The sequence below is a fragment of the Pauljensenia sp. C0254C2 genome (assembly GCF_056583835.1).
Window position 1 is genome coordinate 1 of the sequence record NZ_JBWPJO010000011.1, and the last position, 57,671, is coordinate 57,671.

Annotated in this window: 47 protein-coding genes, 1 tRNA gene and 1 pseudogene (1 of these 49 running past the window's edge); 27 read left to right on the plus strand and 22 right to left on the minus strand. The window is 59.7% G+C overall.

Annotated elements, in window-relative coordinates:
• Positions 1-243, minus strand: a 243-nt coding sequence (locus AC1DA5_RS08260; protein ID WP_480289854.1) for a hypothetical protein, incomplete at its 3' end; no start/stop codon positions are given.
• A 518-nt stretch (positions 244-761) separates the two neighbouring features.
• On the opposite strand from AC1DA5_RS08260, the gene AC1DA5_RS08265 reads away from it, so the two are divergent.
• On the plus strand, positions 762-3,554 hold the full coding sequence (locus tag AC1DA5_RS08265) for a class I SAM-dependent DNA methyltransferase (RefSeq protein ID WP_480289855.1): 2,793 nt from the start codon (positions 762-764) through the stop codon (positions 3,552-3,554).
• Positions 3,555-3,657: 103 nt separating this feature from the next.
• A complete protein-coding gene (locus AC1DA5_RS08270) occupies positions 3,658-4,287 on the plus strand; it encodes a CadD family cadmium resistance transporter (protein ID WP_058236073.1) in 630 nt (209 codons plus the stop codon).
• A gap of 296 nt (positions 4,288-4,583) precedes the next feature.
• On the opposite strand, the gene AC1DA5_RS08275 is transcribed toward AC1DA5_RS08270, so the two are convergent.
• Positions 4,584-5,630 (minus strand): YeiH family protein, encoded by a 1,047-nt coding sequence (locus tag AC1DA5_RS08275; RefSeq protein ID WP_058236072.1) that lies wholly within the window; start codon positions 5,628-5,630, stop codon positions 4,584-4,586.
• Between the two features lie 247 nt (positions 5,631-5,877).
• On the opposite strand from AC1DA5_RS08275, the gene AC1DA5_RS08280 reads away from it, so the two are divergent.
• The 3 genes from AC1DA5_RS08280 (at position 5,878) to AC1DA5_RS08290 (ending at position 8,210) form a co-directional block, all read left to right on the plus strand.
• Positions 5,878-6,258 (plus strand): sortase domain-containing protein, encoded by a 381-nt coding sequence (locus AC1DA5_RS08280; protein ID WP_058236071.1) that lies wholly within the window; start codon positions 5,878-5,880, stop codon positions 6,256-6,258.
• Positions 6,259-6,397: 139 nt separating this feature from the next.
• Positions 6,398-7,402 (plus strand): adenosine deaminase, encoded by a 1,005-nt coding sequence (gene add / locus AC1DA5_RS08285; RefSeq protein ID WP_058236070.1) that lies wholly within the window; start codon positions 6,398-6,400, stop codon positions 7,400-7,402.
• A 265-nt stretch (positions 7,403-7,667) separates the two neighbouring features.
• Entirely contained in the window at positions 7,668-8,210 is a 543-nt protein-coding gene (locus AC1DA5_RS08290) for a YagU family protein (RefSeq protein ID WP_058236069.1), read from the plus strand.
• A 196-nt stretch (positions 8,211-8,406) separates the two neighbouring features.
• On the opposite strand, the gene AC1DA5_RS08295 is transcribed toward AC1DA5_RS08290, so the two are convergent.
• Positions 8,407-8,649, minus strand: coding sequence for a CsbD family protein (locus AC1DA5_RS08295; RefSeq protein WP_058236068.1), 243 nt, complete (start codon positions 8,647-8,649; stop codon positions 8,407-8,409).
• Positions 8,650-8,916: 267 nt separating this feature from the next.
• Between AC1DA5_RS08295 and AC1DA5_RS08300 the strand changes: the two genes are divergently transcribed.
• The 4 genes from AC1DA5_RS08300 to AC1DA5_RS08315 all read left to right on the plus strand — a co-directional run bounded on the left by AC1DA5_RS08300 (position 8,917) and on the right by AC1DA5_RS08315 (position 13,015).
• Positions 8,917-9,951, plus strand: coding sequence for a LacI family DNA-binding transcriptional regulator (locus AC1DA5_RS08300; RefSeq protein WP_480289858.1), 1,035 nt, complete (start codon positions 8,917-8,919; stop codon positions 9,949-9,951).
• 239 nt (positions 9,952-10,190) lie between these two features.
• Positions 10,191-10,910, plus strand: a complete 720-nt coding sequence (locus AC1DA5_RS08305) for an L-ribulose-5-phosphate 4-epimerase (RefSeq protein WP_480289859.1) — start codon at positions 10,191-10,193, stop codon at positions 10,908-10,910.
• 64 nt (positions 10,911-10,974) lie between these two features.
• Positions 10,975-12,483, plus strand: coding sequence for an L-arabinose isomerase (gene araA / locus AC1DA5_RS08310; protein ID WP_480289860.1), 1,509 nt, complete (start codon positions 10,975-10,977; stop codon positions 12,481-12,483).
• A 247-nt stretch (positions 12,484-12,730) separates the two neighbouring features.
• Positions 12,731-13,015: an HU family DNA-binding protein gene (locus AC1DA5_RS08315; RefSeq protein ID WP_058236064.1), complete on the plus strand. Its 285-nt coding sequence runs from the start codon at positions 12,731-12,733 to the stop codon at positions 13,013-13,015.
• Between the two features lie 128 nt (positions 13,016-13,143).
• On the opposite strand, the gene AC1DA5_RS08320 is transcribed toward AC1DA5_RS08315, so the two are convergent.
• Both AC1DA5_RS08320 and AC1DA5_RS08325 read right to left on the minus strand, forming a co-directional pair.
• Positions 13,144-14,349, minus strand: a complete 1,206-nt coding sequence (locus tag AC1DA5_RS08320) for a GHMP family kinase ATP-binding protein (RefSeq protein WP_480289862.1) — start codon at positions 14,347-14,349, stop codon at positions 13,144-13,146.
• Positions 14,346-15,161, minus strand: coding sequence for a nucleotidyltransferase family protein (locus AC1DA5_RS08325; RefSeq protein WP_058236062.1), 816 nt, complete (start codon positions 15,159-15,161; stop codon positions 14,346-14,348). The genes AC1DA5_RS08320 and AC1DA5_RS08325 overlap by 4 nt, the downstream gene beginning before the upstream one ends.
• A 261-nt stretch (positions 15,162-15,422) precedes the next feature.
• Here AC1DA5_RS08325 and AC1DA5_RS08330 point away from each other — a divergent pair, with 261 nt between their 5' ends.
• The 5 genes from AC1DA5_RS08330 (at position 15,423) to AC1DA5_RS08350 (ending at position 20,517) form a co-directional block, all read left to right on the plus strand.
• Positions 15,423-16,850: a phosphoglucomutase/phosphomannomutase family protein gene (locus AC1DA5_RS08330; protein ID WP_058236234.1), complete on the plus strand. Its 1,428-nt coding sequence runs from the start codon at positions 15,423-15,425 to the stop codon at positions 16,848-16,850.
• Between the two features lie 135 nt (positions 16,851-16,985).
• Complete coding sequence (gene nagB, locus AC1DA5_RS08335) at positions 16,986-17,759, plus strand: glucosamine-6-phosphate deaminase (protein ID WP_058236061.1); 774 nt, start codon at positions 16,986-16,988, stop codon at positions 17,757-17,759.
• Positions 17,760-17,867: 108 nt separating this feature from the next.
• Positions 17,868-18,248, plus strand: a complete 381-nt coding sequence (locus AC1DA5_RS08340) for a DUF3039 domain-containing protein (RefSeq protein ID WP_082628455.1) — start codon at positions 17,868-17,870, stop codon at positions 18,246-18,248.
• On the plus strand, positions 18,245-20,056 hold the full coding sequence (locus AC1DA5_RS08345) for a DEAD/DEAH box helicase (protein ID WP_480289863.1): 1,812 nt from the start codon (positions 18,245-18,247) through the stop codon (positions 20,054-20,056). Before AC1DA5_RS08340 ends, AC1DA5_RS08345 begins: the two co-directional genes overlap by 4 nt.
• A gap of 74 nt (positions 20,057-20,130) precedes the next feature.
• Positions 20,131-20,517: a DMT family transporter gene (locus tag AC1DA5_RS08350; protein WP_082628453.1), complete on the plus strand. Its 387-nt coding sequence runs from the start codon at positions 20,131-20,133 to the stop codon at positions 20,515-20,517.
• A gap of 2 nt (positions 20,518-20,519) precedes the next feature.
• Here the strand turns inward: AC1DA5_RS08350 and AC1DA5_RS08355 are convergent, their stop codons facing one another.
• On the minus strand, positions 20,520-21,863 hold the full coding sequence (locus AC1DA5_RS08355) for a nicotinate phosphoribosyltransferase (RefSeq protein ID WP_070725661.1): 1,344 nt from the start codon (positions 21,861-21,863) through the stop codon (positions 20,520-20,522).
• A gap of 175 nt (positions 21,864-22,038) precedes the next feature.
• On the opposite strand from AC1DA5_RS08355, the gene clpS reads away from it, so the two are divergent.
• Genes clpS through AC1DA5_RS08375 form a run of 4 tightly spaced genes read left to right on the plus strand, consistent with a single transcriptional unit; the run spans position 22,039 to position 24,645 of the window.
• Positions 22,039-22,353 carry an ATP-dependent Clp protease adapter ClpS gene (gene clpS / locus AC1DA5_RS08360; RefSeq protein WP_227469160.1) on the plus strand — a complete coding sequence of 105 codons (315 nt, stop codon included), beginning with the start codon at positions 22,039-22,041 and terminating at the stop codon, positions 22,351-22,353.
• On the plus strand, positions 22,350-22,934 hold the full coding sequence (locus AC1DA5_RS08365; protein ID WP_058236059.1) for a DUF2017 family protein: 585 nt from the start codon (positions 22,350-22,352) through the stop codon (positions 22,932-22,934). Before clpS ends, AC1DA5_RS08365 begins: the two co-directional genes overlap by 4 nt.
• A gap of 9 nt (positions 22,935-22,943) precedes the next feature.
• Positions 22,944-23,858, plus strand: a complete 915-nt coding sequence (gene murI, locus AC1DA5_RS08370; protein ID WP_480289865.1) for a glutamate racemase — start codon at positions 22,944-22,946, stop codon at positions 23,856-23,858.
• Between the two features lie 10 nt (positions 23,859-23,868).
• Positions 23,869-24,645 (plus strand): MBL fold metallo-hydrolase, encoded by a 777-nt coding sequence (locus AC1DA5_RS08375; protein WP_480289894.1) that lies wholly within the window; start codon positions 23,869-23,871, stop codon positions 24,643-24,645.
• 59 nt (positions 24,646-24,704) lie between these two features.
• On the opposite strand, the gene rdgB is transcribed toward AC1DA5_RS08375, so the two are convergent.
• Positions 24,705-25,340, minus strand: coding sequence for an RdgB/HAM1 family non-canonical purine NTP pyrophosphatase (gene rdgB / locus AC1DA5_RS08380; RefSeq protein ID WP_070725657.1), 636 nt, complete (start codon positions 25,338-25,340; stop codon positions 24,705-24,707).
• A 1-nt stretch (position 25,341) separates the two neighbouring features.
• Complete coding sequence (gene rph, locus AC1DA5_RS08385; protein WP_480289867.1) at positions 25,342-26,124, minus strand: ribonuclease PH; 783 nt, start codon at positions 26,122-26,124, stop codon at positions 25,342-25,344.
• 37 nt (positions 26,125-26,161) lie between these two features.
• Between rph and nudC the strand changes: the two genes are divergently transcribed.
• Both nudC and AC1DA5_RS08395 read left to right on the plus strand, forming a co-directional pair.
• Positions 26,162-27,211 (plus strand): NAD(+) diphosphatase, encoded by a 1,050-nt coding sequence (gene nudC / locus AC1DA5_RS08390; protein ID WP_480289870.1) that lies wholly within the window; start codon positions 26,162-26,164, stop codon positions 27,209-27,211.
• 12 nt (positions 27,212-27,223) lie between these two features.
• Positions 27,224-29,443 (plus strand): ATP-dependent DNA helicase UvrD2, encoded by a 2,220-nt coding sequence (locus AC1DA5_RS08395; RefSeq protein ID WP_480289872.1) that lies wholly within the window; start codon positions 27,224-27,226, stop codon positions 29,441-29,443.
• 90 nt (positions 29,444-29,533) lie between these two features.
• On the opposite strand, the gene AC1DA5_RS08400 is transcribed toward AC1DA5_RS08395, so the two are convergent.
• Together AC1DA5_RS08400 and AC1DA5_RS08405 are read right to left on the minus strand one after the other, a co-directional pair.
• On the minus strand, positions 29,534-30,487 hold the full coding sequence (locus tag AC1DA5_RS08400; protein ID WP_058236055.1) for a hypothetical protein: 954 nt from the start codon (positions 30,485-30,487) through the stop codon (positions 29,534-29,536).
• 131 nt (positions 30,488-30,618) lie between these two features.
• Positions 30,619-32,217, minus strand: a complete 1,599-nt coding sequence (locus tag AC1DA5_RS08405; RefSeq protein WP_058236054.1) for a zinc-dependent metalloprotease — start codon at positions 32,215-32,217, stop codon at positions 30,619-30,621.
• A 126-nt stretch (positions 32,218-32,343) separates the two neighbouring features.
• On the opposite strand from AC1DA5_RS08405, the gene AC1DA5_RS08410 reads away from it, so the two are divergent.
• The gene (locus AC1DA5_RS08410; RefSeq protein WP_480289874.1) at positions 32,344-33,672 is read left to right on the plus strand and encodes a YlbL family protein; all 1,329 of its coding nucleotides are present in this window, start codon (positions 32,344-32,346) and stop codon (positions 33,670-33,672) included.
• A 78-nt stretch (positions 33,673-33,750) separates the two neighbouring features.
• Here AC1DA5_RS08410 and AC1DA5_RS08415 read toward each other — a convergent pair whose 3' ends face one another.
• Positions 33,751-34,323 (minus strand): PPA1309 family protein, encoded by a 573-nt coding sequence (locus AC1DA5_RS08415; protein ID WP_058236053.1) that lies wholly within the window; start codon positions 34,321-34,323, stop codon positions 33,751-33,753.
• A 401-nt stretch (positions 34,324-34,724) separates the two neighbouring features.
• Here AC1DA5_RS08415 and AC1DA5_RS08420 point away from each other — a divergent pair, with 401 nt between their 5' ends.
• The gene (locus AC1DA5_RS08420; protein ID WP_058236226.1) at positions 34,725-37,757 is read left to right on the plus strand and encodes a UPF0182 family membrane protein; all 3,033 of its coding nucleotides are present in this window, start codon (positions 34,725-34,727) and stop codon (positions 37,755-37,757) included.
• Between the two features lie 294 nt (positions 37,758-38,051).
• Positions 38,052-38,128: transfer RNA gene (locus AC1DA5_RS08425), tRNA-Met, on the plus strand.
• Positions 38,129-38,528: 400 nt separating this feature from the next.
• On the opposite strand, the gene AC1DA5_RS08430 is transcribed toward AC1DA5_RS08425, so the two are convergent.
• Both AC1DA5_RS08430 and AC1DA5_RS08435 read right to left on the minus strand, forming a co-directional pair.
• On the minus strand, positions 38,529-38,909 hold the full coding sequence (locus AC1DA5_RS08430) for a YbjQ family protein (RefSeq protein ID WP_480289876.1): 381 nt from the start codon (positions 38,907-38,909) through the stop codon (positions 38,529-38,531).
• 128 nt (positions 38,910-39,037) lie between these two features.
• Entirely contained in the window at positions 39,038-39,634 is a 597-nt protein-coding gene (locus tag AC1DA5_RS08435; RefSeq protein ID WP_058236051.1) for a mycothiol-dependent nitroreductase Rv2466c family protein, read from the minus strand.
• A gap of 793 nt (positions 39,635-40,427) precedes the next feature.
• On the opposite strand from AC1DA5_RS08435, the pseudogene AC1DA5_RS08440 reads away from it, so the two are divergent.
• A pseudogene (locus AC1DA5_RS08440) lies at positions 40,428-40,931 on the plus strand (alpha/beta hydrolase); the annotation flags it as partial.
• 298 nt (positions 40,932-41,229) lie between these two features.
• Here the strand turns inward: AC1DA5_RS08440 and AC1DA5_RS08445 are convergent.
• Together AC1DA5_RS08445 and AC1DA5_RS08450 are read right to left on the minus strand one after the other, a co-directional pair.
• Positions 41,230-42,288 (minus strand): glycosyltransferase family protein, encoded by a 1,059-nt coding sequence (locus tag AC1DA5_RS08445; RefSeq protein ID WP_480289878.1) that lies wholly within the window; start codon positions 42,286-42,288, stop codon positions 41,230-41,232.
• On the minus strand, positions 42,285-44,744 hold the full coding sequence (locus AC1DA5_RS08450; RefSeq protein WP_371935760.1) for a sodium-translocating pyrophosphatase: 2,460 nt from the start codon (positions 44,742-44,744) through the stop codon (positions 42,285-42,287). The genes AC1DA5_RS08445 and AC1DA5_RS08450 overlap by 4 nt, the downstream gene beginning before the upstream one ends.
• Positions 44,745-45,115: 371 nt before the next feature.
• Between AC1DA5_RS08450 and AC1DA5_RS08455 the strand changes: the two genes are divergently transcribed.
• Positions 45,116-46,426 carry a DNA recombination protein RmuC gene (locus AC1DA5_RS08455; protein WP_480289880.1) on the plus strand — a complete coding sequence of 437 codons (1,311 nt, stop codon included), beginning with the start codon at positions 45,116-45,118 and terminating at the stop codon, positions 46,424-46,426.
• Here AC1DA5_RS08455 and AC1DA5_RS08460 read toward each other — a convergent pair.
• From AC1DA5_RS08460 to AC1DA5_RS08480, 5 genes are all read right to left on the minus strand, one after another.
• Positions 46,395-47,024, minus strand: a complete 630-nt coding sequence (locus tag AC1DA5_RS08460; protein WP_058236047.1) for a dihydrofolate reductase — start codon at positions 47,022-47,024, stop codon at positions 46,395-46,397. The two genes, AC1DA5_RS08455 and AC1DA5_RS08460, sit on opposite strands and share 32 nt — an antisense overlap.
• The gene (locus AC1DA5_RS08465; RefSeq protein ID WP_070725633.1) at positions 47,021-47,854 is read right to left on the minus strand and encodes a thymidylate synthase; all 834 of its coding nucleotides are present in this window, start codon (positions 47,852-47,854) and stop codon (positions 47,021-47,023) included. The genes AC1DA5_RS08460 and AC1DA5_RS08465 overlap by 4 nt, the downstream gene beginning before the upstream one ends.
• Positions 47,855-47,890: 36 nt before the next feature.
• Complete coding sequence (locus tag AC1DA5_RS08470; RefSeq protein ID WP_082628448.1) at positions 47,891-48,658, minus strand: VPDSG-CTERM exosortase interaction domain protein; 768 nt, start codon at positions 48,656-48,658, stop codon at positions 47,891-47,893.
• A 4-nt stretch (positions 48,659-48,662) separates the two neighbouring features.
• A complete protein-coding gene (locus AC1DA5_RS08475; protein WP_058236045.1) occupies positions 48,663-49,112 on the minus strand; it encodes an OsmC family protein in 450 nt (149 codons plus the stop codon).
• 168 nt (positions 49,113-49,280) lie between these two features.
• Positions 49,281-49,781, minus strand: coding sequence for a DUF2505 domain-containing protein (locus AC1DA5_RS08480; RefSeq protein ID WP_092648325.1), 501 nt, complete (start codon positions 49,779-49,781; stop codon positions 49,281-49,283).
• 67 nt (positions 49,782-49,848) lie between these two features.
• Here AC1DA5_RS08480 and AC1DA5_RS08485 point away from each other — a divergent pair, with 67 nt between their 5' ends.
• Entirely contained in the window at positions 49,849-51,312 is a 1,464-nt protein-coding gene (locus tag AC1DA5_RS08485) for a sensor histidine kinase (RefSeq protein WP_058236043.1), read from the plus strand.
• Positions 51,313-51,425: 113 nt separating this feature from the next.
• On the opposite strand, the gene AC1DA5_RS08490 is transcribed toward AC1DA5_RS08485, so the two are convergent.
• Together AC1DA5_RS08490 and AC1DA5_RS08495 are read right to left on the minus strand one after the other, a co-directional pair.
• Positions 51,426-51,674, minus strand: coding sequence for a WhiB family transcriptional regulator (locus tag AC1DA5_RS08490; RefSeq protein ID WP_058236042.1), 249 nt, complete (start codon positions 51,672-51,674; stop codon positions 51,426-51,428).
• 254 nt (positions 51,675-51,928) lie between these two features.
• Positions 51,929-55,561, minus strand: a complete 3,633-nt coding sequence (locus tag AC1DA5_RS08495; protein ID WP_058236041.1) for an FtsK/SpoIIIE domain-containing protein — start codon at positions 55,559-55,561, stop codon at positions 51,929-51,931.
• Between the two features lie 195 nt (positions 55,562-55,756).
• Between AC1DA5_RS08495 and ligA the strand changes: the two genes are divergently transcribed.
• Positions 55,757-57,671, plus strand: partial view of an NAD-dependent DNA ligase LigA gene (ligA, locus tag AC1DA5_RS08500; protein WP_070725625.1) — the 5' portion only. Its footprint extends 683 nt past the window's final position; only the first 1,915 of its 2,598 coding nucleotides appear in the window; its start codon is at positions 55,757-55,759; its stop codon lies off the right edge, out of view.

Genomic DNA, 57,671 nt, shown 5'->3' on the forward strand with positions numbered 1-57,671 from the left:
GGTAATGCCGCCGACGAGCACGGAGTTTGGGAGCGCATGCAGTTCGTCACGAATCTTTGCAACAGTCGACTCGGCTTCCCTCGAATCTGAAGCGTTGCTGAGGGTGGCCATGGCATCGTCGACGTTTTCCTGGGGAACAATAATGTGCGCAGGTGATCCAGCCCCTGCACCGAAGTGTTCGTCAAGAAGTCTTTGGCCTTGTTTGGCGCCTGTGTCACCGAGGACAGGATTGGTGGTTGCCACGTCCTCGATCCGCGCCGACTCCTCTGCGAGTGTCTGAACTCGCCAGTTGGTTGAGAAGCCGTTGGCTGTGCGAATTCAGCGACGACGAGTGCGGGGATCTGGCTTGATTCGACGAATTCCTCAACGATTTCTCCAGCTTTCGTCGATTCCGCCGTTGACGAGAGGAAGGGGGCTCGGTCGTCGGAGCTGGCCTCGGAGAGTTTGCCACAGGTTGGGCCTCCCATTCCGGAAATGCCGAACAACGTGTCATCCTCGTCGCCACCCAGGCGCTGCTTGACACCCTGGAGTAGGAAGGTAATGCCAGGACGATCTCACAAGCGGTCTACTGCGCGCTCACATGCGCCAGTTCGACGGTGAGGTTGGCGATGGTGCTTTTCGTTGTAGGCGTGCCAGGGAACGGCACCGCATACCGGCATGGGAAAAGGTTCGTCGCCTCCATGGTCGATACAGTGGATACAGACAGTGAACCAGATACTCATCCAGTGCTCGGGTGGGCGCATTCGTGAAGGGCAGCGACGGTGGCCGCATTAAGCGAAAAAGAAAAGAAGCGCGCTGCGCATGCTTTCAGTGAAAAATGGGCAACGCGTGGCTACGAGAAGGGTGATACGCACTCGTTCTGGCTTGAGTTGCTGCGCACGGTCTACGGCATGGATGACGTCACCTCCAAGTGCCGCTTCGAACAGAAGACTTCTGCCGGCGGATTTATTGATGTCATCATTCCGGACGCGCAAACAATCGTGGAGCAAAAATCGCGCGGTGTGAATCTCGATAAGCCGGAGCTGCGTCAAGGCGTCCTCGTGACCCCATATGAGCAGGCAAAGCGGTACGCAGATTCACTGCCTAACCGTGAACGACCCGATCGGATCATTGTTTCGAATTTTGGGTCCATCCGCATTCATGATCTGAACAAGGAGCATCCGGCAACAGATTATGTCTCGTTCGAACTCGGTGAGCTTGCTGAACAGCGTTCACTTCTGAGTTTCCTCACTGACCCGGATTCGCTTCGCTCCAGCCGCGAGAAAGCTGCCTCGATTGATGCGGGCGCGCTGATCGGGAAGCTTCATGCTGCGTTGCTGGAGCAATATATCGATCCGGAAAGCACGCAGACTCAACACGCGCTCAACGTGCTGTGTGTTCGAATCGTGTTCTGCCTGTTTGCTGAGGATGCGGGACTTTTCGAGAAGGACGCGTTCTACCGGTATCTGTCCTCTTTCGATGCACAGCAGCTGCGTTCGGCTTTTCTCGAGTTGTTCAAGGTGCTCGATACGCCGGTTCCTGACCGCGATCCGTACCTGTCGGATCGTCTGCGGGCTTTCCCCTATGTCAACGGTGGCCTGTTCAAGGGGAGTGTGGAAATACCGAATTTCACTGAATCGATCCGCTCTTTGCTGTTGGACGAAGTAGCGCAGGATACAGATTGGTCGCAGATTTCACCGACCATTTTCGGTGGGGTTTTTGAATCGACCTTGAACCCTGAAACTCGTCGTTCCGGCGGTATGCACTACACCAGTCCGGAAAACATCCACAAGGTCATTGATCCTCTGTTCCTTGACGATCTTCGCAGCGAGCTCGACACGGTTCTGACTGCAGATGGGCTTACTGAGCGTCAACGAGACAACAGGCTGCGCAAGTTCCACGAGAAACTGGGTTCGTTGACTTTCTTTGATCCAGCGTGCGGCAGCGGCAACTTTCTGACGGAAACCTACATTGAGCTGCGGCGCCTGGAGAACGTCGTTATAGGCGAGCTGCTTCGTAACCAGACGATGCTCGACTTCGAGGAGGTTGGAGACAGTCCGGTCAAAGTGTCGCTGCACCAGTTTTACGGGATTGAGATCAACGACTTCGCGGTGTCTGTTGCGCGCACGGCCCTGTGGATTGCGCAGCTGCAGGCAAACATTGAGTCCGAGACAATCATTTTGCGTGAGATCGACGACCTCCCGTTGCGAGACTCGGCGTCCATTCACGAAGGCAATGCGCTGACGATGGACTGGCAGAGCGTTCTGCCTGCTCAGCAATGCAGCTTTGTGATGGGGAATCCGCCTTTCATCGGCTACTCGAACAAGTCTGCTCAGCAGCGAGCAGATATGGAGCTGGTCTTTGACGGCATGAAGCAGCACGGTTTGCTGGATTATGTCGCTGGTTGGTACCGCAAAGCGGCGGACTACATGGAGGGGACGTCTATCGAAGCTGCGTTTGTCTCCACGAATTCGATCTGTCAGGGTCAGCAGGTGGCGCCATTGTGGCGACCGCTCTTCGAACGCGGAATCACCATCAACTTTGCGCATCGATCATTTGTGTGGGGCAACGAGGCGAGTGATCAGGCGCACGTCCATGTCGTCATCGTCGGCTTCAGCTATGTTGCGCGGAAAAAGAAGGTGCTTTTTGACGTTCAAGAAATTGACGAGGGCGTCTCGCAATCGGTTGACAATATCAATGGGTATCTTGTTGATGCTGCAAATGTCTTTATCGAGCGACGTAGCAAGCCACTGTGTGACGTGCCTCCCATGAGTGCTGGAGGAAAACCCACTGAGAACGGAAACCTCCTGATGTGGGAGCATGAAAAAGACGAGTTGCTGAAAGTTGAACCGGCGGCTGAAAAATGGATACGCCGCTTCTCAATGGGCGAAGAGTTCATCAAAGGCAGGAAACGATATTGTTTGTGGCTGGTTGATTGCACGCCACAGGAATTGCGTGCGATGCCGCATGTTCTTGAACGAGTACGCAAAGTAAAAGAATTTAGAGAAAATTCGACAAAGGCCGCCACTCGGAAGAAAGCGGAAACTCCGTGGCTTTTTGATGAAGTGAGACCGCCGAAGGGGGATCGATTCATTGGTGTGCCCCCGGTTTCGTCGGAGCGTCGCAAATATGTCCCAGTCGATTTTGTTGATAACGGAATGATCCCAGGGAATAAGCTCTATTTCATAGCCGATGCGGGACTTTATGAATTTGGGGTTTTTACTTCCCAATTCCATAATGCGTGGATGCGTGCCGTCACAGGAAGACTCGAGATGCGGTACAACTACTCGAATACCATCGTGTACAACAATTTTGTGTGGCCGCAGGCTAATGATGCGCAGCGTGCACTCGTTGAGCAAAAGGCGCAGGCGGTTCTTGATGCGCGGGATCAATACCAGGGCGCAGCATTGGCTGACCTGTACGATCCAGACAATGCGTGGCTGTACCCGGCGCTGACCCGCGCCCATCACGAACTTGATGCAGCGGTTGAAGCTGCGTATGGTGTGGACTTTGACGGTGACGAGCGGAAGATCGTCGCGCACTTGTTCGACCTGTACGCACAGGCGACTGCGTAGGTGATCGCGGGCCCACGCACTGGCCCAGCGCTCGCTCCGTTATCCGTAGGCCATCCGAACACATCATCAGCTGCAAGCGAACCCGAGATGGAAGGAGCAAGCTGTGGACATTATCCTTTCAGCCGCACTGGTATTCGTGTCGACATCAATCGACTACCTGTTCATTTTGACTATCCTGTTCGCCACCCAGGGAAAACAGCACCGCAAATCAGTTTATTTCGGGCAGTACCTTGGCACCGGAATCCTCGTGGCAGTCAGCCTTGTTGCGGCTTGGTTTCTCAACTTCATCCCACAAGAATGGATGATCGGTCTGCTGGGCCTCATTCCGATCGCACTTGGCATACGAGCGGTTCTGGTCGATGAGGACGTGGACGAGGATGAGATAGAAGAACAACTGAGCAAGAAAGGCTCGACAATCCTCGCTTTCGCCGGTCTCACACTCGCAATGGGCGGAGACAACGTCGGAATCTACGTCCCCTATTTCACGGGAAAAACCGTCATCCAGATTCTGATTATCGTTGCAGTCTTCGCTCTGGGGATTCAGGGGCTATGCGTGCTGTCGCAGCGCCTGGCTTCCGTACCGGCTATCGGCGAGACCGTCGAAAAATACGAGAGAATCATTGTACCGATCGTATTCATCGGACTTGGCATCTACATCCTCGTTGAAAACGGGACCTTCGCGTACCTATGGACCCTCAACGCGTTACCCCCCATAATTCCTAGCACGATCTGACCTCAGCCGATAAGTCTTCACCTGGCGAGCAAGACGACAACACTATTGATTCGATAGTGGCGTCTTCTCAGACGAGACCGTGCGGTGAGGTGTGCGCGGATGGCGACGATAGAAACAGCCAGCGAACACGGCAGCAGTCCCTCTTGCCTTCTTACAGGAGCCACTTGGGTGGCTTTGTTCACGCTGCGCAGAACACGTGCGGTAGCCGCTTTTTCTGTATCACTGAAGCGTTCTCGATTGTGTTCCGCAATGTTACTGCCCAGACAAGCTGTGGCACTCCAGCAGGAATGCCGCCGTCAGTCAACCAGAAGGATCACACACCCCAGCGAAACAGCCGCGATCAATGCACTGAGGATCACGCCGAGCACAAGCGCACGCCCGCCTGACTGAATCACGTTCCGCAGGTTCACACCCGCACCCATCGCGCCCATCGCCACTGTCAGCAACAACGTGGCCATCGTGCCGCCCAGGGTGCTGAAAACGCTGCTCGCAGCGGGTACGCCTGTAAACAGGGAGGCCACGACGACGGCGATGAGGAATCCGACGACGAACCCTGGAACCAGAGGCGGGCGCGTGCTCGAGCTTGCCTTGTGCGCATGCTCATGGCGCACTTCCACCACGCGGCGCTCCACAATGCCCACCACTGCGACCACGACTGCCAGGCATACCACGCGGCCAAGCTTGGCGGCCGTTGCCAGGTCAGAAACGGAAGGGTCGTAAATATTCGCAGCCGCGACAACTTGGCCGACCTCGTGAATGGAAGCCCCCAGCCACACGGCGGCCTGCGTGGGCGTCAGGTTCAGCGCGTGGGCAGCCGTCGGCAAAGCGACGAGGGCGACTGTTCCGAAAACCGTTACACATGCAATGGCGGTGGCCACGGCATCATCGGCGTCCTCGTGACTGCGCGCAGAAACAACGGGGGAGATGCCGGCAACTGCGGAGGCTCCACAGATTGCGGTGCCCGATGTTGTCAGAATGCCGGTCGCATGGCTGACATGCATGAAGTAGGTCAGCAGATACCCCGCCACCATTGTCACCGCGACGGCACAGATGATCGTGGCAATCGTTCCGGCCCCCAGAGCCGCGATGGCGGGTAGTGAGAGGCGGAAGCCCAGCAGCACCACTCCGGCGCGCAGAACAGTCTTGGCTGAAAAGGCAATGCCCGGCTCGCAGATCGATGGAATCAGTTTCGTGTTGCGCACGGCAACACCGAGAAGGATCGCCACCAGCATCGAAGACAGCAACGGCACGAACAGGTTGATCAGCCAGGCAATACCTGCGACTGCACAGGCGTATAGCACGCCAGGCAGCAGGCGCGTGAAGTGAGTCCAAAAATTCACCATCCACGTATATCACACGCCCTGCAGAGAATGACGGAGCTTTTTTCGCTGAGCCCTTGCGACGTACCATTGGGGCATTGGAGTACACGCGAAGCGGAGAACGCAATGGAGAATACGGCCCAGATGCCATACGATGATGAGCCTGCTCAAGGTCGCCCGGAGACCAGGAAATCCTTGCGAGACTTTTTTACTCGCGCAAGACCCGCTTCGTCTTACGTGCGTTGGAAGTGATAGTTGTCGTAGCTGCAGTGTGCGTGCTGATCTCGACATTTTTTATTTCAGTTCTGCAAATACGTGGCACATCGATGGAGCCGACGTTTATCCAGCGGACGAAGCGGCCGAAGAACCCATTGCCACATATGGAAATGCTGCAGACGGCAACCTCGTCATCGAAGCCTCCAATACGACTGGAATATTCCGCGATCTCACGCAGATTCCGGACGGAGATGCCCTTTGCTTTACAGACGTCACTGGAGCGGTCTACAGCTACCACGTCCTGACAGTGGAAACGATTGAGAACGACGATGTCAGCGCTCTGCGTGAGCGCAGTGACGAATGGGACCTCACGCTGGCGGCGCCATCGTTTTCTGGTCAGCAGAAAACCCTTCTGCGTTGCGCAGCCGATTCTTAAAATGCCTCAGTAACTGACACAAATCGGATATTTGGCCCTGCTATCATCGAGGCTTGTATTGCGAGGACGCCGAGCGGACAGATATTCTGCGGGCAGACATGCTGCAAGCACCCCGCACGTTCACCGAAGGAAGAGTGCCATGGAAATTTCGCCGTTTGTTCGCAACCTGCCCAAAGTCGAGCTGCACCTGCATATCGAGGGCACGCTCGAACCCGAACTCAAGTTCGCACTGGCCGAGCGCAACGGAATCACCCTGAAAGAATCCACGCCGGACGAAGTGAGGCAGTCCTACGCCTTTACCGACCTGGCCTCATTCCTCGCCTCCTACTACGACGGCATGAACGTGCTGCGCACCAGTGAAGACTTCTACGACCTCGCCCTGGCATACCTGACAAAAGCCGCCGAACAGAACGTGCGTTACGTGGAAATGTTCTTCGACCCGCAGGCGCATACCTGCCGCGGCATCGACTTCCACACCGTCATCAGCGGGCTGCACCGCGCCCAGCTCGAAGCAGAGTCCACCCTGGGCATCCAATCCGCGCTCATCATGTGCTTCCTGCGCGACTTCCAGGCCGAATACGCGATGGCAACACTGCTCGAAGCCCTGCCATACAAGGACTGGATCATCGGCGTGGGGCTGGACTCAGATGAAACGGGAAATGCGCCAGACAAGTTCACCGAGGTGTTCGCCCGCGCGCGTCGCGAAGGCTTCCTGCTCACCATGCACGCCGACGTGGATATCGCCCACTCCATTGATCACATCCGCCAGCTTATCGACACCATCAAGGTTGACCGCATCGACCACGGAACGAACGTTATCGAAGACCCGGAACTCGTGCAGTATCTGGTGGACAGCAACATCGGCCTGACATGCTGCCCTGTGTCGAATACGTGGGTATCCGACGGCTCCAAAGTCCCGCTGATCAAGGAACTGGCCGACAGGGGCGTCAAGGTCACTGTCAACTCAGATGACCCCGCCTACTTCGGCGGCTACATTGCGGAAAACTTCCAGCTCCTGGCTAACGAGTCCGAGGTCGACCACGCGTTCCTCGCCCAGCTCAGCCTCAACGCAGTAGACATTTCGTGGGCTGCGCCCAGTCTTAAAGAAAAGCTGCGCGCACAGATCAACGCCGCACTGCAGTAATCATTGGTGCCCCGTGAGTGGTGGCGCCGCCCTCGTCAATGAGGAACGAGGGTGAGCGGGCCACAGCACACGGCACAAGCTGAACCGAGCGCGGGCAGATTTTGTCATTATGACTGGTGAGGGTGAATAATAATCGCTGAGCACGTGACATCACGTGCCCCGCAAGATTCGCAGCGAGGCTGGAGGCTACTGAGCATTCGCTGCATAGTGGTCACCGGATCGCAGTGAACCTTCGCGCCTGGAAACAGCCTAAATGTGAGGGTACATGTTGACCACAAAACCAGAGCAGCGTAACTACAAGGTTGCGGCGCTCGTCGGACTGATTGCCGGCCTCTTCTCCGCCATCGTGAAATTCGGCTGGGAAGTTCCGTTCCCACCACGCACACCTGAACGCAATGCAACCAATCCTCCGCAATCCACACTCGAAATGCTCGGAATGTCACCCGACATGTCCCACACGTCGGTGATCTATAACGGCAACGAGCTTCCGATCTACTCCTTCATCATTCACTTCTCGTTCGCGATCTTCTTCGCACTGCTGTACTGCCTGCTCGCTGAGGTCTGCAAGCAGGTCACTCTGTGGCAGGGCGCAGCATTCGGCATCGTCGTGTACATCGTTTTCCATGTCATTTTGATGCCCGCCATCGGCATTGTGCCCGCCCCGTGGGAGCAGCCCTTCGCTGAGCACTTCTCAGAGTTCTTCGGGCACATCGTGTGGATGTGGTCCATTGAAATCGTGCGCCGCGATCTGCGTAACCGCATCACGCACCAGCCGGATCCTGAACTGGAGACTGTTGCCGCAAAATAACGCTCGCGAGGGGCGAGGTGATGCTCGAGCGGCTTGCGCCGGTAGCGGCAGTGCTTCCGGACAGGCACGTGACCTGATAAACGTGGGGCCCGCAGTCTACTGACTGCAGGCCCCACGACACTTTCAGCAGGCACACGCCCGGTCGAACCTCAACGGGCCACCCGGCGCGACCTTATTGGGAAAGTGAGAAGTGAACTCACTCGCCCTTGTCGCCGCTAAGTGCGTCCTTTGCGCGATCGGCCAGAGCGCGAGCGCCAGCAGCGGCATCCTCGGCAGCTCCCTTGATCTTTTCGGAGGCGTTTTCCAGAACGTCCTTGGCCTTGCCTTCGGCGTTCTGAACCTTGCCTTCAGCCTCGAGATCCTTGTCGCCGCTGACATCTCCAGCAGTTTCCTTGACCTTACCGGCAGCCTTGTCGAAAGTGTTCTCCAGATCTGACATAGCGAACCTCCTTTGTTATGTGAATTGGTACACGTTTACTTTCTCATTACCAGGCCTCGTGCGCAAGAGAAAAGAGGCAGATTCTCCCATGCGCGTAATTTCGAGGTCGAATTGCGATATGAACGCTCACATCTGCGCCATTTCGTGAGACACTACTGATACGGGAACGCTCGACCTGCACCGTGCACCATCCGGTATTGTGCCTCGCGCGTTCCTGATTTCATGCACAATGCGTCGCGTCATCTGTTCACAGAAAGGACTGTGGTTGTGATAGCGCATCACTCTGTTCGACCTCCCTCGATGATGGATGTGGCGGCAGCGGCAGGGGTGTCGCATCAGACCGTCTCCCGAGTCCTCAATGCCAGTGCAAAAGTCGCACCAGATACGCGTCAGCGGGTTCTCGATGCCATTGAACGATTGGGATACCGCCGCAATTCTGTGGCTCGCGCACTCGTGACACGCCGCTCCGGAACCCTCGGCCTGATCACCACCACATCAACGCATTACGGCCCGACGTCCATGCTGGTGTCCATTGAGCTCGCCGCCAGCCGGGCCGGCTATTTCCTCGCCGTGGCGCCGATTGATTCGTGTACACCTGACACGCTGGGCGACGCGATCGACCATATGCTCGGCCTGGCAGTTGAAGGCATCGTTATTTTGGCTCCCATCGAAGACATTGCGGAGGATCTGGGAACGATCCGCGTGTCTGTCCCCGTGGTGGCAGTGACGTCGGCCAGCACAGCAGAATCCCTGGGCGTCGTACCGGTCGCGGTTGACCAGTATGAGGGGGCACGCCTGGCGGTTGAGCATCTGGTCAGCCACGGGCACACGGCGATTACCCACCTGGCAGGCCCGTCCGACTGGTTCGAAGCTCAGGGGCGCGAAAAGGCTTATCGTGACGTGATGGCTCGCCACGGGCTAACGCCCTGTGTCTATTCCACGCGAGGGTGGGAAGCTTCCGTCGGATTCGAGGTTGGCACAGCGATCGCGAACGGCACCTTACCCACCGCTATTTTTGCGGCAAATGACCCGCTTGCGCTGGGCCTGATCAACGCGTTCACCAGTGCGGGCATAACGGTGCCGGGTGACGTGTCGGTGGTCGGGTTCGATGATGAGCCGGGCGCGCGCTACTTCATGCCGCCGCTGACCACAGTGCGCCAGGATTTTCGCGGGCTGGGAGAGGCGGTCGTCACCGTCATGATGCACGCGTTGGAAGGCCGGGCCCCAGATGCTCCCACGCTGCTCACTCCTGAGTTGGTCGTGCGCGCCTCCACCGCCGCCCCGCCTCTTTCTGCGCATTGACGAGGGGGACGAGGCGCACTTCGTCGCGTGGCATCTGGAAAATTGATTGCGTGAAAACGGTTCCATTCCTGGACACAGTGTGTTAACGTTAACCTCACTGGATCAAACAAAGCAGAAACGGCGTGGTGGCATGCTGGAGAGGACATCGAAGCCGATGTCTGATCAACGCATGATCAGGTGGGCGAGTCACCCTCGGCGCTCACACTACGACCGAGACGAATGCTGATGTGGAGGACTCAATGGACGTGCGAAACCCGGACACGTGGAGCGCTGAACTGACCAGCCGTGTAGCCAAGACGCGTGCCCTCGTCGCTGAACTTCATGCGGAACTGCCCAAATGGGGGCTGATCGTATGGACGGCAGGGAACGTGTCGCAGCGAATCAGAGGAGAAGCCGAAGATGGCTCCCAGGACCTGCTCGTCATCAAGCCGTCGGGAGTGTCCTATGACGAGCTGGACGCTGACGCGATGGTGGTGTGTGACCTGGAAGGAAACCTGATCCTGGGTGAAGGATCCCCCTCGTCCGATACGGCAGCTCACGCCTATGTCTACCGGCACATGCCTGAAGTAGGCGGCGTCGTGCATACCCATTCCACCTACGCGACCGCGTGGGCAGCGCGCGGCGAAGAAATACCGTGCGTGCTGACCATGATGGGCGACGAATTCGGCGGCCCCGTTCCTGTTGGCCCGTTCGCATTGATCGGAGATGACTCGATCGGGCGCGGAATCGTGGACACCTTGAAGGATTCTCGCAGCCCGGCAGTGTTGATGCAGAACCACGGGCCCTTCACGATCGGCAAAGATGGGCGCGCCGCAGTCAAAGCCGCGGCGATGGTTGAAGAAGTGGCGCGAACCGTCCACATTGCCAGACAGCTGGGCGAGCCGATCGTAATCCCTCAGGACAAAATCGACAGTCTCTACGCGCGCTATCAAAACGTGTATGGGCAGCACAGCAAGTAGCAAGGTCGGCCAGCCACACGCGCAGACACTGACCACAACACCACGAAACTAAGGAACAATACTCATGACGAGTTTCTATGACTCACGCGAAGTCTGGTTCTTCACCGGAAGCCAGGACCTTTATGGAGAAGACACCCTCAAGCAGGTAGCCGACCAGTCGCAACAAGTCGTGTCACTGCTGAACGAATCCGGGCTGATGCCTGCACCAATTGTGTGGAAGCCGGTGCTCAAGGATTCCGACTCGATTCGTCGCGCCATGCTGGACGCCTCCGGTGATGACTCAGTGCTCGGTGTCATCACGTGGATGCACACGTTCTCACCGGCAAAAATGTGGATCCGCGGTCTCGAAGTCCTCACGAAGCCAATGCTGCATCTGGCCACCCAGGCCGACGTGGAGATCCCCTGGGACAGCATCGACATGGACTTCATGAACCTCAACCAGGCAGCTCACGGAGACCGTGAATACGGCTACATCCTGGCGCGCCTGGGCGTCGCACGCACCACCGTCGTGGGCCACGCATCCAACCCGAACGTCGCTCGAAAAGTCTCACGCTGGATCCGTGCCGCAGCAGGGTGGGCTGCCGCTCACGAGCTGCGCGTTGTGCGCTTCGGTGACAACATGCGCAACGTCGCGGTGACCGAAGGGGATAAGACCGAGGCTGAGCGCCGACTGGGAGTATCTGTGAACACGTGGGGAGTCAACGATCTTGTCGAAGCAGTGGAAGCGGTCAGTGACGCTGACATCGACACCCTCCTTGACGAGTACGACGAACTGTATGACATCGCACCTGAACTGAAGAAAGACGGTGAACGCCACGACTCATTGCGGTATGCCGCCCGTCAGGAAATTGCGATGCGCTCATTCCTTGAAGCGCGCGGAGCCTGCGCATTTACCACGAACTTCGAAGACCTTGGAGCCCTTCGGCAGCTGCCCGGTCTGGCCGTGCAACGCCTGACAGCCGACGGGTATGGATTCGGTGCCGAGGGCGACTGGAAAACAGCTGTTCTTGTGCGCATCGCCAAAGTGATGGGTGAAGGTCTGCCGGGCGGTGCCTCCCTGATGGAGGACTACACCTATAACCTTGTCCAAGGCGAAGAAATGATCCTGGGTGCGCACATGCTGGAAGTGTGTCCGTCGTTGACTCAGTCGCGCCCGCGCCTCGAAATACACCCACTCAGCATCGGGGATCGTGAAGACCCGGTGCGCCTCGTGTTCAATGCTGATGCGCGGCCAGGAGTCGTGGTGTCACTGGCCGATATGCGTGACCGCTTCCGCCTCACTGCCAATGCTGTTGACGTCATCGAGCCGCCGCATGACATGCCGAAGTTGCCGGTTGCCCGGGCAATGTGGAAGCCGAAGCCTGACCTGTACACTTCGGTTGAAGCATGGCTCACTGCCGGCGGAGCGCACCACACGGCGATGTCCACGCAGATTGACGTCGAGACGTGGCAGATGTTCGCTGTTATGGCTCAGATGGAGTTGCTTGTCATCGACGAGGACACGACGGCACGTTCCTTCGCCGATCACGTGCGCTGGAATCAGGTCTATTACCGACTGGCGGCAGGCCTCTAAAGCGCGCTGCCGGGGCACCCTCTGCAGGTTTACGCCGAGTGACGAGGGTGCCCGGACGAGTGCTTGAGGGTGCCAAAACGCCTCCGCTTCGCCGTTTAAAAGCCAAAAGCGGCGCAAAAAACTGAGATTCGCCACGAAAATCGCCAAAAAGTGGTGTTGAACCTGACAAAAGGCCGTTGGACTGTTTAGGGTTTTCTCAGTGGTCATGTCCAGTGACCCCCAATGAACTGCAAGAGGAGATATATACATGTCTGTCAACCGTACCGAACTGGTTGCCGCCATTGCTGAGCGCGCCAACCTCACCAAGGTCCAAGCCGATGCCGCACTGGCAGCATTCCAGGACGTTCTGATCGACTCACTGTCCAAGGGTGAGCCGGTCAAGGTCACCGGCCTCATGTCAGTGGAGCGCGTTGAGCGCGCCGCCCGCACCGGCCGCAACCCCCGCACGGGTGAAGAAATCCAGATCCCCGCTGGCTACGGCGTGAAGATCTCGGCCGGTTCGACCCTGAAGAAGGCTGTTTCGAACAAGTGAAGATGATGCCACGTTGACGGTGGCATGATCGGCAACACTGTTGCCACTTCATACGAGTGTGGGGCAGGTATCGCACGCGATACCTGCCCCACACTCGTCTCAGCGTCTGTCGCTGTGCTGTTGGCGCCCTATTCGTCTGCGCGCCGCGCAGCATCTCCCGGCCGCACCGGCACGATTGAGGCGCGTGATCCGGCATCAGGATATGCGCGCCTGTAATTCTCCAGCCAGGCGTTCGCGAAATCGTCAACACCGCTGCGCTCCACGAGCGCCCACACTGACCCGCCAAAGCCGGCACCGAATGCCGACGCCGCCGGCGCACCCAGTTCGCGGGCACGGCGCTGCAGATCATTCGTCTGAGGAACCTGGTTGCCCAGATTCTCATCCGCATTGCGATGCGACTCATCAGCGGCAGCGCCAAACGCATCGATATCACCGGCATCCAGCGCATCGAGCGCCTGCGGCACCAAAACGGTCGATTCGCGGATAAACGCATCCAGTCGCGTAAGCAGGTCCGGCTCGTCAGCAAGCATGCGGCGCATCTGCTCCACCGCATCTCCGGAGGACGCCAACGCGTCAGCCAGGCTGGCATCTGCGCGCCCGGTCGCCTTGTTCCACTGCGTCACAATTGCCGCAATCCGAGCCGACAGCGCGTTGTACGAATCGCGCGCACTGCCCGTCTTTTCCGCCAGGACACCGCTGACCGCCACGACGAACGTCCACGTGTCGTCGAGTGCCACCGAGCGGTGCTCCTGGATCGGGCAAAACGAAAACTCAGTGAGCTGACCGTCGTGGCAACACATCATGGCGGTGTGATCCTGGGAGCCACCGAAAGTGCCCACGCCACGCACACCTTCCAACGACCCGAACGATAAACCGTTCTCGCAGCACGAGTAGTATCCGGCCTCATCGGCGCGCGAGTGAATGTTCGCCTTCCACTCCTCACGCTCACGCAGATCGTTGTGATCAATCAAAGCCAGCGCCGACGCCACGACCAGCGCAGACGACGAACTCATTCCGGAGGCCAACGGCAGATCGGAATCAAAGCTCAGGTGCGCAGGTTTGAGCTGGCCGAAATTGAGTGTCAGGCGATCCACCACCGCCTGAACGTAGTGACCCCAGTGGCCGGCAGGAAGAGTGCTCGCCGCACCTGCACCAACCTCAACGCGATCCGGCAGCGCGGTCGTCTGAGCTGAAATGCCACCGTCCGGCAAGTCCCCCTCGTCCAACGTGACGCGAATGCCGCGATCAACTGCCGCGACGATGGAATGACCACCGGCGTAATCCGTGTGCTTGCCGAACACTTCCAGGCGGCCGGGAACAAACCAGGAAGTCACAGGCGGACCTCGTGATTCTCCAGCGCTGCCGCCACCGAGGCGATATCGCCACGATTCGACATATCCAGCACGCCCTCATCACAGCGAATCACCGCGTAAGAATCACCATCGGCAATGGCTTGACGAACAGCATCGGTGATCTCATACTCACCGCGAGCAGACGGCTTGATCGTGCGGGCTGCCTCGAAGATGGCCGGCGAACACTTCCAGCAGTTCATCGAAATCAACGCACCCTCACCCAGGCGCTCAATCGTGGCTGCATCGGGCTTTTCCACCAGCTCATCGAGGTTGCCGTCCGCATCGGCCGTGGCCAGCGCGAAAGCCGCAATACGGTCGGCTGCAATGTTCGAACGCTCCACCATTGCCTCGCGCGTGAAACCGGCAAGACCCGACCCGTCGACCTGTGCGAGCTGGAGCAGAGCATCAACGGGATAGAAATTATCCGAGTTGAGCACCAGGATCGGCTCACCGGCCGCGAAATCCTCAGCAGAGAGCACCGCGTTCGCCGTGCCGAGCGGTTTGTCCTGGATCGCGTAGCTGACGGTGATGCGCTGCTTGTCCACCGAATCGTAGTAGTCGCGAATCATGTCGTGCTCAGGGCCGATCACCAGGCAAATATCAGTGAAACCGGCGTCGGCCAGGGCGCTCATGACGTGGTCGAGGAAAGGACGCCCCACCGAAATCATGGCTTTGACACCGGAATCAGCTGCGCGCTTTTGCTCAGCCGACAGCTGCGTGTCCCCAGAATCTTTCCGCATGCGCGAGCCGAGACCGCGCGCCAAAATAACCGCCTTGTGATGTGCCTGTGCCATGTCATCCTCCTGTGGACGTCGAGGCGTGATCAAACCTTCCAGCAAAGTGCCGGTTCCAGTCTAGTGGGATCACAGAAGGTAGCGCAGGACTGCCTCGGCAATGATGCGTGGAAAAACGAAGGTGGGCAAGATTCATTGAAGTGTCAAGACGAGGAGGGTAGACTGTGTCACTCACTGACAATGATGGAACGACCGCAGGGCGGCCATCGAATTGACGAGGGCGTCCCTGCAGTGTCTGTCCGTTCAATTCAAGAGGACATGATGTCACGAATTCATTTCGGTACAGGTGGCTGGCGCGCGATTATCGGCGACGAATTCACACGCCACAACGTTCGCCTCCTGTGTGCAGCGCTGGCAAGCCGCATTAAAGACGAAAACAACGCAGAAAAAGGCCTGGTCATCGGCTACGACAGGCGATTCCTGTCGGATCTGGCCGCCACGTGGGCAGCAGAAGTATTTGCCGGTGAAGGAATCACCTGCCAGGTCATCCGCATCACGCAGGCCCCCACACCCATGATCATGTGGACGGTCAAGAACCAGGGACTGCCCTACGGCATGGCGATCACCGCCTCCCACAACCCCGCCATCTACAACGGCATCAAGGTCTTTACCGAGGGCGGCAAGGATGCCAACGAAGATGTCACCGCTGACATCGAACGCCGCATGGAAGCCATTGAAGGCGCAGGGGAAGAACAGATCCCCTCGGTCACCTACCAGGCTGGGCTGGACAGTGGCGCCATCACTGAAATTAACCCCTTCAACGGATATATCGACTCGATTTGCGAACAGATCGATATGCAGGCGATCCGTGAAGCGAACCTGCATATCGCCCTCGACCCTATGTATGGCGTCTCGCGCACCTCGCTGCAGACGATTCTGATGACCGCGCGCTGCGAAGTGGACACGATCCATGACCGCCACGACACACTGTTCGGCGGACGCATGCCGGCGCCGACGAAAGCCACGCTGGACGCTCTGACACAGTACGTTCTGGACAACAACTGTGCGCTGGGACTGGCTACCGACGGCGACGCCGACCGTATCGGCGTAATCGATGACCAGGGTGAATTCCTGCACCCGAACCAGCTGCTCGTCCTGCTGTACTACTACCTGCTCAAATACAAGGGATGGAAAGGCCCGGTGGTGCGTAACGTCGCCACAACCTCGCTGCTGGACGAAGTGGCCGCAAAGTTCGGTGAGACCTGCTACGAGGTGCCCGTCGGATTCAAATGGGTGTCCTCGAAGATGCTGGAAACAGATGCGATCCTGGGCGGCGAATCCTCCGGCGGCATTACCGTGCGTGGACACATCCACGGCAAGGACGGCATCTATGCGGCTGCACTGCTGGTCGAGATGATCGCCGTGATCGGCAAGCCCATGAGCCAGATCTACCACGAAATCACCGGACAGTTCCCGCCGCACTACATGGCGGAAACCGACTTTGCATTCGCACCCGAACGCAAGCTCGAAATCCTCAAGACACTGATGGAAGACAAGAAACTGCCTGAATTCACCAGGCCAGTTGAGTCAGTGTCCTACAAGGACGGCTGCAAGGTCTACTTCGACCAGGGGTGGATCATCGCTCGCTTCTCCGGCACCGAGCCGCTGCTGCGTATCTTCTGCGAGATGCCGACCAGGGAAGAAGCCGAAGCCACGTGCGAGCAGCTGCGTGAATTCCTCCACCTGTGACATTCGAACCACGTCACGGCCCCGGGCCCATTGGCACAGGCCGGGACGTGGGCGAACTTCTACAATGAGGGGTGACCCATTCGTCAGGGCGTTGCGTCGCCCTCGTCAATGACACACAACTACGAAGGAGTTGGAATGCTGATCCACGTCGCCTCGAGCGAGGAAGAAATCGGATCCCTGGGTGCAGACCTGATCGAAAAACTGTACGCAGACAAGCCCACCGCAGTGCTGGGCACTGCGACAGGATCATCACCCGTGCCGCTGTACCGCGAACTCGTCGCGCGTCACCAGACGGGCACACTCTCATTCGCCAAGGGACAGTTCTTCCAGCTTGATGAGTACGTCGGAGTTCCGCGCGAACACCCGCAGTCCTACTGGCGTTTCCTGTGCGAGAACATCGTCGACCACATCGACCTGCCCAAAGGCGGCCTCAATGTACCTGACGAACGCGACGGCAACACCTTGGATGAAGCCGCTGCAGCATACGATGCGCGGATCCGCGAAGCAGGAGGCGTTGACCTGCAGATCCTGGGAATCGGATCAGACGGACACATCGGATTCAACGAGCCCGGCGGATCCCTCTCATCACGCACTCACTCGGGCGCACTGTCACGCCAGACCCGTCAGGACAACGCACGTTTCTTCGACGGCGACTTGGAGCAGGTGCCCACCCACTGCATCACGCAGGGACTGGGAACGATTATGGAGGCCCGTCAGCTGCTTATGATCGCCACAGGTGAAAACAAGGCCGAGGCTGTGAAGGAACTGATCGAAGGCGGCGTGTCAGCGCGCTGGCCTGCCACCATTATCCAGTTCCACCCCGCAGTGACTGTGCTGCTGGACGAAGCGGCAGCCTCTCAGTTGGAGATGGTGGAACTGTACGAAGCGGAGTGGGCATCGCGCCACTGACCTGCTTCACAGCTGCCGTACCATGATCGCGGCGGCGAGACTTTTCACACTCAGGCTCTCGGCCCGAATCAGGTCGAGGGCCTGAGCCGTCCCACTTACAATGAAGGTATGTGTGACGTCGAAGCAGTGGCCGAAACAGTGACAGACCCAGGCGAACCCGTAAGCCCGGCAGATCCTGGCAGTCCTGCCGGCGGTGGTGCAGGTCCGTCGACCAGCACCGGCCTGTTGGAACGCACCGAGGTCAAAGAGAAGGAAAAAGACCCCGGTGATGGCGATCGGTTCGCACACTTTGTGCGAAAGGACCGCGTATCCTCCTCGCTGATTACCGGACAGCCGGTGGTGGCACTGTGCGGGAAAGTGTGGATCCCCTCGCGTGAGGCCTCACAGTACCCGGTGTGCCCGACCTGCAGGAAGCTGCGCGATCAAATGGGCAAGAACGGCGGAAACTGGCCATTTTCAAACGGAGGGCGGGGCGGTTCCGGCAAGTGAAAGACCAGGGACATTCCTCCGCTTCACCATCGGTTGCCGCGGCGGCCCAACTTCCACCTGCTTTCCCGGCTCGCGCCGCGTGGGGCACCGCTGGAAGTCTGCGTGCCTGGCAGGCAGCCGCACTCGAGCAGTACCTGAACGCCCAACCTCGGGACTTCCTTGCTGTCGCCACACCCGGAGCCGGAAAAACGACATTCGCGCTGCGCGTAGCGGTCGAACTGATGGGCGCAGGTGTCGTCTCGAGAATCACCGTGGTCTGCCCGACCGAACACCTGAAAACCCAGTGGGCCGACGCGGCGGCACGCGTCGGTATCCACATTGATCCTGCTTTCTCAAACTCCCAGGGACGTGCAGGCTCGCATTTCGACGGCGTGGCGGTGACCTACGCTCAGGTCGCTGCAAACCCGCACGTCCACTCCTCACGTACCCGTGCATTTCGCACGCTGGTGATCTTGGATGAAATCCACCACGCCGGCGACGCGCTGTCATGGGGTGACGGCATCGGGGTCGCATTCGGGGAAGCAACCAGGCGCCTGTCCCTGACCGGCACCCCCTTCCGCTCGGACTCCTCTCCCATCCCGTTTGTGCGATACGTCGAGGGGAGTGACGGTATCCGCCGCTCACAGGCCGACTTCACCTACGGGTACGGAGATGCGCTGCATGACGGTGTCGTGCGACCGGTCCTGTTCATGTCCTATTCCGGTGACATGGCATGGCGCACCAGCGCCGGCGATGAGTACCACGCCCGACTGGGGGAGCATTCCACCAAGGACATCATGAAGCAGGCATGGCGCACCGCCTTGGATCCGAAAGGGGAGTGGATCTCCGCTGTCCTGCAGGCAGCCGATCAGCGCCTGTCACAGGTGCGGCGCGCAATTCCCGACGCTGGCGGACTGGTGATCGCCTCCGACCAGTCGGCGGCACGCGCCTACGCGCAGCGCCTGCGCGCCATCACAGGAAAGCCGGCCACTGTCGTGCTCTCCGATGATGCGGATGCCTCCGATCGTATCGATCACTTCCGCGAATCCACTGACCGATGGATGGTTGCTGTGCGCATGGTGTCTGAAGGGGTAGACGTGCCGCGACTGTCAGTCGGCGTGTACGCCACAAACACCTCGACCTCGCTGTTCTTCGCGCAGGCTGTCGGCCGTTTTGTTCGAGCCAGACGACGAGGCGAAACATCCACCGTCTTTATCCCTTCCGTAGTGCCGCTGCTGGATCTGGCAGGGCAGATGGAAGTGGAACGCGACCACGCCCTCGACAAACCGCATCACGGCCCTGATGACCCAACCGTGATGGACACCAGTGGGGAAGACCTGCTGATGGCACAGGCCAACAAGGTGGAAAATGCGAGTTCGGAACTGACCGGAACGTTCGAAGCACTCGGCGGGGATGCCGAGTTCGACGCAGTCTTGTTCGAAGGATCGTCGTGGGGATCAGGCGCTGAGGTCGGATCGATCGAGGAGCAGGAATACCTGGGGATTCCCGGTCTGCTCGATGCCGACCAGGTGACGACGCTGCTCAAAGCCAGGCAGGCGGAGCAGATCAAGACCCAGCGCCGTCAGAGCGATGCGAAGAACCTGCGCGACGCAAATGCAGGGATCTCGGATCACCGGGCACGCGCCGCGAAACGCAAGGAGCTGTCGCGTCTGGTCGGCCAGTGGTCGCGGCGCTCAGGCGATTCACATGCACTGATTCATTCGCAACTGCGTCAGCGTTGCGGCGGACCGGAGGTCGCGCGGGCAACCACCGCGCAGATTGACGCACGTATCGCTCTTTTGAGAGGCTGGTTCGTAGGGCGCGCATAAAGGTGCCCAGCGCTTTGGGACGACCCGGATGCGGTGATCACGTGGGGACGGCCCCAATTGAAAGGGGCTGCATCATGCATTGGCTCGTTCTTGTTCTCTCCGGCGTTTTTGAGGCAGTGTGGGCGACCGCGCTGTCCAAGTCTGAAGGGTTCACCAAGGTGGTGCCCATCATCGTGTTTATCCTCGGAGCAGCGATCTCGATGGGCGGCCTGGGGTGGGCGCTCAAAGAAATCCCCGTGGGCACCGGCTACGCGGTGTGGGTCGGGATTGGTGCAGGCACGACTGCGCTGTGGGCAATGCTCAGCGGTGCAGAACCCGTGCGCGTGGTCCGCATCCTGTTACTGTGCGGAATCATCGCGTGCGTCATCGGCCTCAAGCTCGTGTCCGGTGACGACGGTGTCGCTGCTGCCGCACCATCAGAGGGCGCAGGGGTGACGTCCACCACCGCCGGCGACAACTGAGATCAGTCCAGCTCCACGTAGCGCGTGGAGACTGCAGCTTCACCTTCAGACAGTCGCCACGCCTGGTAAGGCAGCTCGTTGCGTGATTTCAAGTGATGGTCGCGTGCCTGCTTGAGCGCATCGATGCTCCACAGTTCACTGCGAATCTCACCGTCGACAACCAGCGGGATCTGCAGAGGGCGCGCCTTCTGCTTCGTCAGCTCTTCTTCGGCAGCCTTCCGTGTCGAAGCCGTGACCAGGAGTTCCTCGTAGGCGTAGCCTTCCTCGTCGTAGAGGCGGCCGGCGTACTTGCGGCCACCGACCGTGCTCTTGGACTGCGATTTCTTGGCAACGGGCTGCATGACGCCGTCTGAATCTTCACGAGCCACCATCTTGTATACCAGCGCCGCGGTCGGAACCTTGGACCCGGTCACCAGGCGAGTGCCCACGCCGTAGGAGTCCACGGGTGCCGCGCCCAGGGCGGCTATCGCATACTCGTCGAGGTCGGACGTGACGGTGATCTTCGTGGATGTGGCGCCCAGTGAATCAAGCTGGCCGCGCACCGTGAACGCCTGCGCCACCAGGTCACCGGAATCGATGCGCACGCACCCGAGCTCCTGACCCACTGCGCGGGCAGCCTCAACAGCGTTGACGACCCCTTGCGGAATGTCATAGGTGTCAACCAGCAGCGTGGTCGAGGCGCCAAGCAGATCGATCTGCGCGTCGAAAGCTTCGCGCTCGCTGTCATGGAGCAGCGTGAACGCGTGAGCGGACGTGCCGATAGTCGGAATGCCGTAGCGGATACCTGCTTCCAGATCCGAGGTGCCGGCAAATCCGCCGATCACTGCGGAGCGGGCAGCTGAAACGGCGGCGCGTTCATGGGTGCGGCGCGCACCCATATCCAGGCAGGGACGGCCGTGAGCTGCGATCGTCATGCGGGATGCCGCAGATGCGATCGCACAGTCATGGTTGAGGACCGACAACAGCAGCGTTTCCAGCAGCACACATTCTGCGAAGGAGCCCTCCACGGTCAGCAGTGGCGAGCCGGCGAAATAGCATTCGCCTTCCTGGTAGCCGTCGATCGTGCCGCCGAAACGAAAGTCTCTGAGATAATCCAGCGCGTCGTCGGACACGATTTTCTGATCGTGGAGCCAGTCGATTTGCTGGTCGGTGAATTCGAAACGCTCCAGCGCCTCGAGGATGCGGCCGGTGCCCGCAACGACACCGAAACGGCGGGTTGCTGGCAGGCGACGACCGAACAGTTCGAAGACCACTTTGCGGGACGCGGTTCCGCGCTTCATCGCAGCGTCCAGCATGGTCAGCTCATACATGTCTGTTAACAGAGCAGTTGAAGGTGAAGCAGGCATACCCTCAATCTACTCTCTTCTCACCGGAAAGACCGACTCGCCGACAATCTGCTTGCCACTCAAAAGGCCAGTGGAAGCGCCATGAATTGAGTGTGAATGGCCAGAAGCGGCGCGCGCGAAAATGCACTGCGTCAAAACGGCACGGCTAAACCTGCGGGGCCATACGCTTAGGAGCATGAGCGGGAGGTCTATGACAACGTCGTTTCACGACCGTGCGGTTCCTGATCAGCCGCGCGAGGATGCCTCGTCATGCCCATTGGCACAGTGGCAAACCGTGGTGTGGGATGACGTGGTGAACCTGAACGACTACGTGGTAGAAGTGCTGATTCGACACTTCGGATACTCGCGTCACGCTGCCGACGAACTGACTGCGCAGATCCACACATTCGGCCGGGCCGTCGTGTCAACCGGAATCAGAGAACGCATGGAAGCTGATGTGCTGGCCATGCACGGATACGGCCTGCACGCCACGCTGGAGCAACTCACATGATCACTGCGTTCGCACTGCAGGAAGCCGGATACGTCTGCAACGTGTCGACGCAGTTCCTGCACCTGTTGCGCCAGCTCATTGAAGAAATACTGGTCGTCCTCGACGAGCCGGGCGAACTGTCCACCTTCGTGCTCGCCGCCACCGAAGTGGAAACCACGCGCGATGAGCCACACGACCCGGCACTGGGGAGCCTGCTCCCGCCCATGAGCGACGACCCACCGGAGGCGGCGAATCTGCGGGCCCTGACCGAAGACTTCCTGCGTGCGGAAAAAGCGGCGCGACTGCGGCGGATCCACACCGAACTCTCGTCTGCAATCGGCACAGACACGGTGGTGATAATGGTCACCCACCAGGAAGTGTGGGACTGGCTCGCTGCCCTCAATGACGTGCGACTGGCTCTGGCGGGTGAACTGGGTATTGACTCACGTGAAGCGGAGAATAAAGTCGCTGAGCTTGCGCACGCATGTGACCTGGAGCAGCCGCTCAGCGAGGCAACGATGAGTGCCGGAATGTACATGATGGTCACGTGGTGGCAGGATTCACTACTGACAGCGGTGCGCGAGGAGGCCTGGTCGCATTAGTCTCCAAACATGGACAGTGCTCCGATAGGGATCTTTGACTCAGGTTTGGGCGGCTTGACGGTCGCCCGCGCCGTCATGGACAAGCTCCCTCACGAACGCATCGTCTATCTGGGGGACACAGCCCACACGCCGTACGGTCCGCGCCCAATCGCACAGGTCCGCCAGCTCGCGTTGACCTGCCTGGATGAACTGGTCGAACGCGGCGTGAAAGCACTGGTCATCGCCTGCAATACGGCGACCGCAGCAGCGCTGTCAGATGCCCGCGAACGCTACACGGCGCAGCAGGGAATCCCGGTCATCGAAGTGATCACACCGGCCGCGCGCTCAGCGATCCGTGCCACCCACAACCGCCGAATCGGCATCATCGGCACCTCCGCAACCATCCAATCCCAGGCTTACAACCAGGCGCTCGCAGCAGTTCCGGACGTATCCGTCTTTTCAGCCGCATGCCCCCGCTTCGTGGAATTCGTCGAAACAGGCATCACCACCGGGCCGGAGCTCGAGGCCGTCGCACGCGACTACCTGGCACCACTGATCGACGCCGACGTCGACACCGTCATCCTGGGGTGTACGCACTACCCGCTGTTGACTGGCATCATCAGCCAGACGATGGGTGAGGACGTCGCCCTCGTCACTTCGTCGGAAGCAACGGCCAACGACACGTACAAACTGCTGGTGGAGCGCGACATGACCGCTCCCATCCCCGAACAGGCCAGCACAGAGCAGTCGGTGCTCACCGAGCCTGCCCACGAATTCCTGACAACGGGAGCTCCTGAGACGTTCGAACACCTCGCGCGCCGATTCCTGGGACCGGAAGTGCGCTCGGCTCATAACATTCACGGTCCTGCATCTACCGCCGATGCACGGCTTGCGCGAGACGGAACGCCTCCGGATGCCGCACCCGACACACCACGGAAAGAGTGATGACATGTCAATGACGCTGACCATCATCGGATGCACCGGTTCAATGTCCGGCCCGCACTCACCTGCGTCCTGCTACCTGCTGCAGACGCAGGAAACACGTGAGGACGGCACGACGCGAACGTGGAATATTGCATTGGAGATGGGGCCGGGTGCCTTCGGGCAGCTCTGGCGCGTCATTGACCCGGCAGACCTGGACGCAGTGATCTTTTCGCACTGCCACGCCGACCACATGGGCGACGTGATTTCCCTGCACGTGCACCGCAGGTGGGGGCCGGGACGAGGCTGCGGCACACTCCTGCTGGCAGGTTCAGAACAACTGCCTGAACGGGTGCGCCAGATTGACGGGTGTGACCCGGCGGAGACGTACACTGATGAATTCGAGTTCTACCGGATGCGCCCGGGCGTTCCCTTCAACGTGGGCCCCCTGACCATCACGCCCAGCACCGCTCAACATACCGTCGAAGCCTTCGGCGTGCGCATTGAGGACGAGGGTGGCGCCACCATGTTCTTTACCGGCGACACCGACCAGTGCGACACGATTATTGAGGGTGCACGCGGTGTCGACCTGCTGCTCAGCGAAGCCGGATTCACCGAGGCTGACGCGACGCGCGGCATCCACATGTCGGGTGTGCGTGCGGGCGAGGTTGCCACGCAGGCCGGTGTCAGGCGAGTGGTGCTCACTCACATTCAGCCGTGGACCCCGGTCGACACGGTGATGAGTGAACTGCGCCAGACCTGGCAGGGGGAGGCGCAGATCGCCCGCGCTGGTGACGTGTTCGAAATCTGAGGCGACCAGCCTGCGGCTGTGGGCAGTGAGCCTGCGGCTGAGGCCAGTCTCTTCAGAATCTAGGACGCCAGTACGCGTGCCACGTGCGGGGCGAGCGCACGAAACGCAATGCCGCGGTGACTGATCGCATTCTTGTCCTCGGGGCTCATCTGGGCGGTTGTGCAGTCGAAGCCGTCGGGAACAAAAATCGGGTCGTAGCCGAATCCGCCGCTGCCGTGGCGTTCGCGCAGCAGGTGGCCGTGCACCTCGCCGCGTTCCACAAAAGTCTGCCCATCAGGTGTGACGAGCACTGCCGCTGACACGAATGCGGCACCGCGATGCCGATCGGGCACATCCGCAATCTGAGCGAGCAGCAAGTCCAGATTCGCCGCGTCATCACCGTGATGTCCACTCCAGCGCGCTGAGAAAATCCCGGGCGCCCCGCCCAGCACGTCCACCGTGATTCCTGAATCGTCAGCGATAGTGGGCAGGCCGGTCAGTTCACACAGGTGACGCGCCTTGATCAGCGCATTGTCCTCAAAGGTGATGCCGTCTTCGACAGGTTCATCTGCGCCGGCCTGCGCCAGCGTCACGATGTATCCGTCGTGAACTCCCGGCACGAACGGATCCAGGATTGCGCGCAGCTCTGAGACCTTATGCGCGTTCGACGTGGCAAATGCCAGGACTGGTGTGGCCAGCGCGTCGCCCTCGTTCATCTCAATCCTCCAACGAGACGGTTGTGCCGACCTCGGCTTCCAGTGCGCGCTGCTGCAGGTTATGCAGCGTCGCATTGCCGGCGGTGGCCAGGTCGAGCAGCTGCCCGAGCTCCTCCCGGTCAAAGAGGGCGTGCTCTGCGGTGCCCTGAACTTCGACGAATTTACCGGAACCGGTTTGCACGACGTTCATGTCAGTCTGGGCGCGCACGTCTTCCTCGTACGGCAGGTCCAGCATGGGAACGCCGTCGAGGATTCCCACTGAAATGGCGCTGACTGAGTCGGACAGCACGGGAGCGGACGCCTGTGGATGAATGAGGCCGTTTTCAGTTCCCCACCTGACAGCATCGGCCAGCGCAACCCATGCGCCGGTCACAGATGCGGTGCGGGTGCCACCGTCGGCGCGCAGCACGTCGCAATCCAGCACGATCGTGTTCTCACCGAGGGCTGCCATATCCACCACTGCGCGCAGTGAGCGACCGATGAGCCGGGAAATCTCCTGAGTGCGCCCCGAAATCTTGCCTTTGACAGATTCACGCTGACTGCGGTCCGACGTTGCGCGCGGCAGCATCGCGTATTCGCCGGTCACCCAGCCCAGGCCGGAGTCCTTCCGCCAGCGCGGGACGCCGGCAGTCAGGGATGCCACGCACAGGACGCGGGTGTTGCCTGATTCGATCAGTACGGAGCCTTCACCGGTCCCGGACCATCCGCGGGTCATGCGAACGGAACGAAGCTGGTCGAGTGCGCGCCCGTCGGCGCGAGTTTCTTCATTATTTTCAAGTGTCATAGTGACCACGGTAGTGCGAACCGTTACTGTGGTCATTATGGAACTCGATCTTCCACTGGCGCGCGGCGCACTCGACGCGATGACGACGATGCGCGAAAAATCCACCATCTCGCAGATTCTGAACGACGGTCCTGCCGCATTTCACGGCCTTGTCGACGGGGAAGTCAGCAATATTCGTCTCTTCTTCCTCGATTCGACAGGATCTGTCGGACTCATCCCATCAGGTGACGGACTTCACGTCTTCAGCGTGCCTGCCTCGTGCGCGTCCCTCTTCTCTTTCCCCATTGACGAGGGCGACGCTGCCCTGATCGGACGCACTGGCAACGGGGTTGCCTACATCGCCATTGCACTGCCCACAGGACAGGAAGATGCTCTTGAAGAAACGCTCGGCGAGAGTGGGCAATCAGAGGGCATTGGCGATCTGAGTTGGCACAGCGTGCGCCGCGTCGGGCACCTGCTGAGTGACGATGACAGTGCCATGACAACCGCCGCAAGCGCCCTGCTGTTCTGGCGCGCCGCCACCAGCTTTTGTGCCCGATGCGGCGCAGCGGTGCGGCCCACAGGCTGCGGCTGGACCGTCACATGCAGTCAGTGCGATCACATCGAATACCCGCGTCAGGATCCGGCAGTGATCGTCGCCATCGTTGATGACGATGAGCGATTGCTCCTGGCACACAATTCAGGATGGAAGACGGGGTACTACTCGTTGATCGCCGGCTTCATGGAAGCGGGTGAGGCACCCGAACGTGCAGTGGCGCGTGAAGTGCGTGAAGAAGTCGGACTGGATGTGAGGCAGGTTCGATATCAGGGTGCGCAGCCGTGGCCATTTCCGCGCTCGCTGATGCTGGGATTCACCGCTCATGTCACGGGCGGGCACGACAGTGAGCCGGACGTGCGTCCCGATGGTTCCGAAATATCGGATGCCGCGTTCTATTCGCGCGACGAGTTCGCTCAGTGTCTGCGCGATGGTCGGATCATCGCATCAGGGCCGACGGCAATTGCACACGGGCTGATCGAACAGTGGTTTGGTGGCCCGTACCTGCATCTGCAGCAGGGCACACGGTCCGCAGATGCACGTGCCCACTGAGACAATGCCTCTATGACAGACAGCATGATGGAAGCGGAGCAGCTTCTGGACGCCCTCGATGAGGATCAGCGGCGCGTTGCCCAACAGGTACGCGGCCCGATGGCTGTCCTCGCGGGGGCAGGAACAGGGAAAACCCGCGCAATCACGTACCGCATCGCATACGGTGCGGCCACCGGCGCGTACGATCCGGTGAGCGTCCTGGCCGTAACCTTCACACAGCGCGCTGCAGCCGAGATGCGTCAGCGACTGCGGGATCTGGGCGTGGCTGCGGCTCAGGCGCGCACTTTCCATTCCGCTGCGCTGCGCCAACTGACGTATTTTTGGGAAACAGGGTTTGGCGGTAGGCGCCCGGACTTGATCGAACACAAGGCATCACTGGTTGCGTCAGCTGCCGCGCGCTGTGGGATCAGGGCGGACAAGACCACGGTTCGTGACCTGGCGGCAGAAATTGAATGGTCAAAAGTCTCCATCGTAGATGCCGAACGCTATGCGCCAGTGGCGCGCAGACAGGGACGTATCCCCCCGGCGGGCCTGGAGCACTCAGAGTTCGCTCGCCTGTTTGACGCTTACGAGGAAGCGAAAATGGATCGCGCCGTCATCGACTTTGAGGACGTGCTGATTTTGATGTGCGGCCTGATGGAAACACGTGAGGATATTGCCCGGCATATCCGCTCTCAATACCGCAATTTTGTGGTCGATGAGTACCAGGACGTGTCCGCGCTGCAGCAGCGCCTCCTGGACCTGTGGCTGGGGGAGCGCCATGACGTGTGCGTGGTCGGTGATGTCGCTCAGACGATCTATTCCTTTGCCGGGGCAGACGCATCCTATTTGGCCAGGTTTGCGCAGCGTCATCCAGGGACGCGCGTAGTGGAACTGACCCGTGATTACCGCTCAACCCCTCAGATTGTGTCGATAGCGAACCGAGTGATGGAACGGACTGGCAGGTCGCGACTCAGTGCAGGCACCGCAGCAAGTGGTGCTTCGGGTGACGGCTCAGGGGCCCGTCCCTCGACAGGTGCGATGGCAGGTGCCGTCCACCTGGTGTCGCAGCGGCCATCCGGCGCTGCAGTGGCGTTTCGGACCTATGGCGATGACATGGAGGAAGCTGCTGGTGTCGCGCAGCGCATCGCAGCACTGGTCAAGTCCGGTGATACCTCCTTGCATTCATGCGCGATCCTGTACCGCACGAACTCGCAGTCAGAAGTTTTTGAAACGGCCTTGTCGCAGGCCGGGCTGTCATGTGTTGTTCAGGGCGGCAAACGTTTCTTTGAACGTGAAGAAGTCAAACGCGCCATGCTGGTTCTGCGGCGCGAGGCAACCGCGCAGCGCCGTCACGACGGTGAAGACTTTACCGACGGAGCAGATGACGGCGCAGACGGGGCGCACGCCCCTGATTCTGTGGACGTGAGCGGCGACACCGAACTGGTTGCCACGGTTAAAGAGCAGCTCGCCCTGGTGGGGTGGAGCCCGGACGCTCCACAAAATGCCGGTGCTGAACGTGAACGATGGGACAACCTCAATGCGCTGGTCAGCCTTGCTGAAGAACGCGCCCACCTGACGTTGCCCAAATTCGTCGATGAGCTGGGGGAACGCTCTGTTGCTCAAGCTGCCCCCACAGTCGATGGCGTCACGCTGTCCACGCTGCATGCAGCGAAAGGACTGGAGTGGGACAACGTGTTCCTGGTCGGTGCCAGCGAAGGGTTGCTGCCGATCTCACTGGCCACTACTGCGCAGGCACGGGAAGAAGAACGACGCTTGCTCTATGTTGGGTTGACGCGTGCGCGTGATCGCCTCGAAGTGTCGTGGGCGCGTTCCCGTGGCACTGGCCGCAGCCATAAGAACAGGTCACGCACATCGTTGCTCGATGGTATCTGGCCCAAGGAAGATAAATCCGCGCGCAGCGCCTCCCGTTCACGTGCGCGATCATCTCAGCCACGCCGCAAGGCTGACGATATGGAAGCCTTTGAACACGAGTTCGGGCCGCAGGCAGTGGCAGCATTTGAAGCGCTTAAACAGTGGCGTCTTGAACAGGCTCATGCCCAGTCGAAACCAGCATTTACCGTCTTTGTCGATTCCACGCTGCGCGACATTGCGTCGGCTCGTCCCAAGACGCTGCGTCAGCTTGGAGTCATCCGAGGCGTGGGTCCTGTCAAACTTGATGCCTATGGTCCTCAGGTTCTGGCTATCCTGCGCGGTCTGGACGACGCGGAGTCTGACGGGGCCTCGAAATAAGCAAGAAACCGACAGTGGGCGCGGATCCTGGTCGACCACACGATCTGGCACTTCACCACGCATCTTGCCGGGCGCGGCTCCAGAGCAGATTCACGAATAGGCGCGGATAGCGACCGGCTCGTGGGATGGAACGGCGTCTTCAAAGGGTGTGCCGTAAGCCCCGCACCCGCAGCGCTCATGTGGTGCGATCGCACTGAGCCTCACCTGCCCGTCGGAATCAACATGCGCGGTTAAGGCATCTGGCCCGCACATTTCGGACTCACCAAGTACCGAGTACCCCAGCGTTCGGGCGACGGCCGTGGCCGCACACAACGCTGCCTGACACTCACATGCCGGTGGCAAGGGGCCAACCGGCCACTGTTCCATCTGCGTGGCCAGCAGCGGCCACGACGCATCAGTATCAACTAAAGCCAGTGCCGCACACTGCGCGCACGGAGTATGCCCAGGTATCACCAACGGTCCGATGACTACGGAGCGTTCATGGCGCGTCATCACCAGGTGCTGCTGGTCATCAGCCAGTAAGAACCCGCACGCAGCCAGGTCAAAACTTCTGGGCCGAGACACCACCGTCAGATCACTGCGCGACAGGGAACCGACAAACACGTGTGGAAAACGCGCTCGGATCATCTCGCCTGCAGCGTACGCGCGGCACGTTGCGAACGTGTCGGCGGGCATCAGATCAGCGAACCTCCCGATCGATGGTCGCGGATCACGAAACTCAAAACGTGAAAAACCGCTGCGTATCAGCAGTTCAACGAGGCGCACGCTCAGGGCATCCAGTCCGTCAATGCAGATCCCTTCACGCATGGCGGGTGCCTCACCCTCGTCAATGAGATGAGCCGCGCGCAAGCGGGAGACAAGAGGAAGCACGTGCGGCAGCATGCGGACAGGAGGGTCCTCAGGTGAACATGATGCAGCCTGCACGAGCCACTCGCGTTGCGCGGATGTGACCTGGGTGAACACGACACACTTGGATGGATCTGAACCAATCTGAACGGTCGTCGGGTCGCGCCAAAGGACCGCTGTTCCTGGGGTGATGCGCATACTGCCTCCTCGCATGTCATGGTGTCCTCATGGTCGGGACGGTCACCGGTAGTGCCAGTCCAGATTGTGACGCCCATGCATGCCTGAAGTCAGCAGCAGTGCGAGATCTGTGGATAACTGCGGGGCGGCGGCTAGTCGCGTGAGTCGGAGTCGTCAGGATCCGTCGGGTCAGAAGTGTCAGCGTCGTCAGGGCGGTCGGCCTCGTCGGACGTGCTGGCCTCGTGGGACGCGCCGGTATCAGCCTGGCCGTCTGACTCAGGCTCATCGTCGAGGATCACACCGGCTTCGCGCAACGAATCCATCTCCGGATCGTCACTCGGGCTCAGGCCCTCCGCCCAACCGAGCGTGCCATCCAACATGGCGCTCAACGCTTCATCAATGTCAGCCGATTCCTCGCGCTCGCGGGCACGTCGATCCAGGAACTCCGTCGGCTCGTCAAGATCCTGAGCGGTCGGAATCATGTCAGGGTGGTGCCACAGTGCTTCGCGCGCCTCGGTGCCCTGAGCCTGCTCAACGATAGTGAACAGCTTCGCTGCACCGCGCGCGCGACGCGGACGCATGGTCAGGCCGATCAGCGACCCCAACATCTGCTCGGCGGGACCACCCGTTGCGCGCCGGCGACGCATCAATTCACGCAGGCGATCCGCATGAGGCAGATACGGAGCGACGGCGCGGGCAGTGGTCACCTCCACCCAGCCTTCGACCAAAGCCAGCAGCGTTTCCAGGCGTTCGAGTGCTTCGGTCTGACGCTCAGTTGGCTCTGTGGCAAAAATCTGATCAGTCATCGACGTGCTAAAGGATGACGGGTCCGCCGGATCGATGTTGCGAGCCGCGTCAGCGATCGCGTCCGTGTCGATCGCAATCTCAGCAGAGTACTTTTCCACCGCGCGCACAAGATCAGAACCAAGCCACGGAACGGATGCGAAAAGACGCTGGTGAGCGCATTCGCGCACGGCGAGGAACTGCTGGACTTCCTCACGCGGCATTTCCAGATCCTTGGTGAATTCGTGAATATTGCCAACGACGAGTGCGGTCTGATCCAGGCCCGCCAGTGGAATACCCACATCGGTTGAACTCAGTGCTTCGCCGGCCAAGCCTCCCAGTGCCTGACCGATCTGCATGGCGAAGACCATCGCCGCCAGTTTCGGCATCATCTCACTGGTACGCCCGGCCAGCTCTCCAATTCCTTCGGGCATTCCGGGCATGTGGAGCTGTGCCATCATCTGCGAATCACCGAACTGTTCCTGCATGGCTTCGACCAGTGCGCGAGATACATTCGACGCGACCGGTTCGCACATGCGTTTCCACATGTCGAGCGTGTGATCAATCCAGTCGACGCGTGTCCATGCCTGCCTGTCGCCACCGCGGTGCGTAAAAGACGTCACCGGGTCAAGCCACAAGTCGGCAACCGTCATCGCTTCACGTGCCTGCGCAGCTTCAGCTGCCGTCACGTTGGGGGACTGGCCAAAAGTGCTCTGACGTGCCAGATCGGAGGCAACTGACCAATTGACTGGGCCTGACGTCGTGTTCATCAGCGCGTTGAACTGACTCATCATCGCCTGCAGCTGGCCAGGGTTACTCATGAAAGACGGCATCTTCGATGAGTCAAACCCCTGCTCACGCATAGCACGTGCGGCCTCCTCGCCGGCATCTTCACCAAGCAGGCGGCGCAGAATTTCTTCCAACGGGTCGGGGGCAGAGTCATCCGGGCGGTCAGTTTCATCGCTCATGCCCTGAGCCTACTCGTTCAGATGCCCCAGCGGAACACGGGTGCGATGCGTGCGCTGTCAGCGGAAAAGCACAGGAGCGACGTATCGACTGATGCCGGGCGCCTGACAGTATGTCACGATTGGATCGTGCACATTCATCGCGATCACTCATCTGCCGACTTTGAGACGACACCGGGCGGTACAGGAAACCAGCCCGAAGAAACACTGAAAGACAGCGCCGAGGCGGCGAACACTGCGCGTGAAGTGACAGCTGCAGATGCTGAAAACGACGAGAACCGGCAGCCGGCTGCAACCGGCAAGAAACGCCACGGTCTGCTGCGAAACCTGTGGTGGATAGTGCCGGGCATCGTCTTTCCGATCGTGTGCGCCCTCATCACCCTGATCCCGGTGCCCTATGTGGTCAATGCCCCCGGGCCCACAATCAACATTCTGGGAACTCACGAGGGCGCCCCTACCATTCAAATCAGTGGGAATGATCCGAAAACGGGCAAACCTGTCGAACTGGATCCCGTGCACGAAACTGAACAAGACGACGGTGACCGGACCGGGCAGTTACGTATGGTCACGGTCCTTCAACGCGGCGGACCAGGCAACAGTCTGGCAACGCTCGATCTGATTCGGGCATGGTTCTCCGGTCACGACGAAATCATTCCGTACCGGGAGATTTTCCCTCCGGACGTGACCAGCGAAGAGGCCAAGGAAGCCGCTCAAATGCAGATGAAATCATCGGAATCAGCAGCGTCCGTGGTTGCCCTCGAGCATCTGGGATGGGACGTGCCCGCTGACGTGCAAGTTGAGGGCGCCGTTCCCGGATCAGACGCTGTAGGCAAGGTGGAGCAAGGTGACCAGATCGAATCCATCACCACGCCAGATGGCACAGTGCATCCAGTTGATTCGGGAGCTGTCCCGTTTGCGCTGATGCGGACTGTTCCGCCCGACTCGCAGATGACGCTCACGGTTGTGCGTAACGGGAAAACGATCGATATCCCGATCGTATCCAGCAAGAAAGCGCTGCCGGATCCTGACTCTGAAGAAGCCACCTCGTCATCGCTGCTGGGTGTGTACCTGTCTGTTCATCCGCAGCTCCCACTCGATATCGACATCACGCTTCAGGATGTGGGCGGTCCTTCGGCAGGAATGATGTTTGCACTGGGAATCTATGACCGGCTGACCCCGGGAGACCTGACCGGGGGAGTGACAATCGCCGGCACCGGAGCCTTGTCATTTGACGGCCAGGTGGAGCCGATCGGCGGCATCCAGCAGAAAATGGTGGGCGCGAACAACGACGGTGCTCAGTGGTTCCTGGCCCCCGGCACCAACTGTGACGAGGTAGTGGGGCATATTCCCGACGGACTGAACGTGACGCGCGTGGATACGTTCGACGATGCGCTCACCGCCGTCACAGCAATTGCGGCTGGAACAACGGATTCGTTGCCCACCTGCGAAGCCAGGTAACAGCGCACAGGTTCCCTCGTCACTTCGCTGTAGGCGCCGTGACACGCCACAACATGACGAGCTGCGCAGGTCCCCTCGTCAATCCTGACCGTCGTCACTCAGGGACGCGAGCAGTGCCTGCGACAGGCCCGGAACCAGATCCTCACCCACCGCAACCGCTTCATCCGTGTCGAAGGTACGCGTGCGCACCGCAGACCACGTCAGCCCCGTTCGCATCGCACCGACGACCAGGCGCACCTCCGTGCGAGACGGGTGCTCCGCGATGAACGCCAACGCCTCATCGGGATCATCAGGCGCCGCAGCCTCCACCTCAGGGGGCACCACGATGCGTTCAACGCTCAGAGCTGCGCCCGCAACGGAGCGCGGCCATGCCAACTGTGCCAGCACCGATTCCAGATCGTCAGAGTCGAGCGGCTCCTGAGCGATGGCAGACAGGTGTTCAGAGGAACCATCCCACCCACTCTTGAGCTGCTCGACCACGTCAGCTGGCATGGCGGGTTCATCTATAAGCTGACGCGTGGGGACCAGGGCGTACAGCATCGGCGGGCGGTCCCACCCCAGGCGCGCAGCAGCCCGCTCAATTTCACGCACACACGCCGCGAGGGCGCGTTGAGCAGGAGACAGGTCACGGTCACGTTCAGCTTCAGTCATGGTCTTATCGTGGCACGAGGGCGGCCCGGATGCGAGGAACGACCAAGCTTGAGGCGCCTAATAACGGTAGAATGGACAGCACATGCGGAAATCGAGTAAGAGAGGATGACGCGGTGAGCGCCTTCCCGACTAGCAGGTCCAGCTCCGGTGATTCGAAGCCTTCGGACGGAAACGGGCCATTTGATACCAGCGAGATCCTGTCTGCGCTGTTCGGCCAGCAAGCCGGCTCAGCAGCCGGACGATTCAAGGGGACAGGCCCCTTCCGTCAGCGTGCCGAAGACGGTGATGACGGTTCAGGCGACTCCGGATCAGGAGACGGCGGCGGTCGCGGTTCAGGTGGTGGACGCGGCTCAGGTGGCGGCTCCCACAGCTCATCATCCGGTAAGAGGCGCTTCGGTCCGCTGGCGACGACTCTTGCGATCCTGGCTGCCATTTTTGTGATCGTCTACGTTGCGTCATCATTTTGGACGGAGATCCTCTGGTTCAGCCAGATGAAGTCTACGCGCATCCTGTGGACCCGGTGGGGAACGATGGCGGGCCTGTTCGTCCTCGGTTTCGCCATCATCTTCGCTGCGATCTCGGCGGCGGTTCAGATTGCGTACCGTCACCGCAGCGATTCCAGTCGAGGTGACGAGGGAGCCAACCTGCGGCACTATCGCGACACCATCGAACCGATGCGCAAACTCGTTTTCTGGGGAGTCCCGGCGCTCATCGCGCTCATCAACGCCGGACGACTGTCCTCGCAGTGGGACACGTTCCTGATGTTCTTCAAACGTCAGCCCTTCGGCAAGTCTGAGCCGATCTTCGGAATCGACAACTCGTTCTTCGTTTTCACGCTGCCTTTCTTCCAGGCAATCGTCTCATTCTTCATGTCAGTGACAATCTGGTCGCTGATCGCCGCGGTGATCGTGCACTACCTGTACGGCTCGTTAGCCCTGAGCCCGCGCCCGCATGCCACAAAATCCGCACGCATCCACCTCGGTGTCATGGCAGCAATCATTTCCTTGCTTTTCGGCCTGAACTACTGGCTGGGTCGCTACGGTCTGCTGACCAAGATGGGTGAGCCAACCGACGGCGCGCTCTACACCGACATCAACGCTCAGTTGCCCGCCCAGTCCATCCTCGCCGTTATTTCCGTGCTGGTGGCAGTCCTCTTCCTGGTCGCCGCATTCAAGGGAACGTGGCGTCTGCCCCTGACGGGGGTGGTGGTCACAGTGGTGTCCGCCCTCGTCATCGGGATGGCGTACCCGGCTCTGATTCAGCGCCTCTACGTCACGCCGAACGCCCGAAACGCAGAGGCTCCCTACATTCAGCACAACATCGATGCGACGCTGGAAGCCTACGGGTTGAACGACCTCGAGTTCCAAAGCTACGAGGCGCGCACCACCGCTGCGCCCGGGCAGTTGCGCGAGGACACGGAATCAACCTCGCAGATCCGACTCCTGGACCCGCAGGTCATCACCCCCACCGTCACCCAGCTGCAGCAGTCGCGCCCGTACTACGACTTCGGATCGGGCATGGCCGTGGACCGTTACGTGGTTGACGGCGAGCGCCGCGACACGGTAATCGCCATGCGTGAGCTCAATCTTGAGGGCCTGTCATCTGAGCAGCAAACATGGGTGAACCGCCATACGGTCTACACGCACGGGTTCGGTGTTGTGGCCGCATACGGTAACCAGGTCACCACGGATGGCCTGCCCGCCTACTGGGAAAAGTCCATTCCATCTGAAGGCGAAATGGGAGACTACGAACCGCGCATCTACTTCTCGCCCTCGTCTCCGAACTATTCGATTGTGGGCGCACCTGAAGGCGCTGAGCCGCAGGAACTGGACTACCCCGATGACACGGCGGCATCCGGCCAGGTGCGCTACACCTTCCAGGGCGATGGCGGCCCCTCGGTCGGTAACCTGTGGAACAAGTTGCTGTATTCGATCAAGTTCGGGTCCTACGACATTTTCTTCTCCTCGCAAACCAACTCGCAGTCACAGATTCTGTACGATCGTGATCCACTGACTCGTGTGGCCAAGGTTGCGCCGTACCTGACGCTGGAGCAAAAGCCTTATCCGGCAGTTGTCGACATGGACGATGATCCGTCTACGCCGAAGCGTCTGGTGTGGGTCGTTGACGCGTACACAACGTCAAACGCCTACCCGTATTCGGCGCACCAGCAGCTGGATCAGTCGACAGTGGATTCGCTGTCCTCCGACGCCAGCCAGTTCGTCAGCGCCGGTAACACGGTCAACTACATGCGTAACTCCGTCAAGGCTGTTGTCGACGCATATGACGGGCATGTGCGCCTGTTCCAGTGGGACAACGAGGATCCGGTTTTGAAGACCTGGATGGGTGTCTACCCGAACACAGTGGAGCCGTTGTCTGAGATTTCCGGTGATCTGATGGCGCACCTGCGCTACCCGGAGGATCTGTTCAAGGTGCAGCGCGACCTGTTGACCTCGTACCACGTGACCGAGGCTGCCCAGTACTACACCGGTGGTGACCTATGGAGGCTGGCGCAGGAAACGTCAACGGCCGCGCTGGCGAGCGCTCAGCAGCAGGGTGTGGAGGGTATCCAGCAGCCCGGACAGTCCACTCCTCAGATCCCGCAACCGCCGTACTACCTGACCATGCAGATGCCTGGGCAGGAAAGCGCAGAGTTCTCGCTGACATCGGTATTCGTGCCGGGCGGTGCGTCCAAGCGTGAAGCTATGGCAGGCTTCCTTGCGGTTGATTCGGAGACGGGCAACGAGCCGGGCAAGGTGCGTGAGGGGTACGGCAAGCTTCGACTGATCGCGTTGCCGTCTGACCTGACGGTGCCTGGCCCCGGTCAGGTTCAGAACGCCTATGACTCGAACCAGCAGATCGGTTCGCAGTTGAACCTGCTGAACCAGTCGGATTCGACGGTTATCCGCGGCAACCTGCTGACACTGCCTGTTGGCGGCGGTTTGCTGTACGTCCAGCCTGTCTACGTTCAAGGTAAGGGCACGGCCTCGTATCCGGTGCTGCGCATGGTGCTGACAGCGTTCGGTAACCAGGTCGGGTTTGCGCCCACGCTGCAGGAATCGCTCGATCAGACCTTTGGTGGTGATTCAGCGGCGACAGTTGCTGACGAGGTTGGAAGTTCGGGCAACGAGGGAGACTCCACTTCTCCCGCTGTTCAAAGTGCGCAGGAGAAACTCAATGCTGCGCTTGTTCAGGCATCCCAAGCCATGCAAGAAGCCGATGCGGCGATGAAGGCCGGTGATTGGGCTGCCTACGGTACGGCTCAGAAGAAGCTGGACACTGCGCTGACGAACGCGTTGAACGCTCAAGCTGAGATGGGTGAGGACGTCAGCGGTGCTGCGGTGCCGGGACTGGGAGGAGCCGATGGCGCTCAGTCGGGCGCGACGAACAGTCTGACCGGAGACTCGCAAAGCGATGACGGGGGTGGAAACGGCTAGGGAGGTAATCGCGCGGGCTGACCTGCCTGACCGGTAGGCCGGACAGTCGAACCCGTAGCGGAAGGCACGCACCAGTGGCGGCTTGCAGGAAGGTTGTCAGACCTGAAGCGAGCCGCCACTGGCATATCTGACGCCATGTCTTCTTCTTGCTCGACATCTTGTGCGCTGCCACAAGACTTCCTGGAAGGTGAGGCAGTTGACAGATGCGCAGTCCTGTCATGATGCATCTCACCGCTGCAGCTCTTGCCGGGCTGGAAGCGCCCTATTACAGTAGAAGACACAAGGAAATACAGACGCGGGGTGGAGCAGTTCGGTAGCTCGCCGGGCTCATAACCCGGAGGTCGGAGGTTCAAATCCTTCCCCCGCTACCAATCGAGACTCTTGATCAGCACGAGCGCTGATCAAGAGTTTTTCTTTCCCGTTTTCTTTGCCGTTTTTCTTTCCAACCATCGCCGTTTCCTTACCCGCCGCCGATGAGCGAAAGCGTCAACCTCGAACGAGAGCGTCAACCAGTCAAGGTAAGAGAGCCGTTGCGGGCTGTCTCACCATTCGAGAATCGCATGATAGCGCGGAAAAGTCGATGTCAGTTCCGCCGCAGTAGTGCGTCGATGGCGCTTCTACCTTGACCGGTTGACGATCGGAGGGGTCAATGACCTTGACCCGTTGACGATCTGGCAAAATCCAAGGCGTTTGCCTACCCTAGACGCACCTTGAAAGGCCGCGTTGGTGTTTGCGTGGGCAGTAGTCGATTCCGATCCAGCGGTAGGCGACTCACCGGCGGGCACCTTGGGTCTGATCCATGGACTGCAGTGTGGCACCGGCTTGGCCCTGAGGAATCGGTGAGACAACAACTGCCGTTCCATGCACGCAAACCTCCGTCATTTGCTCGGCAAGCTCGCCGGTGTCGAAGGGCATCGCGATGACCGCGTTGGCTCCTCTGCGGGCAGCCTGATCCACCATGCGTGACATCACCTGTTCGCGCGAGTCGATCATGATGCGGGTGTACTCCGGGATTTCGCCTCCGCCGATGGTGCGGAACGAAGCAGTAAAGGTCTGGCCTATACTCGCGGAGCGAACCGTCAGGCCCATCACTTCTCCCAGAACCGCATCGATTCGGTACCCGGGAATGTCATTTGTTGTTACAACAATCATATGAAATACAGTAAAACACTCCGGGCGATAACGGTATACCTCAGGGGGGGATTCCGCGGCCACTTCTCCTGACGGCTACCTCATCTGGCAGGGCGGCTGTTAGCGCACTGCGCTAGGTGAGAATCAGATCAGTCGAACTGCGGGCCGGTTGTGCGCGTGCGCTTCAACTCGAAGAATCCGGGCGTACGTGCCAGAGCAACGCAGCCGTCCCAAAGATCCAGTGCCGCCTGACCATGCGGAGCAGGAGAGATCACCGGCCCAAAGAACGCGACACCGTCAAACGCGATGATGGGAACGCCAACCTCGTCACCGACCAACTCCAACGCATGCGCTACAGAGGAACGCAGTGCCTCGTCCGATGACTCCACACCGTTGGTGATAGCCTCGGGAAATCCGGCTGCCTTCACCGCGTCGGCGATGACATCACTTCCCAACTTTTTTGACTGATTATGCAGGCGCGTACCTACCTCGGTGTAGAGGGAGGCTACAGCCTCACTGCCGTGAGTGTCCGCAACCTTCTGAAACAATAACGACAGGCCGCGCCCCTGCTCGACATGTGCACGATACTCCGCATCAATGTCCTTGCCTTCATTCAGAATCGCCAGAGAGAACGGGTGCCATGTCACTTCAAAATCGCGTGCGCGAGCCACTTCTTCGACCCAGCGAGACGTGATCCACGTCCACGGGCATGTTGCATCGAACCAAAAATCTACGTGAGTACTCATATGTCTATCGTGGCGTATAAACCACGATCGCGCATTGCATTCTTGAAGGAAGGCCCGCTCTTCGCGCTGATTTCGCGAGGCGAGTCGCGCTTTACGGCATTCTCACAGGTAAGTAGTGCACACTGAGCCTGTGAATCTCATGAGTGGTTGGGTCGTCCTATTTGCCGGAGTACTGGCGCTGTGCGCACTTATTGGCACGTCCACGCTTTTGCGCCCTGCCGGACATCTTTCGCCCAATCGCGAGGGAGCGCGCACGTCGTTCATACGTATCCTCAGACGCCAGGTGACAGCTTTTATCGCCCTGTGCATTACGACGAGTCTCATGTGCACCACATTCGCTTTGCTGGCCAACCGCACCATGTCATTCCTTCGTACTCCTTCTGAGGTTGTGGAATTGGTCAAGAATGCGCTCGGTGCAGGCGACACTCGCGTATCAGCGTTTGCGCCACCCAGACAAGGCGAACAGGACCAACACGTCGATCCACCGGAACTCGCCTACGACGCGCAGCTGCACGTATGGCGAGGAACGCTGAGCGGCGCGCAGTCCGGCTTGACGCGCGAAGTTGCCGTCTGGGCGCCACCCGGCTACGCTCCGGTCGGAGCGATACCTACTGCCTCCCAGAGTGACAGCGCCGACACGCCTATCCCGCTTTCGCGGGCCATCGTGCTTTATCACGGGTACGTGGGAACAGCGATTGGCACAGTTCAGTCACTCGAACTCACCGAACGCATAGCACCACTGGTCGAACGAGGCGAGATTCCTCCAACGCTGCTGATCTTCCCTGACCTGTCAATGGGCGGGGCAGAGCCGGACTGCGTTGACGTTGACGGGCACCCCAAAACTGAAACCTTCGTTGTTACTGATCTAGTCCCAGCGATCCGCGCAGCATTCCCAAGTATTCCGTATGATCCCGACCATTGGGCCGTAGGCGGATTTTCATCAGGCGCATACTGTGCGCCTGTTATACATGTGCGCCACCGTGACGTCTTTGGGACAGCTGTGGCGATGGGCGGGTACGATACTCCAGAATTAGGCGCTCTGAAAAATGCCGATCAGGCGACAAGGGACGCTTTCACCATTTCACACTTGCTCGCTCAGCCGCATGATGTGCCCCTCAGAGTCCTCGCGATGGGCGTATATGCGGACAGGGATGCCATGACTTTTGGCACTGCCTTGCAGAAACTGGCGCGCACACAACCTAACGATACCTTCGTATCGGTCATGAAGTCCGAGGGAGCCCACGGCTGGACAACATGGCGCGAGGATCTGCCCTCAGCGTTGAAATGGTGGAGCGGTAGGGAAGTGCAGTCGGACGCTCCGACAGCCCCGCCATGGTGGCAGATCACCCAAACTGTGCCGCTAATCGGGAGCTTTAGCGCGTGGGGGATTGCCATGGCGACATCCCTGATGCGTGTGCGGATGAGGATGCGTACCGGACGGGTGCGGCGCGCTGTGACGGACTTTTTCCTCGCGGCACTCACCTGCATACTCGGGGCGCTTGTTGCGCTCCTCTTGGTCAATAACTCCGAGGTTTTCTTCTACTCGTGGGATGATCTGTGGACGAATTTCCTCAACTTCCTGCACTAGCCTGTGATCAGCTGAACCACTCCTTGACCGCGGCGAGTATCTCACGGTCGAACGCGTCATCACTGTGACGGTCGTGGATCCACGACACGAAGCTGCCCGACACAAGCTCATCGAGCTGCGCACGACACCGATCAGTTTCCGTCAATGCCCAGCGCAGCAAGTTAGCGGCCGCATCCTCGTCGCCATCGGGATACATGAAGGGATACCCGTCCGGCAGCAAAGCCCTGGCCCACGGAAGATCCGGGAAAATTCCGATCGCTCCGGCACCCATCGCCTCCACATAGGACAGGCCGTAGGATTCCTCGCTGGCGGTCGCCACAAACGCCGTCGTGTGCGACAGCGCCTGCCAGTATGACGCGCGCGAGGCGGTCAGCGACCCCACCCAGATCCACGGCAGCTGTGAATACTCCATCGCCTTCTCAGAAACCAGGTGCGACTCGTGCAGTCGCATCTCCACACGCAGATCCGTGTCTTCCTGCACGGCGGACACAATATCCATGAACATGTCAGGGCGCTTGCGGTTGGCAAGGTAGATTGCCGGATACAACACCACGGGCGTGTCAGGTTCGTGACGCGGCTGCACATGCTCCAGGCGGAATCCCAGGTTCACCCACGACAACTCAGCCTTCTGAGCTAACGGTTGAACGGTCCACCGCTCCACGACTTCACGCACTTCAGCCGCTGTGCGTTCCGAGTTTGCGAACGTGGGGAACAGAGCGCACGACAACGCGAGGGCACACACCTGGACGTGCTGCTCAAGCGTGTTAACCGGGAACCACACGAAGTTCATGATCTTCGGAATATTGCCGCCCGAGGCATGGTAGACGGTGTTCCATGTGCCCAGTGAGTCCACCACATCCATATTGATGATGACCGTGTCATCGGGATTGATTGATTCGAGCGGCATCACGGTGAAACCCTTGCAGCGCCGTGCCACAGGGCCGATGATGCTGGAATCGGGGAAGATGCGCAGGATTCGCCTCACCAAAGTGGCACCGGCGTCATGACCGGTGACTCGGCCGCCCTCGTCAATGAGGGTCGCATCGCGTTTGATGGCAATTCTCATTGCTGTGCTCCAATCTGAGATGCAGGGGAATCAGCGGGGGAGTCCTCGCCGTCGGCCGGATCCTCCATCGGCGCCTGTATACGCATGTGGTAGAAGGAACGGTAGACGAAGAACGCGGACACCAGTGCGAAAATGACGGCCAGCGTGTAGACGAGGGCGCTCAATCCCTGTCCAGTCAGTGACACTGCCAGTTCCACTGCCAGCAGACCGAACAGCGTGGTGAACTTGATGATCGGATTCAGGGCAACGGAGGACGTGTCCTTGAACGGATCGCCGACCGTGTCACCCACGATCGTCGCGTCATGCAGAGCGGTTCCCTTGGCGTGCAGGTCAACCTCGACAATCTTCTTCGCGTTATCCCATGCACCACCCGCGTTCGCCATGTAAATAGCCTGGTACAGGCCGAAGATGGCGATCGAAATGAGGTAGCCGATGAAGAAGTACGGCTCAACGAATGCGAATGACAGAGTGGCGAAGAAAACCGCCAGGAAAATCGTCAACATGCCTTGTTGCGCGTACTGTGTGCAGATCTCCACTACGCGGGTCGAATCCTTTTCGGAGGCTCGTTCCGTGTCATCGTCCAGTTTGATGGACGTCTTAATGAACTCGACGGCACGGTAGGCGCCTGTGGTGACTGCCTGAATCGATGCGCCGGAGAACCAGAAGATCACCGCCCCACCCATAATCAGGCCCAGCAGGAACGGAGCGTGCAGGATCGACAGATAGTTCAGACCTTCTTCGAGGCGATTCGTCAAACCGATGATGATCGAGAAAATCATCGTCGTCGCACCTACAACAGCGGTGCCGATGAGGACCGGCTTCGCAGTGGCTTTGAAGGTGTTACCCGCACCATCGTTTTCTTCCAGCATGAGTTTGGCGTTATCCCACTGCGGGGCGAAACCGTCGGAGCGCTGAACTTCCTCGTCAATTCCGTCGATCGCTTCAATGCGGGAAAGCTCGTAGACGGATTGCGCGTTGTCGGTCACAGGGCCGTACGAGTCGACTGCGATCGTCACTGGCCCCATTCCCAGGAAACCGAACGCCACCAGGCCAAAGGCGAAGACAGCAGGTGCCAGCATGTAGTCGCCCAGTGTGACCTCGGAAATCAGGAACGCGCCACCCATCAGGCCAACAATTGTGATGCCCAGCCAGTAGGCAGAGAAGTTGCCGGCGACCACGCCTGACAGAATGTTCAGCGATGCTCCGCCCTGGCGTGAACTCTTCACCGTTTCACGCACGTGGCGCGACGTCGTGGAGGTAAAGACCTTCACCAGCTCGGGGATAAGTGCGCCAGCCAACGTGCCGCACGTGACGATCGTGGCCAGCTCGACCCACAGGGCGCCGCCTTGCGGTGCGAGGACCAGCCACGACATCAGGTACGTTGCAGCGATGCAGATAATCGAGGTGAACCACACCAGCGAGCTCAACGGGGCCTCAAAGTTCATTGTTGTGGCATCGCTGTATCGCGACGCCACGATGCGCGCGTTAATCGCGTAGGCCAGAGCCGAAGCCAGAATCATGGCGACACGCACGGAGAACACCCACACCAGCAGCGTTGCCTGAAGAACGGGGTCATTGACGGCCAGGATAATGAACGTCACCAGAGCCACGCCTGTCACACCGTAGGTTTCAAAACCATCAGCGGACGGTCCCACCGAGTCGCCTGCATTATCGCCCGTGCAGTCAGCGATAACACCGGGGTTGCGCGGGTCGTCCTCGTCAATTTTGAACACGATCTTCATCAGATCCGCGCCGATGTCGGCAATCTTTGTGAAGATGCCGCCGGCTATACGCAGGGCCGAGGCTCCCAGAGACTCACCGATGGCGAAGCCGATGAAACAGGCACCGGCAACGTCATTGGGCAGGAACAACAGGATGATCAGCATCATCAGCAATTCGAGGGAAATGAGGACCATTCCAATCGACATGCCGGACTTCATGGGGATTCTATGGATCGGCAGCGGCTTGCCCCGCAAGGAGGCGTAGGCGGTGCGCGCGTTGGCGAACGTGTTGACGCGGATACCGAACCACGCCACGGAGTAGGAGCCAGCCATTCCCAGAAGCGAAAATGCGACCACAATGAGCATCTTCCCCCACGGGAAGCCGACCAGAACCTTGTAGTAGATGACGATAACTGCGGTGATGAAGACCCACAGAATCAGCAGGAAACGTCCCTGTTTCTTCAGGTAGGCCTGGCATGTTGCGTAGATCAGCTCCGCGACCTCCAACATGGAGCCGTGTACCGGCATCTTCTTGAGCTGCATGTAGGTGGCGAGGCCGAATCCCAGTCCAAGCAGGCAGACGATCAGGCCGATAATCAGCAGAGTCTGTCCCGAAAATCCACCGATGACAGTGACTTGTGACAGGTCAGGGAGCACGAGGTTTGCTTCACCGCCGTGCACGTTTGATGACGGGTCTTCGGCGGCGGGGAGGGGTCTGGCGAATCCGCACAGCAGCAGTGCGAACGGCAATGCGCCCAGCGCACCCAGGAATGTACGGCGCGAGCGCGGCGGCGTGGGCGAGGTGGAGCGCACGGCGCTGTAACGCGAGCGAAGTGAAGTGAGGGGAGGCCATATGGGGGTATGAGTGATGCGTGTCATCGGTCCTCGATTTACAGGTAGAGCATCATTGCTGTACTTGTCACCCTAGACATTTGTTGCTCACCCCGTTCGCAAACAATGCGGCCAATGTCACACGATGATTGGAAGAATGTGAGCCAGGTCATTATGAGGGTTGCCTGCTGGGTCCTTGGTCCCATCGGAGTGCGGAGTGGCTGGTGAGAGACCTATGGGCTCCAGATGCACACGGTGGTTCGTACAGTGAAGCCATGAATATATGGATGGTTGTGGTACCCCTTCTCGCACTGGTGGTGGGCATCGTTTCAGGGTGGTTTGCCGGGGTCAACCTGGGGGCGGGGCGTGCGCTCGATTCGCTGCGTATGCGCGTATCGCAGGCTGAACATGAGCGTGATATGCGTGGTGAGCAGACACGAGCCGTTCATGACCAGCTTCGTCAGCGCCTGGAAGAGGCGCATGAACAGCTCGCCCACGAACGCGAACGATCCGAACGCATGCGCGTGGAATATGAAGACCGCCTGGCAGATCAGGCTCAACGCAGCCTGGGGCAGCAAAAAGAACGCGCACGGATTATGGAGGCGCTGGCACCTGTCAGCGACATGTTGACGAAAATGACGCATTCGATGTCGGCGATGGAACGATTCAGAGCTGAGGAGTACGGGGTTATCCGCGCGCAGCTTGAAGCATCGACCACGATCGGCGAGCAATTACGGGTGACCACCTCTCAGCTGCATGACGTCATGGGTTCGACGTCTGTGCGCGGCCAGTGGGGCGAGATCCAGTTGCGACGCCTCGTTGACATGTGTGGCCTGATGGAACACGTTGATTTCGACGAACAGGACACGCAGCGTTGTGAGCGAAACAGCGGAGAGGAATCGGGGCGTCAGCGGCCCGACATGGTGGTGCACTTGCCGCAAGGGCGCACATTGGTCATCGACTCCAAAGTGCCCTTCGACGCGTACATGAAGGCATGTGATATTCCCGACTCGGCAGGGGAGAGAGAAGCAGAACAGAAGAAGAAACTGCTTGCCCAGCATGTTCGAGCCGTGCGGTCCCACGTGGACACACTGTCGAAGAAAGAGTATTGGAAGAGGTACGAGCAGTCACCTGACCTGGTCATTGCCTTCATTCCCCTCGAATCCCTGCTGTCATCCGCGCTGCGCGAAGATCCGCAGCTGCTGGAATACGCCTTTTCGCGAGGTGTGGCTTTGGCGTCTCCCAGCGCGCTGTGGGCGTGCCTGAAAGCAGTGGCATATACGTGGCGCGAAGAATCAGCCGTTGCGCAGGTTCGTGAGTTCTACGCTCTGGCCAGCGAACTGTATTCGCGCTTGTGCACCCTCGCAGACCATGCTGAGCTTGTTCGAAAGACGATTGATGATCTGACTGAACGGTGGAACAGATTCGTCGGCTCGTTGGAAACGCGGGTGCTGGTCAGTGCCCGCAAAATGTCCCAATTGGATGAATCACATGTCATCGCGCACATCGAACCAGTAGAGAAGAAAGCGCGCAGCTTGCGGATCAGTGATCAGCTCAGCGGTGAGAAGGGCGAACAAATGTCGTGATTCTCCACCGAGCGTCACCCGACACGTCTCGCCACGACGAATCGGACCGATCAGGATCCACGTGCCAATGCTCGGGATCGACGTGCGGCGCGTACACCAGCGGCGTGTTCTGCCCGCTGAGCGGGCGTACATCCAGATCAAGGTCTGTTACGACCAGTTCATCCACCCGATCCATCGTCTGCTCGTAGATCTGGGCTCCGCCGGTAATCCACACCACGGGAGCTGGGTCCCTATCCATGTCGGGTGTCGTCGCAGTGCTGGCGGTGATGGCTGCTCGCTGGTCACGGTGATCCGCCAGGTGAGCGGTTGCGACCTCGAGCGCCTCATCCAGGTTGGCAACGACCAGTGCCCCGGGGGTCTCGTAGTCGCGCTGGCGCGTCATGACGATGTTGGTGCGTCCGGGCAATGGCTGACCGCCCAGAGCCTCGTAGGAAGAGCGCCCCATGATGATCGGGTAGCCCAGCGTCATCTGTTTGAAATGCGCAAAATCAGCCGGAACATGCCACAGCATCGATGTGCCAGTTCCCAAAATGCCGTTTCGATCCTGCGCCCAAATCGACGCCAGCGTGAAATTGGGGCGCGCCACAAGTGTGCTCATACGGCGACTGATGCCTTGATCGTCGGATGGTGCTGATAATTGTCGATGTGCACATCATCAAAGTCATACTCGAACAACGAGGGTGCCTGATCCAACGTGAGCGTCGGGAACGGATACGGATCCCGTGAGAGCTGCTCGGTGACCTGGTCGACGTGATTGTTGTAAATGTGGCAATCTCCACCCGTCCAGATGAAGTCGCCCACTTCAAGCCCAGCCTGCTGGGCAAACATATGTGTCAGCAGGGAATATGAGGCGATATTGAAGGGGACGCCCAGGAACAGATCCGCGCTGCGCTGATACAGCTGCAGGCTGAGACGCCCATCGGCCACGTAGAGCTGGAAAAGAGCGTGGCACGGTTCCAACGCCATATACTCCAGGTCGCCCACGTTCCACGCGGACACGATCATGCGTCGTGAGTCCGGATTTGTGCGCAAGGTGTCCATGACGTGCGAAATCTGGTCGAAGGTTCGGCCCCCCTCCGCATGCCACGAGCGCCACTGGACACCGTAAACAGGTCCCAAATCCCCCTGATCGTCGGCCCACTCGTTCCAGATGCGGATACCGTGATCCTGCAGCCACTTCACATTCGAATCGCCTCGCAGGAACCATAAGAGCTCACCCACAACCGACTTCATGTGGACGCGTTTCGTTGTAATCAGTGGGAACCCCTGAGACAGCGGATAGCGCAGCTGCGCGCCGAAAACGGAGCGGGTGCCTGTGCCGGTGCGGTCAGCCTTGGAAACGCCTTCGTTCATGACGCGCGTCAGCAAATCCTCGTACTGGCGATCCGCGCCCACAGGTGTCTCACGCCCTTCAGATGTCTGAGTCATCAATCGTCGCTCACTTCTTCATTTGGCTTGATCGTATTATTCCTCATCAGGTAGGACGATCGCCTCGTACAGTTCATCATCTGCGGCAGGATCCTCAACCGGCTGCACATCGATCACAACGTCTTCAACGTTTTCCGAAGGTGCGGGTCCCAGCGCTGTCTGCACGCCCTCAACGACAGACTTGGCCATCGAGCGGCCCAACTGCCAGCCCACAACAGCTCCCACACCGAAGGGCAGCAGGCGTCCCAGTGTTGTGGTTGCAGCTTTCGAAACTGCCTTCTTGCGCAGCCACTTGGACAACAGACGGTTGAACTGCTGGGCGGTGCCCGTGCGAATCGACAGGAACGAGTTGCGGAACCAGGCCAAAGTCTGGATCCCGACCTGCGCCGTAATCATTTCCGCACCTTCCCGCCCAGTCAAGGCGGCCAGAACCAGTGCCGTGCGCTTGGCGGGATCCCTCAGATCAATGCCATACAGGTGCGCCACAGTCATCGCGTAGTGAGCAGACTCTGACACGAAGGCGGCAAGCTGAGCGCCCGATGCTGCTGCAGAAACTGCGGTGCCGGCACCAGGGTAGGCCGCCGCCGCACCCACAGCACCTGACTCCATCCCGATGCGCCGCAGGTACGAGCGGGTGGCGAGCTGAACCAGCTCGTCAGGAGCAAGGTCAGGGAACTGTTCACGCAGCTTGCGCGCCGCCTTTAAACTGGTTGCGTGAGGAACGTTCAGCGCCTTCTGCCACACACTTTCCGGCAGAGACAGCGGCATGCGTGAGCGCTCAGAATCTGAAGAACGAGGTGACATATCGTTACATTTTCTCTGATGTGAAAGTTGCCGAATAGGTGGCCGACTGCTCAACCGTGTGGCCCACCGTACAGTTCTTGTGAATAGCGCGCGTGGCTCGTTCGATCAGGTCAGCGCGATCCTCATCGCTCAAGGCTGACAGGTCCTGCACCAATTCAACCTGGAACGATTCGTAGCGGTTCTCCTCTTTGTTGGAGACCGCGGAAACGCCGGTGAACTGCTGAAAGTCGTCACCAAGCACGGAGCTCAGACGCGAATCGGACGACATCGCATTGCATGCTGCCACGGCGATCTTCAAGAGCTCGCCAGGAGTGAACTCTCCCGGTCCATCTCCGATATTCACGGCCGCGTCGCGATGGTTGCGCGCAACGTATTGCCTTTTCCCGGTGCGCTCAATGAACAGTGACTCAGATGGGCCGCCCTCGGCAGCCGGTGCCGTCGTATGTGTATCCATAGCTATATTGTTTCACTCTTGTTCGAGGAGGACCGTCTTTCGCCCTCGTTCATTTCCAAGGGCGAACATGCAGAGGTGATTTCCCTTAGGTCCTGGCCGGACTGAGCCTTGCCGGATCAGGCAAGCGCGCCTCGTCGTCGCCCTTTATCGGTGAGGTCGTGCCGATTCCTAATGAGCCTGATCCTGGTTCCATTTCTCAGCCAGGCCGACCTCAGCCTCGAAGATCCGGGAGATCTGCTTCATTGCCATATTCTCGATCGTCTTACCCACCAGTGGAATCTTGACGGTAAATTCGCCGTCCATCTGGCGCACTGCTTGCGCGTCATTGCCGGAAAGTTTCGAGGTGAAGTGGCTGCTCGCGTTCACGCCTTCGACGGTCAGCATGGTCGATCCCACCCGTTCGCGACCGCTGATCGGCTCCCACTGCTCCTTCATAGTGATGGCGGGTGACTTCTTGAGGAACCGCTGCGCCGCCGGGGGAAGCTGATTGACGTCAAGTGTGCACGAGGCTTCAATAAGGAGGCCTCCATCGGCGGTGGAATGCACATTGGCCTGAGGGTCAGTCACTCCGGGCTGATCCAGACGCGCGTAAGTGAACGCGGGATCTGCATACATCGCGTTGACCTTGTCAAAACCCAGGGGGTAGGCGTAGGTTTCGTTAATTCGCATAGTTTCTCCGCTCCGGTTTGCGCGTTCGAGGCACCCATAATGGCCTCCATACCACTACAGTGGTGCCATGCGTTCCCTGATGCAACTCGCCGGACAGGCTTCCTCGCGTGTCCTCGCGGAGCAGGATCTTGACTGGCTCCACCTCTTGCTTGCAGATTGGCAGGTCCTGGCCGATTTGGCTGCTGCCGACCTTGTGCTGTGGCTTCCCACCGACGACGGGCGTTTCATTGCTGTTGCGCACTGCAGGCCATCGACCGCTACGACGGTGCACCTCGATGACATTATCGGCCTGTATCTACCGGCCGCGCGCGAAGCAAACCTGCGCCAGGCAATGGAGACCAACTCGATTGTGGAGCCGTCAGGGACGCGCTGGGCCGGCACCTACTCCATGACGGAGGTGTGCGTCCCGATCAGTCACGGAGGCTCAGTCATTGCGGTCGTGACGTGCGAATCGAACCTAGCCTCACCGCGCCCGACCGTCGGGATGGGCGCCTGGACGCAGAATGCCTCGCGAATCCTGCTGGAGATGTGTGCGCGCGGTGAGTATCCCTACACGTCTACACCAACAGTTCTTGCGCACGGCGTGCCACGCGTTATGGATGGCGTGATTCTCATTGATGGTGACGGCACGGTTCAGGAGCTGACTCCTAATGCGAGCTCATGCCTGAGGCGCCTGGGGATTCGACACTCGGTCATTGGGCGCGTGCTGGCCGAAGACATCACAGACGTCATATCCAATGACGCGCTTGTTGAGGAAACGCTGGCTGTCGTTGTGATGGGGCGGGCAGCGTGGCGCGTGGAGATCTCGGCGCACGCCTCGACAGTCAATATGCGCGCATTGCCTCTGACCAATGGGCGTCATCGTCTGGGGGCGGTCATCTTGACACGCGACGTGTCTGAGATGCGTCGGCGTGAAGAAGAGCTGATGACGAAAGATGCCACGATTCGGGAGATTCACCACCGCGTCAAGAACAATCTGCAAACCGTGTCGGCCCTGCTGCGACTGCAGGCCCGCCGCTCTGATTCGCAGGAAGTCAAGGATGCCCTCAAGGAGGCCGAACGCCGAGTGCAGTCCATCGCCACAGTTCACCAGGCGTTGTCGCACACGGTCGATGAGGAAGTTGATTTTGACGAGGTCGCCCGCTCCGTGTTGCGCCTGTCTGGCGCGGTTGCCTCAACGGACCATTCTGTTGAGGTTATTACGACGGGTAAATTTGGCGTGATCAGCGCGGATCAGGCTCAAGCCCTGGCCACAGTGCTCAACGAGCTTGTTGCCAATTCTGTCGAGCATGGTCTGGCAGGGCGAGACGGCGTGATACGCATCGATGCGCAGCGCGACCACGACAACGACAAACGTATGACGGTTCGCGTGATTGATAACGGCGTAGGATTTGAGCCAGGTACTCCACTCAGCGGCTTGGGCACGCAAATTGTGCGGCAAATGGTTCGAGGGGAACTGGGAGGCACGATCGAGTGGGAACCGGGAGAAGAATCGGGCACAGTTGTCACGCTGCGTCTACGCGTGGAGTGATACAGAGGTGTGCTCGGTGGAATGCGCGCTGTGAGGGCAGTGTTCGTGCACTGAATAAACGCGTAGCCGAGTTCGTGGTGAACCCGGCTACGCGTTGAAGTCAGTGAGGAGTTTCAGGAAGCGCGGCGTGCACGTGCGGCGCGGCGTTTCATTGAGCGGCGCTCTTCTTCGCTCAGACCGCCCCACACTCCGGAATCCTGGTTGTTGTCCATTGCCCACTGCAGACACACGGTCTCAACGGGGCAGTTATGGCATACAGCTTTGGCTTCCGCAGCTTGTGTCAGGGCTGGACCAGTATTGCCGATTGGGAAAAACAGCTCCGGGTCAACACTTAAGCAGGCTGCTTTACTCCGCCAGTCCATCTTCCCTCAAACTCCATTTCCGTTAACGTTTTGTTAAACAACTCGACGCTTAACGTATAACTTGTCGATAACTTGATCAATTGTCGACGAATCATCACCGAAGGGCAAGGGGAAAAAGGGCCCAACTCCCGTTTCACGCATGTGTCAATAGTCACGAGGATTTACGCGCGGCGGTGTGAGGGGACGAAAATGTGGAGAAGACCAGTGTGACGCGCGTGTCTCGAACGCCTGCGGATGACCGAAGCCGGTGTGCCTTAGGAATCGAAAGGTCTGGATCTTTCCTGAAGAAGGGCTGTGTTGAGACGGAAGCGCTCAACTCGTCCTGCATGCATAATGATCCCATTGTGAGCTCCCCACCGCTCCGCACGAACAGCGACAGGAACGCTGCGCGCGACCTGTGCCAATGCTCGAATCAAATCAGGTGACGGATCCAGCGCGATCACTGTGTCATGCGCGTGTGAGCGTAGTTGTGTCCACTGATGAGATCCAAGCAGCGTGATCTGGGCTGGATCAAAGCCTGGCCGACAATCGCGTGGGCCTGACACCATATGCCAGTGCGTCTCGAGAATGCGGCGCGCATCCTCCAGATCATCACCGATCAGCACGCACGACCCGTGCGGATAAGAGAGTGACTCAAGTGAGGCTCCTACCCAGCCCAGACATGGCGCAGCGGGCTCCCCGTTCCCTGCTGGAGCTGTCCTATCTGCTCGCTGCGCCTTGCCCTCCGCCTTATCTCCTTCTGTCAGCTCGGCCCCTTCTGTCGACAATGCTGTGTCAGGGCGAGTCCGCAGCATTGAAAGAGGGGCATTCAAAGACAGCACCGTCCACGGCTCCGCACTCTCAGTGACAGAGGCTGCATGTGTGTCGCGCTCGGCATTGGTGGGGATCGCGTGGGGGAGTGCACATAACACCCCTGTCAGGTCAACAGGTTCACCGATTCGTCCGTCGCATGAGGAGCGGATACGTGACGGAAGAGAGGCAAGAATGAAATGGCCATCGTGGCGAGTGAGCGGTGTGCGCACACCAAGTCCTGCGCGCAGCGCTTCATCTGACGAATGGGCTGCGACAAAACGGGTAGAAAAAGCTGAACTGCAGCTTCCCCCGGTGCCAAACTCACCCGGAGTTGCGGCAACGATGGTGATACCGCTGGCGCGAGCCTGCGACAAGCACTCACTCCACACAGTGTGTGCCGTGCCCGCTGACAGCACGCGGTCCAACGATCGCATCATGTCGGGAACATCGGTGACGATCAGGACGGATGGGCCGTGTGCCGCAATGCCGGTGAGCAGGTGCGTAACGGCGCCTGCATCATCGAGTGAGAGACGGGAAGCAAACAGCTGCGTGCTCATCGCGTGGCCGGCCAGCGATGTGCTGTCACACAGGTGGATTGGTATCCCGCGAGCTTGCCCGATCCTCACGCCCAGCGCCTGTGCACACTGCGCCAGATCAGCGCTGCGATAGTGAGGCCCTTCCAAGCGGATATGCCCATCCTCAAAGAGCACGTTGTAATGGCGTCCGATATCGATCCCATCAGCCACCCCAATCGCAATGCGCCGATCAGCCTCCCCGCTGCATCCACGTACTGCCACCTGGCTAAGGTAGGTGGCGTCAACCTCGTGCCATGAAAGGGGCGAGGGAAGCTCGGGCGCCCATAGAGGCGGGCAGTCATTTTCACGCCCCCACCTGTCGCGCACGCGCCGAACCACCCGCTCTATGTCACCACAGTACGCAAACTGTATGTGCGTCCCACCATTGATAAGCGCACGACCAGAGTGACGAGGAAGTGAAGCAGCTGCCGGGGTGCCGATCGCATCGAGCGAATCTGCCTCGGTGGCACAGCGCAATGCGATGCGAATGTCAATGTTGGAGCGCATGGCCGGCGTGATCGCCCCTGACGGGCGCTGGGTCGCAGCAATGAGATGCAATCCCAGGGAGCGTCCCTGGGCAGCCAGCCTGACCAGCGCATCCAAAGTGTCGGGATGCGAATCAGCGAGGACCCGGAACTCATCGATCGCGATAATGATGCGCGCGGGAGGTTCGGGCGCCGCGCCTCGGCAATGAGCCTCATGCCAGCGGCGAATGTCGGGAAAGCCGAGGCGCGCAAGGTCGCGTTCGCGTTCTCGCAGGAGCGATGACAGTCCTCGAATCGCCCGACTCGTGGCATCAGGCTCTAGGTCTGTCAGGACCTGGCGGGTGTGGGGCAATCGCGTCAATGGCGTGAATGTGGCTCCTCCCTTGTAGTCAATGAGGACGAGTTGCACCTGACGCGGGCTGAAGCGTTCACACATCTGCGCCAGCCACGTCGTCAGCGCTTCCGATTTTCCAGATCCCGTTGTGCCGGCAAGCAACGCGTGAGGACCGTCTGAGACAAGGTCAATGCTGACGAGTCGGTGTCCGTCGTGTCCGATGGGTACGCGCAGGCACTGAGAGTGCGATTCGTCCGGCTCCCACTGAGCAAGGTCCTCCCATGTTACCGAGTCCGGAACACTGTTGTGGGTGCCTTCATCAGCGGACTCGGTGCACGTATCCCACCATCGGTCAGTTACGAGGACGTGGTTCGGGCGAATGATGTGGTCACACCATTCGGGTAAATCTGCATATCCTGCTCCAACACCAATATGTACCACGCGCCGACCATCTCCAGCACGTCTCAGTTCGGATACGCCTCTATCTGCACATGCCACGCAGGCGGACCCGCGGACAATGTGAATGTCGATTGCGGGCGAACCGATGCGGCGCGCGTGACTATCTGGATTGATGATGCGGGCGCCGCCCAGTCGGGCAGCGATTTGAGCTGCCCACCAGTAGGCACCCGACACAGCGTGCTCCCCAATGAAACCGACGACACGCACCTGCGCTCGCTCTCCAGTTCGGCGCGAATGGCCCCGACGCATCGGCGCGCGTCGGGGCCCTGAAACGAGGAAGACAGGTGCAGGTGACGAGCCGTATATCTCGCTCAGATTCAGCTCCAGTGCAGGGGATTTTCCAGGCATGCCGGGCCACACAGGGAGTGCATCTGGCAACGTACGATCCCCGCTGCCGCTGTGTTTGTCTGGAGACGACAACGGCGCCGAAGATGAGTGCGAATCGCCGCGAGGCAGTGCGCTGAGCGCGACGGCGAGGGAGGCTGCGTCGTAGTGCCTCCAGAATCTCCGACTCCTGAGTAAGCGAAGCGCGAATATTCCTGCCACCAGCGCCACCGCCACACCCAATGCGCCGACCAGCCACCCACGCGCAGCACCTCCCCACATGGACAGGCGCCACACCATCATGGGGATGAACAGCATCATGGGGATGATGCCCCATCGCACGAACCGATTGCGAACGGGGTCAGGCTGTGGCCAGGAGGAGTTGAGAGGCCTGGCACGCACCTCGAATTCGTTTCCACCAGCGAAAATACGATGCCCCACTGATAGGGGCAGCGCACGTGTGCCGACTTGTCGAGAAAAGCGCCGCGGAAGCATGCCGACGAGGGGGAGGCGCCGCGCCACACGTGTTCCGTTGGTGGAGTCGCAATCGGTGATGGACAGTTGTGCGCGCTCGCGGCGCAGCCAGGGCCATCGGGGTACGTGATCTGATCGCACTCGTCGTGTAAGTGAGCGGGCCACGGCACCGTGTTCCTCAAGAAAAGCGTGCGTGCGGGACAAATGTTGCGAGGTCAGACCGTGCCCATCTGCTCTGCCAATCAGCGTACAGGCTTCGATCGGCACCACCAGTCCCACATCCGGACCACTCACGCACGCCAGATGAAAAGCTGTCTTTAACGGGTGAGCGGCAGCCGCAGTGTCGTCCTCTCCGGCCGGCGCTATTTCAGCGCGGGTGAATTTCGCCGCGCGTGCGGGTGCGTCCTCTCGTTCGCGAAGCATAGGAAGTGTCAACGTCGTCATGTCAACATGGTGATGTCCTCACCGCCGCGCCTCCACTCAGATGACCTGGACTGTGGACAGGCAGTAACACGCGTACGCCCTGTGGATAACAGTCGCCCTCCACAGCACCTACGTCGATTCGCGCAATTCGCGCCCAGACATCCACAGGTCGCCCTCGTCGACCAGCCGGAACGCGAACAGTGGAACAATAGTCGTATGGAAGATCAGCATGCCGCCACCGCGGGCACCCCCGCAGCTCAGCCGCCCAGCATCTCGCAGAGCTCCCAGTCCGATCAGAGCGTCCCACCGTCGGCACGCGAGCAGTGGGTCGACCTGGTTGAACGGATCGAGCAGGCACGCCACGACTACTACGACAAGGATGCGCCTCAACTGAGCGACGCGGACTACGACACCCTCTTCCGCCAGCTGGAGGACATAGAGCGCACCTACCCGCAGCTATCAGGACCTGACTCGCCTACGGCCACGGTCGGTGGCACACGCAGCGAAGCATTCGCGCCGGTCGAGCATGCAGAACCCATGATGTCGCTCGAGGACGTCTTCTCGCTGGACGAACTGCGCTCGTGGTGGCAGCGCACGATTGACGAGGTTGGCTCTGCGAGTACCGCGATGACGACGGAAGTTAAAATCGACGGCCTGGCAGTGTCGCTGCTGTATCGAAACGGGTTCCTCATCCAGGCGGCAACCAGGGGTGATGGGCGCGTGGGTGAAGATGTGACCGCGAATGTGCGCACTATTTCATCCATTCCGCATGTCCTGTCCGGCGGTCCGCACCCTGAAATGGTGGAAATTCGCGGCGAGATCTACATGCCGTTGGAAGACTTTGCGCAGATTAACGAGCAGCGCGCTCGCGCGCACAACGAGTACGCGGAAAAACTTGAGCAGTATCGTGCTGGAGAACTGAGTCGTCAGCCCCACAAGCCTCCGGCACCTTTTGCCAACCCACGCAACGCTGCAGCCGGATCACTACGGCAAAAAGATCCGGCGATCACTGCGCAGCGCTCGCTCGCTCTGTTGGCGCACGGCATTGGCGCTATCGAGGCTGGTGAGTCTTTCACCGCCCCTACACACCTGTTCGGCTGGTACGAGCTGTTCCAACAGTGGGGAATCCCGGTGTCGCCTCACACGCGGCTGGTGCATTCCTATGACGAGATTGCTCAACGCATTGACGAGCTGGGTGATCAGCGTGCCGGACTGGATCATGAGATCGACGGCGTCGTGATCAAAGTTGACGATCAGGGGCTTCAGCGTCAGATGGGGGCCACCTCGCGCGTGCCGCGATGGGCAATTGCCTACAAGTTCCCACCTCAGGAAGTCACGACGCGCCTGCTCGACATCCACGTCCAGGTTGGACGCACGGGTCGCGTCACGCCCTACGCGGTGATGGATAAGGTGTTCGTGTCCGGCTCGCATGTGCAGAGAGCGACACTGCACAACGCGGGCGAGGTGGCGCGCAAGGGAGTGTTGATCGGTGACCTGGTGATTGTGCGCAAAGCGGGAGATGTCATCCCTGAAATTGTTGGACCGGTGGTGGACGAACGGGATGGAACTGAGCGGGAATTCGTCATGCCGACCGAGTGCCCGTCGTGCGGCAGTACGCTCAGGGCCGAGTCTGAAGGCGATGCGGACCTGCGCTGTCTGAATCGCGCGCTGTGCCCGGCGCAGCTGACTGAACGCATTGAACATATTGCGTCACGGTCCGCATTGGACATCGAGCATCTGGGGGCTGAGGCCGCCCTCGCGCTGACGCAGCCTGAGAACCATCGTGACGAGGTCGCGGCGGCGCTGATTGCGGGGCATCGAGTCGTGCTCGAAGACGGCACGCACATTGTGCTCACCGACGTTGACCACTTAAGTCACGGTGAGCAGATGGAAGCGGCAAATGCGATGCTGCCATCCGCTCAGGACCCGGTTGTCACCTCTGAAAGCGAAATCTTTACGCTCACCGCCGATGATGTGAAAGATGTGATGATCTGGCGCCAGGTACCTTCCAGCGAGGACTGGGCGTACGTCCACTTCTTCTGGACACAGCCGTGGGTCACCAGGACGCGGTCAGAAAACAAGGTGAAGATCAAGTTCCGCGAACCGGCTGAGTCTCGCCCTCGTGACACGC

Bases quoted from the DNA above. Each gene is read 5' to 3' on its own strand.
- AC1DA5_RS08275 (WP_058236072.1), bottom strand. From the start codon at position 5,630: ATGGTGAATTTTTGGACTCACTTCACGCGCCTGCTGCCTGGCGTGCTA.
- add (WP_058236070.1), top strand. From the start codon at position 6,398: ATGGAAATTTCGCCGTTTGTTCGCAACCTGCCCAAAGTCGAGCTGCAC.
- AC1DA5_RS08290 (WP_058236069.1), top strand. From the start codon at position 7,668: ATGTTGACCACAAAACCAGAGCAGCGTAACTACAAGGTTGCGGCGCTC.
- AC1DA5_RS08295 (WP_058236068.1), bottom strand. From the start codon at position 8,649: ATGTCAGATCTGGAGAACACTTTCGACAAGGCTGCCGGTAAGGTCAAG.
- AC1DA5_RS08305 (WP_480289859.1), top strand. From the start codon at position 10,191: ATGGACGTGCGAAACCCGGACACGTGGAGCGCTGAACTGACCAGCCGT.
- araA (WP_480289860.1), top strand. From the start codon at position 10,975: ATGACGAGTTTCTATGACTCACGCGAAGTCTGGTTCTTCACCGGAAGC.
- AC1DA5_RS08315 (WP_058236064.1), top strand. From the start codon at position 12,731: ATGTCTGTCAACCGTACCGAACTGGTTGCCGCCATTGCTGAGCGCGCC.
- AC1DA5_RS08325 (WP_058236062.1), bottom strand. From the start codon at position 15,161: ATGGCACAGGCACATCACAAGGCGGTTATTTTGGCGCGCGGTCTCGGC.
- AC1DA5_RS08330 (WP_058236234.1), top strand. From the start codon at position 15,423: ATGTCACGAATTCATTTCGGTACAGGTGGCTGGCGCGCGATTATCGGC.
- nagB (WP_058236061.1), top strand. From the start codon at position 16,986: ATGCTGATCCACGTCGCCTCGAGCGAGGAAGAAATCGGATCCCTGGGT.
- AC1DA5_RS08340 (WP_082628455.1), top strand. From the start codon at position 17,868: ATGTGTGACGTCGAAGCAGTGGCCGAAACAGTGACAGACCCAGGCGAA.
- AC1DA5_RS08350 (WP_082628453.1), top strand. From the start codon at position 20,131: ATGCATTGGCTCGTTCTTGTTCTCTCCGGCGTTTTTGAGGCAGTGTGG.
- AC1DA5_RS08355 (WP_070725661.1), bottom strand. From the start codon at position 21,863: ATGCCTGCTTCACCTTCAACTGCTCTGTTAACAGACATGTATGAGCTG.
- clpS (WP_227469160.1), top strand. From the start codon at position 22,039: ATGAGCGGGAGGTCTATGACAACGTCGTTTCACGACCGTGCGGTTCCT.
- AC1DA5_RS08365 (WP_058236059.1), top strand. From the start codon at position 22,350: ATGATCACTGCGTTCGCACTGCAGGAAGCCGGATACGTCTGCAACGTG.
- murI (WP_480289865.1), top strand. From the start codon at position 22,944: ATGGACAGTGCTCCGATAGGGATCTTTGACTCAGGTTTGGGCGGCTTG.
- AC1DA5_RS08375 (WP_480289894.1), top strand. From the start codon at position 23,869: ATGACGCTGACCATCATCGGATGCACCGGTTCAATGTCCGGCCCGCAC.
- rdgB (WP_070725657.1), bottom strand. From the start codon at position 25,340: ATGAACGAGGGCGACGCGCTGGCCACACCAGTCCTGGCATTTGCCACG.
- rph (WP_480289867.1), bottom strand. From the start codon at position 26,124: ATGACACTTGAAAATAATGAAGAAACTCGCGCCGACGGGCGCGCACTC.
- nudC (WP_480289870.1), top strand. From the start codon at position 26,162: ATGGAACTCGATCTTCCACTGGCGCGCGGCGCACTCGACGCGATGACG.
- AC1DA5_RS08395 (WP_480289872.1), top strand. From the start codon at position 27,224: ATGACAGACAGCATGATGGAAGCGGAGCAGCTTCTGGACGCCCTCGAT.
- AC1DA5_RS08400 (WP_058236055.1), bottom strand. From the start codon at position 30,487: ATGCGCATCACCCCAGGAACAGCGGTCCTTTGGCGCGACCCGACGACC.
- AC1DA5_RS08405 (WP_058236054.1), bottom strand. From the start codon at position 32,217: ATGAGCGATGAAACTGACCGCCCGGATGACTCTGCCCCCGACCCGTTG.
- AC1DA5_RS08415 (WP_058236053.1), bottom strand. From the start codon at position 34,323: ATGACTGAAGCTGAACGTGACCGTGACCTGTCTCCTGCTCAACGCGCC.
- AC1DA5_RS08430 (WP_480289876.1), bottom strand. From the start codon at position 38,909: ATGATTGTTGTAACAACAAATGACATTCCCGGGTACCGAATCGATGCG.
- AC1DA5_RS08435 (WP_058236051.1), bottom strand. From the start codon at position 39,634: ATGAGTACTCACGTAGATTTTTGGTTCGATGCAACATGCCCGTGGACG.
- AC1DA5_RS08445 (WP_480289878.1), bottom strand. From the start codon at position 42,288: ATGAGAATTGCCATCAAACGCGATGCGACCCTCATTGACGAGGGCGGC.
- AC1DA5_RS08455 (WP_480289880.1), top strand. From the start codon at position 45,116: ATGAATATATGGATGGTTGTGGTACCCCTTCTCGCACTGGTGGTGGGC.
- AC1DA5_RS08460 (WP_058236047.1), bottom strand. From the start codon at position 47,024: ATGAGCACACTTGTGGCGCGCCCCAATTTCACGCTGGCGTCGATTTGG.
- AC1DA5_RS08465 (WP_070725633.1), bottom strand. From the start codon at position 47,854: ATGACTCAGACATCTGAAGGGCGTGAGACACCTGTGGGCGCGGATCGC.
- AC1DA5_RS08470 (WP_082628448.1), bottom strand. From the start codon at position 48,658: ATGTCACCTCGTTCTTCAGATTCTGAGCGCTCACGCATGCCGCTGTCT.
- AC1DA5_RS08475 (WP_058236045.1), bottom strand. From the start codon at position 49,112: ATGGATACACATACGACGGCACCGGCTGCCGAGGGCGGCCCATCTGAG.
- AC1DA5_RS08480 (WP_092648325.1), bottom strand. From the start codon at position 49,781: ATGCGAATTAACGAAACCTACGCCTACCCCCTGGGTTTTGACAAGGTC.
- AC1DA5_RS08485 (WP_058236043.1), top strand. From the start codon at position 49,849: ATGCGTTCCCTGATGCAACTCGCCGGACAGGCTTCCTCGCGTGTCCTC.
- AC1DA5_RS08490 (WP_058236042.1), bottom strand. From the start codon at position 51,674: ATGGACTGGCGGAGTAAAGCAGCCTGCTTAAGTGTTGACCCGGAGCTG.
- AC1DA5_RS08495 (WP_058236041.1), bottom strand. From the start codon at position 55,561: ATGACGACGTTGACACTTCCTATGCTTCGCGAACGAGAGGACGCACCC.